Origin of the sequence: Roseicyclus salinarum (genome assembly GCF_029624655.1) — a bacterium.
GTDB classification, from domain to species: Bacteria; Pseudomonadota; Alphaproteobacteria; order Rhodobacterales; family Rhodobacteraceae; genus Roseibacterium; species Roseibacterium salinarum.
Genome location: NZ_JARRSA010000002.1, coordinates 56,709 through 113,726, shown reverse-complemented (window position 1 = coordinate 113,726; position 57,018 = coordinate 56,709). Strand labels below are relative to the sequence as shown.

Annotated in this window: 49 protein-coding genes, 1 tRNA gene and 1 pseudogene (3 of these 51 only partly in view); 31 read left to right on the top strand and 20 right to left on the bottom strand. The window is 69.3% G+C overall.

The window, feature by feature from the left end; translation table 11 throughout:
* On the top strand, positions 1–2 hold a 2-nt sliver of the coding sequence (locus P6F26_RS02005; protein WP_278026965.1) for an ABC transporter permease. It extends 976 nt beyond the left edge of the window; a 2-nt sliver of its 978-nt coding sequence is all that appears in the window; its start codon lies beyond the left edge, outside the window; only part of the stop codon is in view: it crosses the left edge, with 2 bases visible at positions 1–2.
* Positions 1–789, top strand: the 3' portion of a protein-coding gene (locus P6F26_RS02000; protein ID WP_278026964.1) for a purine-nucleoside phosphorylase. The gene continues 15 nt to the left of window position 1, outside the view; the window shows 789 of its 804 coding nt (coding positions 16–804); its start codon lies off the left edge, out of view; the stop codon is at positions 787–789. The genes P6F26_RS02005 and P6F26_RS02000 overlap by 17 nt, the downstream gene beginning before the upstream one ends.
* Positions 790–879: 90 nt before the next feature.
* Positions 880–1,806 carry a sulfite exporter TauE/SafE family protein gene (locus tag P6F26_RS01995; protein ID WP_278026963.1) on the top strand — a complete coding sequence of 309 codons (927 nt, stop codon included), beginning with the start codon at positions 880–882 and terminating at the stop codon, positions 1,804–1,806.
* A complete protein-coding gene (locus tag P6F26_RS01990) occupies positions 1,803–2,561 on the top strand; it encodes a TIGR02186 family protein (protein WP_278026962.1) in 759 nt (252 codons plus the stop codon). Before P6F26_RS01995 ends, P6F26_RS01990 begins: the two co-directional genes overlap by 4 nt.
* Positions 2,562–2,655: 94 nt before the next feature.
* On the opposite strand, the gene P6F26_RS01985 is transcribed toward P6F26_RS01990, so the two are convergent.
* Genes P6F26_RS01985 through doeA form a run of 3 tightly spaced genes read right to left on the bottom strand, consistent with a single transcriptional unit; the run spans position 2,656 to position 6,134 of the window.
* Positions 2,656–3,387, bottom strand: a complete 732-nt coding sequence (locus P6F26_RS01985) for an SDR family oxidoreductase (RefSeq protein ID WP_278026961.1) — start codon at positions 3,385–3,387, stop codon at positions 2,656–2,658.
* On the bottom strand, positions 3,384–4,916 hold the full coding sequence (locus tag P6F26_RS01980; protein ID WP_278026960.1) for an ATP-dependent DNA helicase: 1,533 nt from the start codon (positions 4,914–4,916) through the stop codon (positions 3,384–3,386). Before P6F26_RS01980 ends, P6F26_RS01985 begins: the two co-directional genes overlap by 4 nt.
* Positions 4,917–4,955: 39 nt before the next feature.
* On the bottom strand, positions 4,956–6,134 hold the full coding sequence (gene doeA / locus P6F26_RS01975; RefSeq protein ID WP_278026959.1) for an ectoine hydrolase DoeA: 1,179 nt from the start codon (positions 6,132–6,134) through the stop codon (positions 4,956–4,958).
* Between the two features lie 161 nt (positions 6,135–6,295).
* Between doeA and P6F26_RS01970 the strand changes: the two genes are divergently transcribed.
* Positions 6,296–7,666, top strand: a complete 1,371-nt coding sequence (locus tag P6F26_RS01970) for an aspartate aminotransferase family protein (RefSeq protein WP_278026958.1) — start codon at positions 6,296–6,298, stop codon at positions 7,664–7,666.
* Between the two features lie 162 nt (positions 7,667–7,828).
* Here P6F26_RS01970 and P6F26_RS01965 read toward each other — a convergent pair whose 3' ends face one another.
* Together P6F26_RS01965 and P6F26_RS01960 are read right to left on the bottom strand one after the other, a co-directional pair.
* Positions 7,829–8,482, bottom strand: coding sequence for an alpha/beta hydrolase (locus P6F26_RS01965; RefSeq protein ID WP_278026957.1), 654 nt, complete (start codon positions 8,480–8,482; stop codon positions 7,829–7,831).
* Positions 8,482–9,399: a ring-cleaving dioxygenase gene (locus tag P6F26_RS01960; RefSeq protein WP_278026956.1), complete on the bottom strand. Its 918-nt coding sequence runs from the start codon at positions 9,397–9,399 to the stop codon at positions 8,482–8,484. The genes P6F26_RS01965 and P6F26_RS01960 overlap by 1 nt, the downstream gene beginning before the upstream one ends.
* Positions 9,400–9,597: 198 nt before the next feature.
* On the opposite strand from P6F26_RS01960, the gene P6F26_RS01955 reads away from it, so the two are divergent.
* Entirely contained in the window at positions 9,598–10,362 is a 765-nt protein-coding gene (locus tag P6F26_RS01955) for a FadR/GntR family transcriptional regulator (protein WP_278026955.1), read from the top strand.
* A 4-nt stretch (positions 10,363–10,366) separates the two neighbouring features.
* Here the strand turns inward: P6F26_RS01955 and P6F26_RS01950 are convergent, their stop codons facing one another.
* Positions 10,367–11,044 (bottom strand): DUF1028 domain-containing protein, encoded by a 678-nt coding sequence (locus P6F26_RS01950; protein ID WP_278026954.1) that lies wholly within the window; start codon positions 11,042–11,044, stop codon positions 10,367–10,369.
* A gap of 91 nt (positions 11,045–11,135) precedes the next feature.
* On the opposite strand from P6F26_RS01950, the gene P6F26_RS01945 reads away from it, so the two are divergent.
* The 8 genes from P6F26_RS01945 to P6F26_RS01910 all read left to right on the top strand — a co-directional run bounded on the left by P6F26_RS01945 (position 11,136) and on the right by P6F26_RS01910 (position 21,989).
* On the top strand, positions 11,136–12,713 hold the full coding sequence (locus tag P6F26_RS01945; RefSeq protein ID WP_278026953.1) for an ABC transporter substrate-binding protein: 1,578 nt from the start codon (positions 11,136–11,138) through the stop codon (positions 12,711–12,713).
* Positions 12,714–12,813: 100 nt separating this feature from the next.
* On the top strand, positions 12,814–13,761 hold the full coding sequence (locus P6F26_RS01940; protein WP_278026952.1) for an ABC transporter permease: 948 nt from the start codon (positions 12,814–12,816) through the stop codon (positions 13,759–13,761).
* Entirely contained in the window at positions 13,758–15,647 is a 1,890-nt protein-coding gene (locus tag P6F26_RS01935) for a dipeptide/oligopeptide/nickel ABC transporter permease/ATP-binding protein (RefSeq protein WP_278026951.1), read from the top strand. Before P6F26_RS01940 ends, P6F26_RS01935 begins: the two co-directional genes overlap by 4 nt.
* A complete protein-coding gene (locus P6F26_RS01930) occupies positions 15,644–16,603 on the top strand; it encodes an ABC transporter ATP-binding protein (RefSeq protein WP_278026950.1) in 960 nt (319 codons plus the stop codon). Before P6F26_RS01935 ends, P6F26_RS01930 begins: the two co-directional genes overlap by 4 nt.
* Positions 16,604–16,831: 228 nt before the next feature.
* Positions 16,832–18,403, top strand: coding sequence for an ABC transporter substrate-binding protein (locus P6F26_RS01925; RefSeq protein WP_278026949.1), 1,572 nt, complete (start codon positions 16,832–16,834; stop codon positions 18,401–18,403).
* A 67-nt stretch (positions 18,404–18,470) separates the two neighbouring features.
* Positions 18,471–19,424, top strand: coding sequence for an ABC transporter permease (locus tag P6F26_RS01920; protein WP_278027043.1), 954 nt, complete (start codon positions 18,471–18,473; stop codon positions 19,422–19,424).
* 4 nt (positions 19,425–19,428) lie between these two features.
* Positions 19,429–20,343, top strand: coding sequence for an ABC transporter permease (locus P6F26_RS01915; protein ID WP_278026948.1), 915 nt, complete (start codon positions 19,429–19,431; stop codon positions 20,341–20,343).
* A gap of 5 nt (positions 20,344–20,348) precedes the next feature.
* Positions 20,349–21,989, top strand: a complete 1,641-nt coding sequence (locus tag P6F26_RS01910) for an ABC transporter ATP-binding protein (protein ID WP_278026947.1) — start codon at positions 20,349–20,351, stop codon at positions 21,987–21,989.
* A 118-nt stretch (positions 21,990–22,107) separates the two neighbouring features.
* Here the strand turns inward: P6F26_RS01910 and P6F26_RS01905 are convergent, their stop codons facing one another.
* The 3 genes and pseudogenes from P6F26_RS01905 to P6F26_RS01895 all read right to left on the bottom strand — a co-directional run.
* Entirely contained in the window at positions 22,108–23,502 is a 1,395-nt protein-coding gene (locus P6F26_RS01905) for a carnitine 3-dehydrogenase (protein ID WP_278026946.1), read from the bottom strand.
* 313 nt (positions 23,503–23,815) lie between these two features.
* Positions 23,816–24,577, bottom strand: a complete 762-nt coding sequence (locus P6F26_RS01900) for an SDR family oxidoreductase (protein WP_278026945.1) — start codon at positions 24,575–24,577, stop codon at positions 23,816–23,818.
* A 149-nt stretch (positions 24,578–24,726) separates the two neighbouring features.
* A pseudogene (locus P6F26_RS01895) lies at positions 24,727–25,632 on the bottom strand (beta-keto acid cleavage family enzyme); the annotation flags it as partial.
* Between the two features lie 276 nt (positions 25,633–25,908).
* On the opposite strand from P6F26_RS01895, the gene P6F26_RS01890 reads away from it, so the two are divergent.
* The 8 genes from P6F26_RS01890 (at position 25,909) to P6F26_RS01855 (ending at position 38,310) form a co-directional block, all read left to right on the top strand.
* Positions 25,909–27,108 carry an aminotransferase-like domain-containing protein gene (locus tag P6F26_RS01890; RefSeq protein WP_278026944.1) on the top strand — a complete coding sequence of 400 codons (1,200 nt, stop codon included), beginning with the start codon at positions 25,909–25,911 and terminating at the stop codon, positions 27,106–27,108.
* An 85-nt stretch (positions 27,109–27,193) separates the two neighbouring features.
* On the top strand, positions 27,194–28,075 hold the full coding sequence (ku, locus tag P6F26_RS01885; protein ID WP_278026943.1) for a non-homologous end joining protein Ku: 882 nt from the start codon (positions 27,194–27,196) through the stop codon (positions 28,073–28,075).
* Between the two features lie 6 nt (positions 28,076–28,081).
* Entirely contained in the window at positions 28,082–30,529 is a 2,448-nt protein-coding gene (gene ligD, locus P6F26_RS01880) for a DNA ligase D (protein WP_278026942.1), read from the top strand.
* 150 nt (positions 30,530–30,679) lie between these two features.
* On the top strand, positions 30,680–32,545 hold the full coding sequence (locus P6F26_RS01875; RefSeq protein WP_278026941.1) for a sensor histidine kinase: 1,866 nt from the start codon (positions 30,680–30,682) through the stop codon (positions 32,543–32,545).
* Positions 32,542–33,897 (top strand): sigma-54-dependent transcriptional regulator, encoded by a 1,356-nt coding sequence (locus P6F26_RS01870; RefSeq protein ID WP_278026940.1) that lies wholly within the window; start codon positions 32,542–32,544, stop codon positions 33,895–33,897. The genes P6F26_RS01875 and P6F26_RS01870 overlap by 4 nt, the downstream gene beginning before the upstream one ends.
* Positions 33,898–34,195: 298 nt before the next feature.
* Complete coding sequence (locus tag P6F26_RS01865) at positions 34,196–35,182, top strand: TAXI family TRAP transporter solute-binding subunit (RefSeq protein ID WP_278026939.1); 987 nt, start codon at positions 34,196–34,198, stop codon at positions 35,180–35,182.
* Between the two features lie 109 nt (positions 35,183–35,291).
* A complete protein-coding gene (locus tag P6F26_RS01860; RefSeq protein WP_278026938.1) occupies positions 35,292–37,754 on the top strand; it encodes a TRAP transporter permease in 2,463 nt (820 codons plus the stop codon).
* Positions 37,755–37,797: 43 nt separating this feature from the next.
* Positions 37,798–38,310 carry a MarR family transcriptional regulator gene (locus P6F26_RS01855; RefSeq protein ID WP_278026937.1) on the top strand — a complete coding sequence of 171 codons (513 nt, stop codon included), beginning with the start codon at positions 37,798–37,800 and terminating at the stop codon, positions 38,308–38,310.
* Here P6F26_RS01855 and P6F26_RS01850 read toward each other — a convergent pair.
* Both P6F26_RS01850 and P6F26_RS01845 read right to left on the bottom strand, forming a co-directional pair.
* Positions 38,289–38,365, bottom strand: a tRNA-Met gene (locus P6F26_RS01850). The genes P6F26_RS01855 and P6F26_RS01850 overlap by 22 nt on opposite strands.
* A gap of 348 nt (positions 38,366–38,713) precedes the next feature.
* The gene (locus tag P6F26_RS01845; protein ID WP_278026936.1) at positions 38,714–39,142 is read right to left on the bottom strand and encodes a RidA family protein; all 429 of its coding nucleotides are present in this window, start codon (positions 39,140–39,142) and stop codon (positions 38,714–38,716) included.
* Between the two features lie 245 nt (positions 39,143–39,387).
* Here P6F26_RS01845 and P6F26_RS01840 point away from each other — a divergent pair, with 245 nt between their 5' ends.
* From P6F26_RS01840 to P6F26_RS01805, 8 genes are all read left to right on the top strand, one after another.
* On the top strand, positions 39,388–40,386 hold the full coding sequence (locus tag P6F26_RS01840) for an ABC transporter substrate-binding protein (protein WP_278026935.1): 999 nt from the start codon (positions 39,388–39,390) through the stop codon (positions 40,384–40,386).
* Between the two features lie 118 nt (positions 40,387–40,504).
* Positions 40,505–41,299, top strand: a complete 795-nt coding sequence (locus P6F26_RS01835) for an ABC transporter ATP-binding protein (RefSeq protein ID WP_278026934.1) — start codon at positions 40,505–40,507, stop codon at positions 41,297–41,299.
* Entirely contained in the window at positions 41,296–42,159 is an 864-nt protein-coding gene (locus P6F26_RS01830; RefSeq protein WP_278026933.1) for an ABC transporter permease, read from the top strand. Before P6F26_RS01835 ends, P6F26_RS01830 begins: the two co-directional genes overlap by 4 nt.
* Entirely contained in the window at positions 42,159–43,436 is a 1,278-nt protein-coding gene (locus P6F26_RS01825) for a cytosine deaminase (protein WP_278026932.1), read from the top strand. Before P6F26_RS01830 ends, P6F26_RS01825 begins: the two co-directional genes overlap by 1 nt.
* Entirely contained in the window at positions 43,437–44,849 is a 1,413-nt protein-coding gene (locus tag P6F26_RS01820; RefSeq protein WP_278026931.1) for an FAD-binding oxidoreductase, read from the top strand.
* 97 nt (positions 44,850–44,946) lie between these two features.
* The gene (locus P6F26_RS01815; RefSeq protein ID WP_278026930.1) at positions 44,947–45,528 is read left to right on the top strand and encodes an NAD(P)H-dependent oxidoreductase; all 582 of its coding nucleotides are present in this window, start codon (positions 44,947–44,949) and stop codon (positions 45,526–45,528) included.
* Between the two features lie 3 nt (positions 45,529–45,531).
* Entirely contained in the window at positions 45,532–46,164 is a 633-nt protein-coding gene (locus tag P6F26_RS01810) for an NAD(P)H-dependent oxidoreductase (protein WP_278026929.1), read from the top strand.
* Positions 46,161–47,075: an isopenicillin N synthase family dioxygenase gene (locus tag P6F26_RS01805; RefSeq protein WP_278026928.1), complete on the top strand. Its 915-nt coding sequence runs from the start codon at positions 46,161–46,163 to the stop codon at positions 47,073–47,075. The genes P6F26_RS01810 and P6F26_RS01805 overlap by 4 nt, the downstream gene beginning before the upstream one ends.
* A gap of 98 nt (positions 47,076–47,173) precedes the next feature.
* Here the strand turns inward: P6F26_RS01805 and P6F26_RS01800 are convergent, their stop codons facing one another.
* From P6F26_RS01800 to P6F26_RS01760, 9 genes are all read right to left on the bottom strand, one after another.
* Positions 47,174–49,090 (bottom strand): beta-galactosidase, encoded by a 1,917-nt coding sequence (locus P6F26_RS01800; protein ID WP_278027042.1) that lies wholly within the window; start codon positions 49,088–49,090, stop codon positions 47,174–47,176.
* A gap of 2 nt (positions 49,091–49,092) precedes the next feature.
* Positions 49,093–49,953 carry an SMP-30/gluconolactonase/LRE family protein gene (locus tag P6F26_RS01795; protein WP_278026927.1) on the bottom strand — a complete coding sequence of 287 codons (861 nt, stop codon included), beginning with the start codon at positions 49,951–49,953 and terminating at the stop codon, positions 49,093–49,095.
* A complete protein-coding gene (locus tag P6F26_RS01790; protein WP_278026926.1) occupies positions 49,950–50,567 on the bottom strand; it encodes a 2-dehydro-3-deoxy-6-phosphogalactonate aldolase in 618 nt (205 codons plus the stop codon). Before P6F26_RS01790 ends, P6F26_RS01795 begins: the two co-directional genes overlap by 4 nt.
* On the bottom strand, positions 50,564–51,481 hold the full coding sequence (locus P6F26_RS01785) for a 2-dehydro-3-deoxygalactonokinase (protein WP_278026925.1): 918 nt from the start codon (positions 51,479–51,481) through the stop codon (positions 50,564–50,566). The genes P6F26_RS01790 and P6F26_RS01785 overlap by 4 nt, the downstream gene beginning before the upstream one ends.
* Complete coding sequence (locus tag P6F26_RS01780; RefSeq protein WP_278026924.1) at positions 51,478–52,248, bottom strand: SDR family NAD(P)-dependent oxidoreductase; 771 nt, start codon at positions 52,246–52,248, stop codon at positions 51,478–51,480. Before P6F26_RS01780 ends, P6F26_RS01785 begins: the two co-directional genes overlap by 4 nt.
* Positions 52,245–53,585, bottom strand: coding sequence for an alpha-glucosidase/alpha-galactosidase (melA, locus tag P6F26_RS01775; protein WP_278026923.1), 1,341 nt, complete (start codon positions 53,583–53,585; stop codon positions 52,245–52,247). The genes P6F26_RS01780 and melA overlap by 4 nt, the downstream gene beginning before the upstream one ends.
* Positions 53,582–54,430, bottom strand: coding sequence for a carbohydrate ABC transporter permease (locus P6F26_RS01770; protein WP_278026922.1), 849 nt, complete (start codon positions 54,428–54,430; stop codon positions 53,582–53,584). Before P6F26_RS01770 ends, melA begins: the two co-directional genes overlap by 4 nt.
* Positions 54,431–54,482: 52 nt before the next feature.
* Entirely contained in the window at positions 54,483–55,349 is an 867-nt protein-coding gene (locus P6F26_RS01765) for a carbohydrate ABC transporter permease (RefSeq protein ID WP_430736713.1), read from the bottom strand.
* Between the two features lie 141 nt (positions 55,350–55,490).
* Positions 55,491–56,747 (bottom strand): ABC transporter substrate-binding protein, encoded by a 1,257-nt coding sequence (locus tag P6F26_RS01760; RefSeq protein WP_278026920.1) that lies wholly within the window; start codon positions 56,745–56,747, stop codon positions 55,491–55,493.
* Between the two features lie 142 nt (positions 56,748–56,889).
* Here P6F26_RS01760 and P6F26_RS01755 point away from each other — a divergent pair, with 142 nt between their 5' ends.
* Positions 56,890–57,018, top strand: partial view of an IclR family transcriptional regulator gene (locus P6F26_RS01755; protein ID WP_278026919.1) — the beginning only. 669 nt of this gene lie beyond the right edge of the window; 129 of the gene's 798 nt are visible here — the first part of the coding sequence; its start codon is at positions 56,890–56,892; its stop codon lies off the right edge, out of view.

The window sequence follows — 57,018 nt, the reverse complement described above, 5'->3', positions numbered from 1 at the left end:
GAGGATCTCGCGGAACTGATCCGCTCGCGCGCGGGGGCTGCGGCGCCGAAGGTCGCGCTGGTGCTTGGATCCGGGCTTGGACATCTCGCCGAGGCAGTGGACGGCACGGCCATCGACTACGCGGATCTGCCGGGCTTCCCCCATGCCGGCGTGTCGGGCCACAACCCGAAGCTCGTGATCGGCGACCTCGAGGGGGCGCGCGTCGCCGTCCTTGGAGGCCGCGCGCACTATTACGAAAGCGGGCGCGCGGACGCCATGCGCCTGCCGCTGGAGGTGATGAAGGCGCTGGGGGCCGAGACGCTGATCCTGACCAACGCGGCGGGGTCGATGCACCCGGACATCGATCCCGGCGACCTGATGCTTCTGTCGGACCACATCAACTTCTCGGGGCTGAACCCCCTGATCGGCGAGGCGACGGACGCGCGCTTCGTCCCGATGACCGAGGCCTACGACGCCGCGCTCCGCGCCGGCCTGAAGGCCGCGGCGCAGGCCGAGGACGTGGCCCTCCCCGAGGGTGTCTACGCGTGGTATCCCGGCCCCTCCTTCGAGACCCCGGCCGAGATCCGCGCGATCCGGACGCTGGGCGCGGACGCGGTCGGCATGTCGACCGTGCCCGAGGTCATCCTCGCCCGTTTCCTGGGGCTGCGCGTCGGCGCGATCTCGACGATCACGAACAAGGCCGCGGGACTTTCGGACGAACAGATCAGCCACGAGCACACCAAGGCCATGGCGCCCCGCGGCGCGGCCAAGCTGGAGCGGGTCCTGCGACGCTTCCTCGCCACGTCCTGACCCGATCGGGTTCGCCGCGGGTCTGGACTATGCGAGTGGTGGAGTGTCATCTGTAGGCGCAGCCCCACAAGGGGACACGCGGGGACGCCCATGCAGATCTACCTTCCCATCGCCGAAGTCAGCGTGAACGCGTTTCTGCTGCTGGGGCTGGGCGGGCTTGTGGGGATCCTTTCGGGGATGTTCGGGGTCGGCGGCGGTTTCCTGATGACGCCGCTCCTGTTCTTCATCGGCATTCCGCCCGCCGTCGCCGTCGCGACGCAGGCCAACCAGATCGTGGCCTCGTCGATCTCGGGCGTGCTGGCGCATTTCCGGCGGAAGACCGTCGATCTGAAGATGGGAACGGTCCTTCTGGCGGGCGGCCTCGTGGGGGCGGCGGTCGGGGTGCAGGTGTTCTCGGCCCTCAGCAGGATCGGGCAGATCGACCTCGTGGTGCAGCTTTGCTACGTCGTCTTCCTGGGGGTCATCGGGGCGCTGATGCTGGTGGAGAGCCTGCGCGCCCTGCGGCGGTCGCGCGCCAGCGGCGGCGCGCCCGCCCCGGTGCGCAAGCATCGCGGCTGGATCCATGCGCTGCCCTTCAAGATGCGGTTCCGCACCTCGGGCCTCTACATCTCGGTGATCCCGCCGCTTCTGGTCGGGCTCCTGGTGGGGGTGCTGGCGGCGATCATGGGCGTGGGCGGCGGCTTCATCATGGTGCCCGCCATGATCTACCTGCTCGGGATGCCCACCAAGGTCGTGATCGGCACGTCGCTGTTCCAGATCATCTTCGTGACCGGCTTCGCGACCATCATGCACGCCACGACGAACTACTCGGTCGACATGATCCTCGCCATCCTGCTGATCGTGGGGGGCGTCGTCGGCGCGCAGATCGGCACGAGGATCGGCGTCTATCTCAAGGCCGAGCAGCTTCGCGTCCTGCTCGCCATGATGGTCCTGATCGTGTGCGGCAAGATCGCCTACGATCTCCTGGCCACGCCAGCCGAGTTCTACTCGCTCAGCACGTCGGGAGCGGGCTCTTGATCCGCCTCGTCCTGCTGTGCGCCGCGCTTGCGGGGGTCGCCACCGCGGGGCGCGCCGAAAGCGTGGTCGCCGGGCTGAGCCGCGAGGCGATCTCGATCACGACGAATTTCGCGGGCTCCGAGATCCTGATCTTCGGCGCCGTGCGGCGCGACGCACCGCCGCCGGAAGGGTCGGACCTGGAGGTGATCGTGACCGTGGAGGGGCCGCACCTTCCCGTCATCGTGCGCCGGAAGGAGCGCCGCTTCGGCATCTGGGTCAACACCTCGGCGATCGAGGTGGACGCAGCACCCACCTACTACGCAGTGGCGACGACGGGCGACGTGGACCGGGTGCTTACGGCGACCGAGGACCTGCGCCAGCGCGTGACGATCCCGATGGCGATCCGCGCGGTGGGAACCGGTGTCGACGACCAGGACGCCTACATCTCGGCGCTGGTGCGAATCCGCGAGGCGGAGGGGCTCTACCAGCTGAACGAAGGGGCGGTGACGCTTCGCGACCAGACGCTGTTCGACACCTCGATCCGGCTGCCCGCCAACCTCGTGGAGGGCAACTACCGGACGCGGATCTTCCTGCTGCGCGAAGGCCGGGTGATCGACGCGTTCACCCAGGACATCGACGTGCGCAAGGTCGGGCTGGAACGGTGGATCTACAACCTCGCCCATGACCGGCCGCTGGTCTACGGCATCCTTTCGCTGGCCATCGCGCTCGCCGCGGGATGGCTGGCTTCGGCGGTGTTCCGCTACCTGCGCTCGTGAGCCGGGGAGGCGGCGGCGATGCGGGCATCGAGCCCGCCCCGCCGCCGGACCGCTGCGCGGCCGCGTATTTCGGGAAAGATGAAGCTGCGCGCGTTCAGCCCCTGCCGACGTAGGGCATCTTCGTGGCCATGATGGTCTGGAACAGCACGTTGGCCGACAGCGGCAGGCCGGCCATGGCGTGAACGGCGTCCGCGACATGGGCCACGTCCATGACCGGCGGCGGGTCGAGGCCTTCGGCGCGGGCGCGCTCGGCGATGCCGCGCAGGATTTCCGTCTCGGCGTTGCCGATGTCGATCTGGCCGCAGGCGATGTCGAAGGGCCGCCCGTCGAGCGCGATCTGGCGGGTAAGGCCCGTGACGCCGTGCTTGGTCGCGGTGTAGGGCGCGGCGCCCTCGCGCGGGACATGGGCCGAGATCGAGCCGTTGTTGATGATCCGCCCGCCGCCCGGGGTCTGGCGGCGCATGATCCGGAAGGCCATGCGGGCGCAGAGAAACATGCCGGTCAGGTTGACCTCCACCGCGCGGCGCCAGTCCGCGACCGGGATCTCGTCGATGGGCGCGGCGGGGGTGAAGATGCCGGCGTTGTTGAACAGGACGTCGAGGCGTCCGGCGCGTTCCGCGAAATCGTGGAAGGCGGCCTGGACCGCGTCCTCGTCGGTGACGTCGAGGGGAAGCGGCACGGCGCGGGCGCCGTAGGCGAGGGCGGTGGCGTCGAGGAGCTCGGCCCGGCGCGCGACGAGGCCGACCGTCCATCCCGCCTGCAGCATCCGCTCGGCGACGGCGCGGCCGATGCCCGCGCTCGCGCCCGTCACGATCATCGTCTTCACGTCGGCGTCTCCTCCGCCTCGAGCTCCAGTGGCGCGGCCTGCGCCGTGAGGTCCCCGATGCCGAGGGCCGCGCGGGGTTTCGACAGCATGTAGCGCGTGACCCAGATCAGGCGTTCCTCGGCGCGGGTGATGGCGACGTAGGCGAGGCGCTTCCACATCGCCTGCCCGGCCTCGATCCGGCCCGAGCGCGCCGCGGCGTAGAGATCGGGCGCGAAAACCTGGACGGCGGGCCATTGCGAGCCCTGCGCCTTGTGGATGGTCACCGCCGCGCCATGCAGGAAGGCCGCGCCCATCTTCGCGGCGTAGGGCAGGAAGGGCTCTTCCTCGCCCGGCTTCTCAATCTTGACGATGGAGGCGGCCGAGAGCCGGGGGCTTTCGGCGCCGACGACGTGAAGGCGGGAGAACCCGTCCCGGTTGCCGGGGCCGAGATAGATCACGGGCGCGCCCTTGATGAGGCCGCGCGCCTCAAGGTCGATGCGGCGCTTGCGGTGCTTCAGCGGAAGCTCGATGCCGTCGCAGAGCAGCGGCTCGCCGGGGATCAGCGCGTCCTCGGGCGCGCCGTGGGCCGCGCGGAAGGCCTGGATCAGGCGGATGCGGGTGGCGTTGCGCCAGACGAGAACGGGGCTGCGGGCCATCATGTCGCTGTCGACGCGCGGCGCGATCTCGATGCGGGGGTCGCGCGCGGCGGCGTCCTCGATCATCCGCTCGAACCGCTCGAAGGTGAGGTCCGGGTCGCCCAGCGCATGGGCGAGGTCGAGGATCGGGTTGTCGGCCTCCTGGCGGTGGATGCGGTTCAGCTCGAGCCGCTGCTCGGGCTTGAAGCGGTCGAAGACCATCTCGCCCGACTGTCCCACGGGGGCGAGCTGCGCGGGATCGCCGAACAGGACGAGCGCCGGGAAGATCTCGGTCAGGTCCTGGTATTGCCGCTCGTCGAGCATCGAGCTTTCGTCGACCAGGCCGATGTCGAGCGGGGCGTCGCGGCGCTTCCAGCCGGTGATGAAGTCCGAGCCGCGCAGGCCCGCCGAGGCGAGCGCGGCGGGAACGGACCTGTGCACCTCGTAGACGGCGCGCGCGCGGTCGAGCGCCTCGTCGGTCAGCGCCTCGATGTCGGGCCGCTCGCCCTGGCCCGCGAGCCATTCGGCGACCTTCTCGAATTCCGGGTCGTAGACCGGCGTATAGAGGATGCGGTGGATCGTGGTGGCGGGCACGCCCCTTGCGCGCAGGACGCTCGCGGCCTTGTTCGTGGGCGCGAGGATCGCGACGCTGCGCCTGTCCTTGCGCCTGCGCCCCTCCCAGTCGCCCGACACGATCTCGACGCCAGCCTCTTCCAGCGCGCGGACCAGTTCGGCCAGCAGGAGCGTCTTTCCCGATCCGGCCTTTCCGATCACCGCGAGGACCTTGCTTTCGCCCTCGGTCATCGGCGTGAGCGTCGCGCCGTCGATGTCCACGCCGACGCCGCGCAGCGCCTCGGCGATGCGGTCGTGGGCCTCGGCCTGTTCCTCGGAGAAGGCGACGGAATGCGCTGTCATGGGCGCGAACCTAGCGATCCTTGCGGCGGGGGGCGAGGGCTACTTGACGTTCAGCTCGCGCGGCAGCGTCGACAGGCACTCGTGGCCCTGCTCGGTGATCAGGATCGGTTCGGTGATCTCGATGCCGCCGTCGTCGAGCCAGAGCGCGGGCATGAAGTGGAAGGTCATGCCCGGCTTCAGGACCGTCCTGTCGCCGGCGCGCAGGCTCATCGTGCGCTCGCCCCAGTCGGGCGGATAGCTGAGGCCGATGGCGTAGCCGCAGCGGCCTTCCTTGCTGAAGCCGAGCCGCTTCAGCGTCGCGTTGAAGGCATTGGCGACGTCCTCGCAGGTCCGCCCCGGCATGGCCTGTTCGAGCGCGACGTCGGTGGCCTCGAGGACCGCCTTCTCGGCTTCGCGGAACTTCTCGGGGACATGGCCGAGGAACAGCGTGCGGGACTGCGGGCAATGGTAGCGGCGGTAGCAGCCCGCGATCTCGAAGAACGTGGACTCGCCGGCGCGCATCGGCTTGTCGTCCCATGTCAGGTGCGGCGCGGTCGCGTCGAGGCCCGAGGGCGCCATGGGCACGATGGCGGGGTAGTCGCCCCAATGCCCCTCGGCCCCCTCGATGCCCGCCTTGTAGACCTCGGCCACGAGCTTGTTCTTGGGCAGGCCGGGCTCGGCGATCTGGAGGATCGTCTGGTGCATGTGCTCGACGATGCGGGCGGCACGGCGCATGTATTCGATCTCGGCGGGGGACTTGACGGCGCGCTGCCAGTTCACGAGCGCCGTGGCGTCGGTCAGCTCGGCCTCGGGCAGGCCCGCCTGAAGCGCGCGGTGGGCGGCGGCGGAATAGTAGTAGTTGTCGAGCTCCACACCGATCCGCGCCTTCGCGCCGCCACGCTGGCGGATCAGCTCGGCCAGCGTCTCGCAGGGGTGTTTCTCGGGGTTCTGGACGTAGCTGTCGTCATAGCCGACCACGGCGTCGTCGCTCATCCAGACCGTCCTGAGCGCGCCGCGCGCGTCGATGCCACGGCCCCACCATAGCGGCTCGCCCTCGTGGCCCAGAAGCACGGCCTGATGGACGTAGAACGACCAGCCGTCGTAGCCCGACAGCCACGCCATGTTCGAGGGGTCGCTGACGATGAGCCAGTCGAGGCCGCGCTGCGCCATCTCGGCCCGCGTCTCGTCGACGCGCCATTCGTATTCGCGTGTGGGGAAATTCTCGATTCGCGAAACCATGGATGCGCCTTCTATCCTTCCGTGCTCTCTCAACTTGCCGCGGCGCGGCGTCGCCCGCAGGTCCGAAGGCGTCGTGCACGGGCCTGAAAGCGGCGCGCGGCCCCTGCCATTCGGCGGTCGCTCCTGATAGCCTCGGCGACAAACGAGACAAGGAGACGGCCATGCTCACGAACGACCAGCTTGCGAAATGGGACCGCGAGAGCTTCCTGCATCCCTCGACGCATCTCGCGCAGCACGCGCGCGGCGAGGCGCCGGGCCGCATCATCAAGACCGCGGAGGGCTGCTTCGTCACCGACCGGGACGGCAACCGCCTGCTCGACGCCTTTGCCGGGCTCTATTGCGTGAACATCGGCTACGGCCGGCAGGAAGTGGCCGAGGCCATCGCCGAGCAGGCGCGCGAACTGGCCTATTACCACGCCTATGTCGGCCACGGCACGGAGGCCTCGATCACGCTCGCCCACATGGTGATGGAGCGCGCGCCCGATCACATGTCGAAGGTCTATTTCGGCCTCGGCGGGTCGGACGCGAACGAGACCAACATCAAGCTCGTCTGGTACTACAACAACGTCCGGGGCCTGCCGCAGAAGAAGAAGATCATCTCGCGCTGGCGCGGCTACCACGGCTCGGGCCTGATGTCGGGCTCGCTGACGGGACTGGAGCTGTTCCACAGGAAGTTCGACCTGCCGCTCGACAAGGTCCTGCACACGACCTCGCCCTACTACTTCCGCCGCGACGACCTTTCGCTGAGCGAGGAGCAGTTCACGGCGAAATGCGCCGCCGATCTCGAGGCGCTCATCGAGGCCGAGGGCGCGGACACCATCGCGGCCTTCATCGCCGAGCCGATGCTGGGCACGGGCGGCATCGTGCCGCCGCCGGCGGGCTACTGGGCGGCGATCGAGCCGATCCTCAGGAAACACGACATCCTGCTCATCGCCGACGAGGTGGTGACGGGCTTCGGCCGCCTCGGCTCGATGTTCGGCTCGCCGCATTACGGGATCACCCCCGACATCATGACCATCGCCAAGGGCCTGACCTCGGCCTACGCGCCGCTGTCGGGCACCATCGTGTCCGAGGGCGTGTGGAAGGTGCTGGAACAGGGCACGGACGAGTTCGGCCCGCTGGGGCACGGCTGGACCTACTCGGCGCATCCCATCGGGGCGGCGGCGGGGGTCGCGAACCTGAAGCTTCTCGACAGCCTGAACCTCGTCGCCAACGCGGGCGAGGTCGGCCCCTACCTCACCCGCTCGATGGCCGAGGCGCTCGGCGATCATCCCCATGTCGGCGAAGTGCGCGGCGAGGGCATGCTGACGGCGGTGGAGCTGGTGCGCGACCGCGACAGCCGCACCTACTTCGAAGCGGCAGACAAGGTGACGCCGCGCGTCGTGCAGGCCATGGGCAAGCGCGGCGTGATCGCGCGCGCGATGCCGCAGGGCGACATCATCGGCTACGCCCCGCCCCTCTGCCTCAGCCGGGAGGAGGCCGATACCGTCGTCTCCGTCACGGCCGATGCGATCCGCGAGGTCCTGGCCTGAGCGGACGCGTGTCCGGGACGTCCCCGAGCCTGCGCGGTCGCTGACCGGATGGTCCACCGGTTCGCGACACACCTCGTGCCGCCCTCGCCGGAGAAGGAGTGCCGGATCGGGGCCCGCCGCCAGAGCCGCTAGGCGGCCGGTTTCCCCGGCCGCCCGAACACCTCAGACGTTGAGATGCCCGCGCATCGCCGCGACGGCCTCGGGCCCGATCCCGTGGCCCGCGCCCGGCGTCACCGTCAGGCGCGCCCGCGCGCCCAGCCGCGCGAAGACCGCCTCGCTGTCCTCGGCGCGCTTCAGCGGGATATGCGGATCGCGTTCGTGGACCGTGATCTCCACCGGCGTTCCGTCGAGCCTGGTGGCGTAGTCGAACGCCTTCGGCCCGAACCCGTAAAGCGCCTCCTGCGGGCCGCCGTCCGCGTCGCCAGTCCCGACCAGCCCCGCCGACAGACCGAACACGGCCGCGAGCCCGCCACGCCGCGCCGCGTATTCCAGCGCGAGGCACCCGCCCTGGCTGAACCCGGCCAGCGCGATGCCGTCGGAGGGCACCCCCTTGTCCACCAGCATCGCGATGGCCGTGTCGATGGCCGCCATGCCGCGGTCGACGAAGGGCTCCATCTGCGCCGTGGGCGCAAGGAAGGACGTGGGCCACCACGTCATCCCCGGCGCCTGCGGCGCGACGAGGGCAAGGTCCGGCAGGCCCAGCGCATGGCCGAGGTCGAGGATGCCGTCGGCCGTCGCGCCGCGCCCGTGGACGAGCACGAGGCCGGCCCGCGCCCGTGCGGGATCGGCCCCGGCAAGGCTGATCGCGGCGGCCATCACGCCACCTTCAGGGGCGGCAGCACCGCCTCGATGCGGTCGCGGATGCCCTCGTACTTCGCGGGCAGCTTCAGCGCCTCGCCGAGATGCGCCGCGTCTTCGTCCACCGCGAAGCCCGGCGGGTCGGTCGCGATCTCGAACAGGACGCCGCCCGGTTCACGGAAGTAGATCGCATTGAAATACTGGCGGTCGATCACCGGCGTCACGGCCATGCCCGCGCTCGCCAGCGCCTCGCGCCATTCGCCCTGCACCTCGTCGGTCTCGGCGCGGAAGGCGACGTGGTGAATGGTGCCAGCCCCCTGCCTGCCGATCGACGGCGCGTCCGAGCGCATCAGGTCCACGACCGCGCCACGCGCGTCGCCCGGCGCGCGCAGGCGCAGACGCTCCACGCCGCCCGCCGTCTCGTGCCCCGCCTCCTCGTAGCCGAAGACGCCGGTCAGAAGCCGCGCGGTCGGGCCGGGATCGCGTATCCACAGCGTCACCGAATGGAAACCGTCGAGCGGCGCATCGCCGACGCGATCCGTCTCCACGAGGTCCACGGGCGCGCCATCGGGATCGCGCAGGGTCAGGACCCGTGCGCCGAAACGCTCGAAGGGTCCGTCGAAGTCGATGGCGCTCTCGGCCAGCCGGTCCATCCAGCCATCGAAGCCGCCCTTCGTCACCGCGTAGGCGTAGGACTGCGCCATCCCCGGACCCGCGCGGCCCGGACCGGCATCGGCGAAGGGAAAGAACGTCAGGATCGTGCCCGGCGAGCCGGCGTCGTCCCCGTAGTAGAGGTGATAGGTGTCGGGCGCGTCGAAGTTCACCGTCTTCTTCACAAGCCGCTGGCCCAGCGTGCCGGTGAAGAAATCGACGTTGGGCTGCGGCGGGCCGGAGATGGCCGTGACGTGGTGCAGGCCGGGAATCGTGCGGGTCATGTCCCAAGCTCCTTCATGCGGATGGCGCGCACGCGGCGCGTTCGGACCAAGACATCGGCGTTTCGGCCCCCTGCATCAATGCACATCGGCGCAGGGACCCTGTGCCGCAATGCGCGACCGGGGGCGGAAAAGGCACCTTCGCACTGGACCGCGCCGCGCAGGCCGTCCATAATTTTCATGATAATTTCGGGGAGGCAGATGCCCGACGATACCATTGGCAGGCCGTCGCAACGCCGATCCCGGCCCGTCCAGGTGGCCGACCGGATCAAGGAGTGGGTGGTCGAGCGCGACCTTCAAACCGGCGCGCGGCTGCCGAACGAGGCGGCGATGATCGAGCAGTTCGGCGTCTCGAAGGGCACGGTCCGCGAGGCCATGCGAATCCTCGAGGCGCAGGGCCTTGTCGTCACGCGCACCGGACCCGGAGGCGGCAGTTTCGTCGGCGAGGTGACGGCCGAACGGGCGAAGTCGCTTCTGGCCAACTACTTCTACTTCCAGGAACTGTCGATCGCCGACATCTACCAGATGCGCAAGGTGCTGGAGCCCGAGCTTGCCTCCTCGCTCGCCGGGCGGCTCGACGCCGGGAAGCTTGCCGCCCTGAGGGACATCGCCGCGCGCTACGACCATCCCGCGCGCTCGCCCGAGGAAGAACGCGACCAGCACGTCATGTCGCTGCGCTTCCACGAGAGGCTCGCGGAATACGCGGGCAACCCGCTTCTAGGGTTCTGCGTCTCGTTCATGGCGCGCATCCTCGCCGACCTGACCGTCTACCGCCGTCTCTACGAACCCCACAACGAAGAGCTCTGGGCGCGCGGGCGGCAGCACCAGATCGACCTCGTCGCCGCGCTGGAAGCGGGCGACGCCGAGAAGGCCCGCGCGGTCATGCGCTCACACATGGAAAGCGCCGAAAGGATGATGCAGAGACAGGAGGCCCGCGTGATGCGCCGGTTCATGTCGGCGCATTGAGCGGTCAGGGCTCGGGCGCGGCCTCCGGGGCGCGGTGCGGGTCCTCGGCCACGGGCACGACCTTCAGCCAGTCGGAATAGGGCGGCGTCCGGGATGCGCGCAGCAGGTGCGCAAGATCGGCAAGCGGCGTCTCGCTGAGATCGACCCGCAGGTCGAGCGGCGGCACGCTGGGGTGCAGCACCAGAAGCGCCGCGGACCTCAGGCCGCGCATGTCGCCCCCCGCCTTCTCCGCGGCCCGCAGCGCGGCGAGCGCGCGTTCCCCGAGATCGCCCTCGCCCGCGTCCCACGTCGCGCGGAAGGCGGCCAGCACCTCCTTGCCCGACAGCATGTTCCCGGCAACGACGACGCCCGGCCCGATGTCATGGGCGGCGATGGCGACCGAGGCCTCGCCGGTGAAGGCGCCGCCCCCGCCGGAGAGGTCGAGCGCCGACAACTGTCTGTGGCCCCGGCCGGGGTCCGCGCCGGTGACGTCCGCCACTGCCCGCTCCGCCGATTGCCCGTCCGCCATGCGCCGAAGGACCGCCTCGCGCCAGATCGTGGAAGGCGCGGTGCCCTGCGAGGCCACGAGGCCCGCATCCAGCGATCCTCGAATCACCCAGCCTCCGACACAGGGCGCGCCGGTCGCGGCCGCAGCGACCAGAGCGCCCGTTTTTTCATCACGCGCAAGAAGTGAAAAGGTCATGGGGTCTCCGCGCCACAATTTTCTTGAATTTATCATGATCATTCGCAGTAATGCAATTCATCATGATAAATTGCGACAGAGAGGAAACCCCATGAAGCTGCTCTCCCTCACACGGCGCACGATGCTGGCCGCGACGGCGGCGACCGCTTTCGCGCTCGGCGGCTGGACCATCGCGGAGGCGCAGACCCCGCCCGGCGTTCTCGTCGTGGGCCAGATTGCCGAGCCGCAGGCGCTCGATCCGCACGCGGTGACGGCGGTGAACGACTTCCGCATCCTGATGAACCTCTACGACGGGCTGGTGCGCTACGCGCCCGGCACGCTGGAGGTCGAGCCCGCGCTCGCCACGGGCTGGGATGTCTCGGAGGACGGCACCGTCTACACGTTCACGCTCCGCGAGGGCGTGAGCTTCCATGACGGCTCGCCCTTCGACGCCGAGGCCGTGGTCTTCAACTTCGAGCGGATGCTGAACGAGGATCACCCCTACCACGACACCGGGCCGTTCCCTCTGTCGTTCTTCTTCTCGGCCGTCGAGGCCGTCGAGGCCGTGGACGACATGACCGTGCGCTTCACGCTGAACGAGCCCTACGCGCCGTTCCTGTCGAACCTCGCCTATCCCACCGGCCTGATCGTCTCGCCTGCAGCCGTGATGGAGCACGGGGCCGAGTTCGGCCGCAATCCCAGCGGCACGGGCGCCTTCACCTTCGCCGAATGGCGGTCGAACGAGGCCGTGGTGGTCGAGGGCAACCCCGACTACTGGGACGGCGCGCCCGAGCTTCAGGCCGTGATCTTCCGGCCGATCACCGACGCAAACACCCGCACCGCCGAGATGCTTGCGGGCGGGATCGACGTCATGGTCGAGGTGCCGCCCGTCGCGCTCGGCGAGTTCGAGGGCGATGGCTTCACCGTTCACGAACAGGCCGGTCCGCACGTCTGGTTCCTGATCCTGAACGCCCTGGAAGGCCCCTTCGCGGACGTGCGCGTGCGGCAGGCGGCGAATTATGCCGTCAACAAGGAAGCGATCGTGAACGACGTGCTCGAAGGCACGGCCGAGGTCGCCGCAGGCCCGACCCCGCCCGCCTTCGCCTGGGCCTACAACGCGGAGCTGGAGCCCTATCCCTACGACCCCGAGCGCGCCCGCGCCCTTCTGGCCGAGGCCGGCGTCGAGAACCCCGAGATCACCTTCTACGTCACCGAAGGCGGGTCGGGGATGCTCGATCCCGTGGCGATGGGCACGGCGATCCAGGCAGACCTCGAGGCCGTGGGCTTCGACGTCACCATCGAGACCTACGAGTGGAACACGTTCCTCGGGCGCGTGAACCCCGGGCTCGAGGGCGAGGCCGACATGGCCGAGATGGCGTGGATGACGAACGATCCCGACACCCTGCCCTATCTCGCGCTGCGCACGGCCGCATGGCCGGCGGAGGGCGGCTTCAACTCGGGCTACTACTCCAACCCCGAGGTCGACGCGCTGCTCGAGGAGGCCCGCACGGCCACCGACCAGGAGCGCCGCGCCGAGCTCTACCGCGAGATGCAGCGGATCGTGCAGGAGGACGCGCCCTGGGTCTTCGTCGCGAACTGGAAGCAGAACGCCGTGACGAACGACCGGGTCGAGAACTTCACCCTCGAGCCGTCCTTCTTCCTGCTCTTGCATGACGTCGTGAAGAACTGAACACCTTGACCGGGGCGGCGTTCGCGCCGTCCCGGACGACCAGATCCCCGGACATCCGCCGCGGGATCGTCCCGGCGGACCGGACCCGCGCGGAGGGCTCATGACCGGCTACATCCTCAAGCGCCTCGTCTCGGCGGTGCCCGTCCTCGTCGGCATCTCCGTGATCGTGTTCCTGATCATGGCGATGATCCCGGGCGACCCCGCGACCGCGATCCTGGGATCCTACGCGACGCCCGAGAACGTGGCGGCGCTGAACCAGGACCTCGGCCTCGATAAACCGCTCGTGCAGCGATACTTCATCTGGCTCGGCAACATGCTGCAGGGCGATTTCGGACGTTCCTTCGCGCTGAACCGTCCCGTGCTCGACGAGGTGCTGGAGCGGTTCAACGCCACGCTGATCCTCGCCGGCAGCGCCTTCGTGCTGTGCTCGGTGCTCGGGATCGCGGCCGGCGTCGTCTCGGCGGCCAACCAGTACGGCCTTGCCGACAAGGCCATCACCTTCCTCGTGCTGCTCGGCATCTCCATCCCGTCCTTCTTCCTCGGAATGATGATGATCCTGACCTTCGCGGTGAACCTCAGGTGGTTCCCCGTCTCGGGCATGTGGCCGATCTACGGCGACCGGACGCCGTGGGTCCTGCTCGACCATCTCGCCATGCCGGCCACGGCGCTTGCCGTCGTGGCCACGGGCGTCGTGGCGCGGCTGTCGCGGTCGGCCATGCTCGAGGTGCTGCGGCAGGACTTCATCCGCACCGCGCGGGCCAAGGGCGTGCACGAGCGCCGCGTGATCTGGGGCCATGCGCTGCGCGCGGCGATGGTCTCGATCATCCCGGTCCTCGGGATCCAGGCGGGTTTCGTGCTGTCGGGCGCGGTCTATATCGAGATCGTGTTCCAGTGGCCCGGCGTGGGTCGGATGCTGGTCGACGCGATCCTGCGCCGCGACATCCTTCTGGTGCAGGGCGGCGTCGTTTTCGTCGCGGCCTGCTACGTCATGTTCAACATCATCGTGGACGTCGGGCAGAGCCTGCTCGACCCGAGGATCAAGACATGACCGCGTTCCTCAAGCTTCTCGCACGCAACCGCCTGGCGCTCGCCGGGCTGGTCGTGATGACGCTGGTCGTGATCGTGGCGCTGATCACGCCGCTCCTGCCGCTGGCTCCGCCCAACGTCACGAGCACAGCCGACCGCTTCCAGCCGCCGTTCTCCGAGGGCGCCCTACTGGGCACGGACCACCTTGGCCGCGATCTCCTGAGCAGGCTTCTGTGGGGCACGCGCCTCAGTCTTGCCGTGGGTTTCGCCGCCGCCGTGGTCGCCGCGACGCTTGGCGCCGCCATCGGCATCGTCGCGGGCTATTACGGCGGGCGCACCGACAACGTCATCATGCGCGGCGTCGACATGCTGATGGCGTTCCCCTACATCCTGCTCGCGCTCGCCATCGTGGCGGCCCTCGGCCCCGGCCTTCTGAACGCCCTGATCGCGGTGGCCGCCGTCAACATCCCGTTCTTCGCGCGCAACATCCGCGGCATCACGGTCGGCATCGCCAACAAGGAATTCGTGGACGCGGCCCGCCTTGCGGGGCTGTCGGATGCGAAGATCATCGTGACCGAGGTCCTGCCCAACGTCGTGCCGGTCATCGTGATCGCGATGTCGACCACGGTGGGGTGGATGATCCTCGAGACGGCCGGCCTGTCGTTTCTCGGGCTCGGGTCGCAGCCGCCCGTGGCCGATCTGGGCTCCATGCTGGGCGAGGCGCGCTCTGCGCTGATCACCAATCCGCACACGTCGATCGTGCCGGGGCTGATGATCCTCGTCATCGTGATGGCGATCAACCTCCTCGGCGACGGGGTGCGCGACGCGCTCGACCCGCGGCTGAAGTCGGGCGCGCTGTCGCGGCCGATGCCCGCGACGATGGTGCGGCGGACGGGGCCGGTCCCCGACGCGCCCGCGGAAGGGCTTCTGGCGCTGCGCGGCCTCAGGACCCAGTTCCACGTCAAGGACCGCGTCTACAAGGCGGTGGGCGGGGTCGACCTCACGGTGCGGCCAGGCGAATGCGTCGGCCTGATCGGCGAAAGCGGTTCGGGCAAGTCGGTCACGGCGCTGTCGGTCATGGGCCTCGTGGCCTCGCCGCCGGGCATCATCACCGGAGGCGCGGTCTACTACGACGGCAAGGACATCGTCGGCGCGCCCTACGAGACGCTGCGGTCGATGCGCGGCAGGCGCGTCGCCTACATCTTCCAGGATCCGCAGGCCACGCTGCACCCGCTCCACACCGTGGGCGACCAGCTGATCGAGGCCGTCTCGAGCCATCGCCGCATCGGGCGGGCCGAGGGACGCGCGCATGCGATCGACCTGCTCAGGCAGGTGCGCATCCCCAACGCCGAAAGCCGCATCGACACATATCCGCACGAGCTGTCGGGCGGAATGCGCCAGCGGGTTGGCATCGCGATGGCGCTTGCCAACGATCCCGACGTGATCATCGCGGACGAGCCGACGACCGCCCTCGACGTGACCGTGCAGGCGCAGATCCTGACGCTTCTGGACGACCTGCGGCGCGACCGGGGCCTCGCCATCCTGTTCATCACGCACGACTTCGGCGTGGTCGCGCAGCTCTGCGACCGAGTGGCGGTCATGTATGCCGGCCGCATCGTCGAGGAGGGTCCCACCGACACCATCCTCAACGCGCCGGCGCATCCCTACACGTCCAAGCTGATGGCCTGCGTGCCGGAACTCGGCGGCGGGCGGCGGCGGCTCGAGGCCATTCCCGGAATGCCGCCGGCCGTGGACCGGCTGCCGCCGGGCTGCGCCTACGCCGAGCGATGCCACCGCGCGACCGCCCGGTGCCGCGAGGGCGATATCGCGCTCGACGCCCACGGCAGGGACCACAGCGTCCGCTGCATCCACCCGGTCCCCGCCCCGCACGAAGAGGCCGCCGAATGACCGAGGCGCTGAAACTGACGGCCCTGAGCAAGTCCTTCCCCGTGGGCAAGCGCCTGTTCGGCCCGCCACGGGCGCTGGTGCGCGCGGTCCGCCCGCTCGACCTGACCGTCCGCACCGGCGAGACGCTGGGCATCGTGGGCGAATCCGGCTGCGGGAAGTCGACGCTGGCGCGGATGCTGGTGGGCCTGCTGCCGCCGACCTCGGGCCGCATCGAGATCGAGGGCGCGCCGCTCGACACCGCAGATCCTGCCGAGTTCGGCAGGAAGATCCAGTATGTCTTCCAGGACCCGATCTCGTCGCTGAACCCGCGCAAGACAGTGCGCCAGATCATGGAGGCGCCGCTGCGGCACCTCCACGGGATGAAGGCGGCGGCCCGCGCCGAACGCATCAGCGAGATCTTCGCGGCGGTGAACCTGCGCGAGGAGTTCCTCGACCGTTACCCGCACGAGTTCTCGGGCGGTCAGGCCCAGCGCATCGGCATCGCCCGCGCGCTGGCCGCCGACGCGCGGATCCTGATCCTCGACGAACCCGTCTCGGCGCTGGACGTGTCGGTGCAGGCGCAGGTCCTGAACCTGCTCGCCGATCTCAAGGGACGGTTCGGGCTGACCTACCTGTTCATCAGCCACGACCTTGCGGTGGTCGAGGCCGTCAGCGACAGGATCGCGGTTCTCTATTTCGGCGCTCTGGTGGAGGTCGGTCCGGCACGCGAGATCTTCGCCAGGCCGCGCCACCCCTACACGAAACTTCTCGCCGACAGCGCACCGGTCGTGGGACGCGAACTGAAGGCGCCCGAGGGCCGCGAGACCGAGCTTCCCGACCCGCTGAACCCGCCCGAGGGCTGCGCCTTCCGCGCGAGGTGCCCACGCGCCATCGGGCGCTGCGCGGCCGAGACCCCTGCCCTCGCGCCCGTCAGCGACGCGACGCAGGCCGCCTGCTTCAACCCCGAGGGCGGCTGAGGCGACGGCGCGCGCTGCGGCGTCCCGGCCCGGTGCCGCCCGGTGCCGCCGGGTGGCGCGCAAGCCGCCGCCAATTGGGGGTTTGTCTTCCCGGCGGGGCATGTATGATCCGCCCATCACACCCGCCGATCGTCCGTGACAGCCTCCGGGATCGGCCACATGCCCGCACAGCGGCAAGAATACGGCTCCGCGTGGAAGAAGCGGAGCGTCATCGAAGGGAGAACGACAATGAACAGACCCATGCTTCCGGCACTGGCGCGGTCCGGCGTATCGCGGCGCGGCATCCTCAAGGGGGCAGCGGCGATGGGCGCGGCCGGACTGATCCTGCCGGGCGCCAGCGGCGCGGCGCGCGCGCAGACGCGCGGCGGAACCTTCCGCGCCGGCATCGGCCACGGCTCGACCACCGACAGCCTCGATCCCGGCCTCTGGGACAACCTCTACGTCCAGACCTTCGCGGCCGCGCGCCACAACCAGCTGATCGAGGTCGGCGCCGACGGGCAGCTTGTCCCCGAAATGGCCGAAAGCTGGGAAAGCGCGGACGGCGTGACCTGGGTCTTCGCGATCCGGCAGGGCATCACCTTCCATTCCGGCAAGGACATGACCGTTGACGACGTCGTGGCCTCCATCAACCACCACCGCGGCGAGGACTCGACCTCGGCGGTCAAGACGCTGCTCGCCGCGATCACCGACGTGCGCGCCGACGGCCAGAACGTCGTCGTCACGCTCGAGGCCGCCAACGCCGACCTGCCCTACCTGATGACGGACTACCACATCCCGATCATGCCCTCCGTGGACGGCCGCATCGACCCGACCTCGACCGACGGCGTGGGCGGGTATGTCGTCGAAAGCTACGAGCCCGGCGTGCAGGCCAGCCTGACGCGCAACCCCAACTACTGGAAGGACGACCGCGCGTGGTTCGACCGGGTGGAGCTTCTGTCGATCCTCGACCCTGCCGCGCGCCTGAACGCGCTGATCACGGGCGAGGTGCACCTGATCGACCAGGTCGATCCGGCAACGATCGGAATGCTCGAGGGCCGCGGCGTCGCGCGCATCCTGTCGATCCCCGGCAACGCGCATTACGTCTTCCCGATGGACAGCCGCGCGGCGCCCTTCAGCGACAACAACGTGCGGCTGGCGCTGAAATACGCGCTCGACCGGCAGCAGATGGTGGACGTCATCCTCGGCGGCCATGGCGCGGTGTCGAACGACAACCCGATCGGTCCGGCCAACCGCTACTTCCACGCCGAGATGGAGCCGAAGACCTACGATCCCGACCGGGCGCGCTTCTATCTGCGCGAGGCCGGGCTCGACAGCCTCGACGTCACGCTCAAGGCGGCCGATGCGGCCTTCGCGGGCGCGGTCGATGCGGCGGCGATGTTCTCGGAGACGGCGCGCGCGGCGGGCATCAACCTGACCGTGGACCGGGTGCCGAACGACGGATACTGGGACAACGTCTGGATGAAGGAGCCCTTCGTGGCGAGCTACTGGGGCGGACGCGCGGTCGAGGACCACATGTTCACCACCGCCTACGCCAGCGGCGCCGCATGGAACGACAGCTTCTGGGAGAACGAGCGCTTCAACGAGCTTCTCGTCGCCGCACGCTCGGAGATCAACGAGGACATCCGCCGCGAGATGTACCACGAGATGCAGGAGATCGTGTCCTTCGAGGGGTCGGTCATCATCCCGATGTACAACAATTACGTCATGGCGGTCGCGAACGGCGTCGGCACGCCTGACCGCATCTCGGCCAACTGGAACCTCGACGGCTTCCGCTGCGTCGAGCGCTGGTGGATGGCCTGATCCAGCTCTCCCCGGCGCTGCGCAAGCGCCGGGGAAGCCCGTTTCAGGCCCCTCGGAGGACGGTTTCCTGTCGAACGTCATAAAGATGGTCCTCGCGCGCATCGCGTTGGGGGTCGGACTGCTCTTCATCGTGTCGCTCGTGATCTTCTGGGCGACCGAGCTGCTTCCCGGCGATCTCGCCACGCAGATCCTCGGCCAGTCCGCCACGCCAGAGACGGTGGCCGCCCTCAGGGCGCAGCTCGGCCTGAACGACCCCGCGCCGGTGCGATACTGGAACTGGCTCTCTGGGGCCCTGACCGGTGATTTCGGCGTGTCGCTCTCGAACGGCCGGCCGATCGCCGAGCTGATCGGCGCCCGGCTCGGCAACACGGTCTTCCTCGCGCTCTACGCCGCCGCCCTCTCGGTTCCGATATCGCTGGTGCTCGGCATCCTCGCCGCGCTGTGGCGGAACTCGATCTTCGACCGCGGCGCCAACGCGGGCGCGCTCACGGCGATCTCCTTTCCCGAATTCTTCGTGGCCTACATCCTCGTCCTGTGGCTGGCGCAGACCGGGCTGTTCCCGTCGATGGTGCGGATCAATCCCACCACGACCTTCTCGGACCGGATCTACATGAGCTTCCTGCCCGCGCTGACCCTGACCCTCGTGGTCACGGCGCACATGATGCGCATGACGCGGGCCGCGATCATCAACCTCATGGCCTCGCCCTACATCGAGATGGCGCGCCTCAAGGGGCTGTCGCCGCTTCGGATCGTCCTGCGCCACGCGCTGCCGAACGCGCTTGCGCCCATCATCAACGTCATCGCGCTGAATCTCGCCTACCTCATCACCGGCGTCGTCGTGGTGGAGGTCGTCTTCGTCTATCCCGGCCTCGGGCAGCTGATGGTGGACGCGGTGTCGAACCGGGACATCGCCGTGGTGCAGGCCGTCGCGCTGATCTTCGCGGGCGCCTACGTCGCGCTCAACCTCGTCGCGGACGTGCTCTCCACGATCACGAACCCGCGCCTGATGCACCGGAGGTGAGGCGATGACGTTCCTTGTCTCCGTCGTGACCGGCCTTGCGGGGCTCTTCGCCCTCGCGGCCCTCCTGCGCGCGGCGGCTGCGCGGGCGCTGTCGGGACACTCGGCCGCGATCGCGCGCGACATGCCGCTGACGGCCGCCTTCGGCATCGTCGTGATCGTGCTTTATGCCGTCGTCGCCATCGCCGCCCCCGCCCTCGCCCCCTTCCCCGAGCGCGAGATCGTCGGCACCCAGTTCGAGCCGTGGACCTCCGAGCACATCCTCGGGACCGACCGGATCGGGCGCGACATGCTCTCGCGGCTGATCTACGGCGCGCGGAACACCGTCGGCATCGCCTTCGCCACCACCGCGCTCGCCTTCATCGTGGGCTCCGTCCTCGGGCTGTGGGCGGCGCTGGTCGGCGGGTGGCTCGACCAGGTCCTGTCGCGTTTCGTGGACGCGCTCATGGCGATCCCGGCGCTGATCTTCTCGTTGCTGCTGCTGACGATCTTCGGGACCTCGATCACCTCGCTGATCCTCGTGATCGCGGCGGTGGATTCCACCCGCGTCTACCGTCTCGCCCGCGCGGTGGCGCAAGGCATCGTCGTCATGGACTACATCGAGGCCGCGAAGCTCAGGGGCGAGGGCAGCTGGTTCCTGATCCGCCGCGAGATCCTGCCCAACGCGCTCGCCCCGCTCGTGGCAGAATTCGGCCTGCGCTTCTGCTTCGTCTTCCTCGCCATCTCGTCGCTCAGCTTCCTCGGGCTCGGGATCAAGCCGCCGACCGCCGACTGGGGTTCGATGGTGCGCGACAACGCGACGCTGATCACCTTCGGCGACGTCACGCCGCTCTTGCCGGCCGGCTGCATCGCGCTTCTGACGGTCGCGGTGAACTTCGTGGTGGACTGGCAGCTCTACCGCGCCTCGGGACTGAAGGAGTGAGCGCGATGGACCGGGAGATGCTCCTGAAGATCGAAGGGCTCCGGATCGAGGGGCGCTCGGGCGACGTGTGGTCCGAGATCGTGAAGGGCGTCGACCTGACGCTGCACAAGGGCGAGGTCCTCGGCCTGATCGGCGAAAGCGGCGCGGGCAAGTCCACGATCGGCCTTGCCGCGATGGGCTTCGCGCGGGACGGCTGCCGGATCGCCGGGGGCTCCATCGTCTTCGACGGAATCGACCTGCGCGCGGCCTCCGAGGCGACGCGGCGAGGGCTGCGCGGCGCGCGCATCGCCTATGTTGCGCAATCCGCGGCGGCAAGCTTCAACCCGGCCCACAGGCTCATCGACCAGTATTCCGAGGCGCCCGTCGTCCATCACGTCATGTCCCGCGAGGAGGCCGAGCGCGACGCGATCGACCTCTACCGCCGGATGCGCCTGCCCAACCCCGATGACATCGGCTTCCGCTACCCCCACCAGGTTTCGGGCGGACAGTTGCAGCGCGCCATGACGGCGATGGCCATGTCCTGCCGCCCCGACCTCATCGTCTTCGACGAGCCGACGACCGCGCTCGACGTGACCACCCAGATCGAGGTTCTGGCCGCGATCCGCGACATCGTCAGGCAGTTCGACACGGCCGCCATCTACATCACCCACGATCTCGCCGTGGTCGCGCAGGCCGCCGACCGGATCAAGGTGCTCCTGCGCGGCGAGGAGGTCGAGGAGGCCGACACGCGCACCATGCTCGACGCCCCGCGCGAGGACTACACCCGTAGCCTCTGGGCCGTGCGCAGCTTCGCGACGGAACAGCAGCCCGCCGCCTCGGGCACGCCCGTCGTTTCGGTCCGCAACGTGACCGCGGCCTACGGCACCGTGAACGTGCTGGAGGACGTGAGCTTCGACATCCACCCCGGACGCACCGTCGCCGTCGTGGGCGAAAGCGGCTCGGGCAAGTCGACCGCGGCGCGGGTCATCACCGGGCTCCTGCCGCCGCGCGACGGCGAGGTCCTGTTCGAGGGCGCGGCCCTGCCGCCCTCGCTGAAGGGACGCACGCGCGACCATCTGCGGCAGGTCCAGATGATCTACCAGATGGCCGATACCGCGCTGAATCCCAAGATGCGCCTGCGCGAGATCATCGGCCGCCCCGCGCACATGTATCTCGGCCTCTCCGGCAAGGCGCTCGACGACCGCGTGCGGGAGCTGCTCGAGCTGATCGAGCTCGCGCCCGACACCTACATCGACCGCTTCCCCGGCGAGCTCTCGGGCGGTCAGAAGCAGCGCGTCGGGATCGCCCGCGCGCTCGCCGCCGAGCCGCGGCTCATCATCTGCGACGAGGTCACGAGCGCGCTCGACCAGATCGTGCAGGAGGGCATCCTGAAGCTTCTGGTCCGCCTGCAGAAGGACTTCGGGCTGGCCTACATGTTCATCACCCACGACCTCGCCACCGTGCGCGCCATCGCCGACGAGGTCGTGGTGATGCAGAACGGGCGCGTGGTCGAGAAGGGCACCCGGTCCGAGATGTTCGCCCCCCCGCACGAACCCTACACCGACCTGCTCCTGTCCTCGGTGCCCGAGATGGATCCCGACTGGCTGACACGCCTCCTGAAGGACCGCGAGGCAGGCCGCAGGCCGGGACGCGCGGACGTTCCCTGACGCGGCGTGACGGCCCGCCCTTCATCTTTCCCCAAATACGCAAGCGCCGAAGGCGCGGCGGCGGGCGGGGCTCGATGCCCCGGCCGCCGCCATCGCCCCGGCGGTCGCCTCCGCGCCGTCACTTCCGCTCCGGACGGCCGGCATGGGCCGCCACCATCGCCGCAACCCTGCCCACGAGCGCCGCCCCGGGCGCCACGGCCCGGAGCGTCGCAAGGTCGACATGCCGGATCAGGACCTCCACCGTCGCCGCCGGGCCCTCGCCCTCCGTCCACAAGCGGTGCATGAGGCGCACTTCGCGCCCGTCCCCGCCCAGCGCCTCGGTCGTCACCGTGACGCGGTCGCCGATCGCGATGGCGGCGAAACGGCGGATCCGGCTCTCGGCGGCGACATGGCCGAGGCCCGGCGCGGCATCGCCCGCATCCGTCTCGATCAACTCCATCAGCCGGTCCGTGGCGCGCGCGGCCAGATCGATGCATGCGGCATCGTCCATCCGGCCGTGGTGGTCGGCGTCGGATGCCGCCACCTGCATCCCCGCCGTCACCGGCAGGCCGTCGGGCCCCCTCCCGGCGGCGGGCGACGCGCTCTCGTGCGCGGCGATGACGCCGCCCGCGCCGCTGCCTGTCCGCTTCAGCGCGCGCATCATGGCCACGAGGTTGTCGTCGCGGCGGCGCTCCAGCTCGCGGATCGTCGCGTGGCCCGACTGCGCGTCCGACTGCCCGGCGATCAGCTCGACGAGGTCGTCGTCGAAGTCCGGCACGTCCATGAGCTTCGTCCAGGGCCACGTCAGGCACGGCCCGAACTGTTCGAGGAAGTGGCGCATCCCCGCCTCGCCGCCTGCGATCCGGTAGGTCTCGAACAGCCCCATCTGCGCCCAGCGCAGCCCGAAGCCCATGCGGATCGCCTCGTCGATCTCCCCGGTCGTGGCGATCCCGTCCTTCACGAGCCACAGCGCCTCGCGCCAGACCGCCTCGAGAAGGCGGTCGGCGATGTGGGCGTCGATCTCCTTGCGGACCACGAGGGGAAACATGCCGATCCCGCGCAGGATGTCGGCCGCCCGCGCGGTCTCGGCGGCGTCGCCCACCAGTTCGACCAGCGGCAGAAGGTATACCGGGTTGAACGGATGCGCGACGATCACGCGGCCGCCCGCAAGGTTCAGCTGCGACGGCCGGAAGCCCGACGTGGACGAGCCGATGACAGCGTGCCCGGGCGCGGCCGCGAGCAGTCCCGCGAAGACGCGGTGCTTGAGGTCCAGCCGCTCGGGCACGCTTTCCTGCACCCAGTCGGCATCCGCCACCGCCTCGTCCGCGTCCGTGTGGAACGACAGGCGTCCCTCGGGCGGCATGGCGCGCGCGTAGAGGCCTGGAAGCGCCCGGCGCGCATTGGCGAGCACCTCCTGGACCTTGCGGCGCGCCTCGGGGTCGGGGTCGAAGACCGACACATCCCATCCGTTGAGCAGGAACCGCGCGGCCCAGCCGCCGCCGATGACCCCGCCACCGACGATCGCGGCCTTCATGGCGCCGCTCCCGCCGCCTCGGCCAGCGGGCCGCGCGGGCTCTGCGACATGGCCTCACGACCGCCGAAACGGAGATCGCCGGCCGCCCCATGCCCCGAAAGGAGCGCGGCACCAGCGTGACCGCCGAACGTCTCGGCATGAGCCACAGCCCCGGGCGCGCACCCGTCAGGCTGCACGCGCCGGCGCGAGATACGCCCCCCGGCCGCGGCGTCACGGTCCGCGCGGTGCCATGCGTGAGGCGCGCGCGCCGCCCGCCCGCCATCCGCCGTTTCGCCGGGCCTCGCCGCCGTGCTTCCCTCGCCGCGCGCCGCCATCACGTCGTCCTTTCCGTATGTCCGTCCACCGCCATCGCCTGGCCGGTGATCGCCGACGCTGCGTCGGACGCGAGGAACAGCGCCATCGCCGCCACCTCGTCCGCCCGCACGAAACGCCCCAGCGCGACGCCCTGCGTGAAGCCGCGGCGCACCTCGTCCTCGCCCAGGCCGCGCGCCGCGGCCTCCATCTCCACGACGCGGTCCATGCGCGGGCCCTCGACCGCGCCGGGGCAGATCGCGTTCACGCGAACGCCCGCGGGACCAAGTTCCGACGCCAGCGCCTTGGTCAGCCCCACGATACCCCATTTCGCGGCGACGTAGGGCGAGCGGTGCGGAAAGCCGAAAAGCCCGGAGACCGAGCTTGTCAGAAGGATCGCGCCGTGGCCCTGCCGGCGCATGACCGCGGCCGCCCAGCGGCAGGTCAGGAAGGCCCCGTCGAGGTTGACGGCGACGCAATGCCGCCAGTCGTCGAAGGCGATGTCCTCGATCCGTCCGGCCGGTCCGCCGACGCCCGCGTTGGCGCAGACGACGTCGGCGCCGCCCCAGCGCGCCTCGATCCCGCCGAGGAACGCGCCCAGCGCCTCGGGGTCCGTCACATCGGCAGTGTCGGCGTGAAGCGCGGGAAGCGCGCGCCGCACCTCCGCCACCGCCTCGGGGTCCGCGTCGCAGACCGCCACGCGGTCGCCCGCGGCGAGGAACGCCTCGGCCATCGCGCGTCCGAGGCCCGCCGCACCGGCGGTGACGACGACCCGGCGGCTCATGCGCCGGCGGCCCGATACCGCCCGTCGCGGATCAGCGGCCAGGCTTCGGAACAGGGCATCACGTCCTCGTGCCGCGACGTCCAGTGCGCGTTGATCCCGTCCCAGCCATCGCCCGTGAAGACGTGCCGGCATTCGGGGCAGACCTTGCGTGGCTCGCGTTTGAGCAGCCCCAGCTTATCGCGCACCTCCTGCGGGCCGAGGACCCGCGCGCCCATGCGCTCCACGATGCCGGCCGCGCGCTCCACGAGCTGCGCGTTGGTGGCCAGAACGCCCTTCTCGAGCCAGAGGTTGTCCTCGAGGCCGACACGCACATGCCCGCCCGCGAGGACGGCGGCGGCGGCATAGGCCATCTGGCTGCGACCCAGCGAAAACGCGCTGAATGTCCAGTCCGGCGGCACGTTTCCGACCATCGCCATGAAGGTGTTCAGATCGTCCGGCGCGCCCCACGGCACCCCCATGCAAAGCTGCACCAGCGCGGGAGCGTCGAGGGCGCCCTCGCGCACCAGCTCCTTCGCGAACCACAGGTGTCCGGTATCGAAGGCCTCGATCTCGGGCTTCACGCCCAGCGCGGTCATCGCGCGGCCCATCGCGCGCAGCATTCCGGGCGTGTTCGTCATGACGTAATCGGCTTCGGCGAAGTTCATCGTGCCGCAGTCGAGGGTACAGATCTCCGGCAGGCACTCGGCGATGTGGGCCACCCGCTCGGCCGCGCCGACCATGTCGGTGCCCGCCTCGCTGACCGGCAACGGCGCGTCCGGCGGGCCGAAGGTGATGTCGCCGCCCATCCCGGCGGTCAGGTTCAGCACCACGTCAACCTCGGCGGCGCGGATGCGGTCCGTCACCTCGCGGTAAAGGGCAGGGTCGCGCGACGGCGCCCCGGTCGCGGGATCGCGGACGTGGCAATGCACGATGGCCGCCCCCGCGCGCGCCGCGTCGATCGCGCTGTCGGCGATCTGTTGCGGCGAGCGCGGCACATGCGGGCTGCGGTCCTGCGTCGCCCCCGAGCCTGTGACGGCGCAGGTGATGAAGACCTCGCGGCTCATGGTCAGTGGCATGGCTCTCCCTCCTTCTTGCCTGTCCCGTCGCGACGGCGCACGGGCGCCGCGCCTCGCCGCAGGGGATCGGCCGCAGGGGATCGGCGGCCCGCCGGCCGGATGGTCGGCCATCGCGTGCGCCTTGTCCATCGGCCGCGGCTGGCGGCGCGGGGCGGCGGCCTCGTGAACGGCACCGCCCTTTCGGTCGCGTGCACCGCCAGGCGCGGCGCCGACGCGCCCTTGCGCAGGATGGGCAGGCGGTGTCCTCTGGCCCCGCAGCACCCCGGAGACACCTCGATGAGCGCCCAGACCACACCCCGTTTTGCAGCCCGCATGGCGCGGGTCGAGCCGAACGCGATCGGCGAGCTTCTGTCGCTCGGCGCGGATCCGTCGATCATCTCCTTCGGCGGCGGCTATCCCGACCCCGATCTGTTCCCCGCCGCCGAGCTGGAGGCCGTCTACGCCGAGGCGATCCGCGCTCCGGGCGGGGCAGGCATGCAATACGCCCCCTCGGACGGGCTGCCGCACCTGCGCGTGCAGGTCGCCCAGATGATGACCGAGGACGGCACGCCCTCCGGCTCGGAAAACGTCCTGATCCTGCAGGGAAGCCAGCAGGGCCTCGACCTCGCCGGAAGGATGCTGGTCGATCCGGGCGACGTGATCGTGACGGAAGATCCGACCTTCCTTGGCGCACGGATCGCGTTCGATCCCGCGCAGCCGTCCTATGCCCCCGTCCCGATGGACGAGGAGGGGATGCGCGTCGACATCCTCGAGCGGGTGCTGCGCGACACGCCGCGGGCGCGGGTGATCTACACGATCCCCGAGTTCCAGAACCCGACCGGCGCGACACTGTCGCTTGCCCGCCGCAAGCGACTGATCGAACTTGCCCGCGACCACGACCTCGTCGTGCTGGAGGACGCCGCCTATCGCCGCATCCGGTTCTCGGGCGATCATCTTCCGACGCTGAAATCGCTCGACACCGATGGCCGCGTCATTCACCTCGGGTCGTTCTCGAAGGTGCTGGTGCCGGGAATGCGGCTCGGCTGGGCGGTCGCCGAAGGCGCGCTGATGGAGAAGATGAAGCTCCTGAAACTGGCCGCCGACACCCAGACCTCGACCCTGAACATGACCGCCGCGAGCCTCTTTCTGGACCGTTTCGACCTTGCCGCGCATGTCGCGACGCTTTGCGCCAGCTACCGGCGCAAGAAGGAGGTGATGCTCGAGGCGATGCGCAGGCACTTCCCGCAGGACGTCACCTTCACCGACCCCGAGGGCGGGCTGTTCGTCTGGGCGAGGTTTCCCGAAGGCTTCGACGCCACGGCCTTCATGCGCGACGTCGCCCTTCCGGAGGCGCGGGTCGCCTACGTGCCGGGTGGCAGTTTCTTCCCGGTGACGGAGCAGCCGAATTTCGCGCGCTTCAACTATTCGGGCCTCTCCGAGGAACGCATCGTCGAGGGCATCGCCGCGCTTGGGGCCGCGCTGAAGGTGCAGGCCTGACCGCGCGCCCCGCGCGCACCTGGCGGGCCGGCGATTGAACCAAGTCCGCATCCGAGGCGTTTCGATCCCGTAACTGGAGGTCGAAATGGCATCGCGCGCCGTCTGGAAGGGGCAGCTTCGTCTGTCGCTCGTGTCCATCCCCGTCGAGATCCACTCTGCGACCCGGCCGGGCGCTCGGGTGAGTTTCCGCCAGATCCACGGCCCGACCGGCAAGCGCATCCGCTACGAGAAGGTGGTGCCGGGCGTCGGCCCGGTAGATCCCGACGAGATCCTCAAGGGCTACGAGCTGGGCGGCGACGAATACCTTCTTCTGGAGAAGGACGAGGTCGACGCGATCCGGCTGGAGACGAAGAAGACGCTGGACCTGGTGCAGTTCGTCGGCATCTGCGAGATCCCGCCGCTCTATTTCGACAAGCCCTACTACATCGTGCCGACCGACGAGCTTGCGGAGGATGCCTACCGCGTCGTCCGCGACGCGCTCCGCAGGTCCGAGAAGGCGGGAATCGGGCAGCTGACGATGCGCGGCAAGGAATACCTCTGCGCGATCCGGCCCTGCGGCGACGGCCTTCTGCTTGAGACGCTGCACTACGCCGACGAGATCAGGGACGCGGAGCCGCTTTTCGCGTCGGTGCAGGACGCGCCCGCCGAGGACGAACTTCTGTCGGTGGCGACCGAGCTGATCGACCGCAAGACCGGCGATTTCGACGCCACCGCCTACCGGGACCGCTACGACATCGCGCTGCGCGAGCTGATCGAGGCGAAACGGTCGAGCGGAAAGACCCCCCGCGTGCGCGCCGGCGCGGACCAGCCGCAGGGCGGGGAGAACGTCGTCGACCTGATGTCGGCGCTGAAGGAAAGCCTGAAGAAGGACGCGAAGGGCGGCGCGAGGAAGGGTGGCGGTCCGCGATCCGCGGGCGCGTCCCGGTCCTCCTCGTCCGCGCGCGGCGGACGGCGCAAGACGGGGTGACGGCGAATGTCGCGGCTCGAGCGATACCTCGCGCGGCGCGACTTCGACGCGACGCCCGAGCCGCGCGACGGGGGCGCGCCCGAAGGCCTCGCCCTGCGCTACTCGATGCAGCGGCACGATGCGCGCAGGCTGCATTTCGACCTGCGGCTGGAATGGGACGGCGCGCTGCTGAGCTGGGCTGTGACGAAGGGGCCTTCGCTGCGGACCGGCGACAGGCGCCTCGCGGTGCGCACCGAGGATCACCCGATCTCCTATCTTGGCTTCGAGGGCGTCATCCCCGAGGACAACTACGGCGCGGGCACGGTCATGCTGTTCGATATCGGCCACTGGACCCCGACGATCCCGGTGGAGGCTGGCCTGAAGAAGGGTCATCTGGCCTTCCGCCTGCATGGACGCCGGTTGACCGGCGCGTGGGACCTCGTGCGGATGAAGGGGCGGCGGGCGTCCGACCGGGGCCGCGAGAACTGGCTTCTGATCAAGGCCGAGGACGAGGCTGCGGGACGACGCGATCCCGTCGGCCGCTATCGCCGCAGCGTCTCGACCGGCCGCACGATGCGCCAGATCGCGGCCGGCGCGGACCCCGGGCCGCAAACGGAAGGGCAGTCCGGCCCGCTTCCCGGATTTCGCGAGGTGCAGCTCGCAACCCTGTCCGACACGCTCGAGACCGGGGCGGGCTGGTGGCACGAGCTGAAGATCGACGGCTACCGCGCGCTGGTCGCGCTGGGAGACGGCGGGCCGCGCATCCACACGCGCAACGGCCACGACTGGTCAGACCGCTTCGCAAGCCTCGCACCCGCCTTCGCGCCGCTGGACTGCGACAGCGCGCTCATCGACGGGGAGATCGTGGCTGGCGCGGACCTGCAGGGCTTTTCGAGCCTGCAGAAGGCGATCAAGGCCGGAGGGCCGTTCCGCTTCTACGGCTTCGACCTGCTGTCGCTCGATGGCAGGGATGTCACGGGCGAGCCCTTGCGCGCGCGCCGCGAACGGCTCGAGGCGCTTTTCCGGTCCGCGCCGCCGCTTGGACAGGCGCAGCTGTCCGCGGTAATCCGCAAGGACGCGCACGGCGCCTTCGACCGGGTCTGCGCCGCCGGGGGCGAAGGCCTGATCGCCAAGCGCATCGACAGGCCCTACCGCCCCGGCCGCGGCACGGACTGGCGCAAGATCAAGTGCGAGCGGCGGGACGAGTTCGTGATCCTCGGCTGGCAGCGCAGCGACAGGCCCGGCCGCCCCTTCGCCTCGCTGGCGCTTGGCGCGTGGAACGACAGCGCGCTCGTCTATGTCGGGAAGGTCGGGACCGGCTTCGACGCGGCGGCGATGGACGACCTCGCCCGCGCCATGAAGCCGCTTGCCCGCAAGACCCCGCCTGCGGAGCTGCCCCGAAGCGAGGCCGGCGGCGTGACATGGATCAGGCCCGTGCTGGTGGCGGAGGTGAAATATGCCGAGACGACCCGCGACGGGCGCTTGCGCCACGCCGTGTTCCTCGGTCTGCGCGAGGACAAGCCCGCGCGGGAGGTCAGGCTGGAAGGTGACAGGATGACGGAACAGCGGACGAATGGGTCAGGCCGCATCGAGATCGCCGGGATCGCGGTCTCGAACCCGGGGCGGCAGGTCTATCCCGAGGCCGGGCTCACCAAGGGCGGGGTCGCGGAATACTACGAGGCAGTGGCCGACCGGATGCTGGTGGAGGCCGCGGACAGGCCACTGTCCCTCGTGCGGCTGCCAGCGGGGCTCGGGGGCGAGCGGTTCTTCCAGAAGCACCGTGGCGAGGGATGGCCCGACGCGGTGAAGCCGGTGGAGGTCGAGGAAGCGAACGGCAGGACGGCCGAATACATGTATGTCACGAACGCGCAGGGCCTCGTGGGCGCCGCGCAGATGGGCACGCTTGAATTCCACATCTGGGGCGCGCGCTGCGACCGGCTCGACCACCCGGACCGGATGGTCTTCGACCTCGACCCCGACGAGGACCTCGGCTTCGCCGACGTGGTGTCCGCCGCGCGCGACATTCGCGGCATCCTCGCCGACCTCGGCCTTCCCTCGTGGGCCCTCGTGACCGGGGGCAAGGGCGTTCACGTCGTGGTGCCGCTGCGACGCATCGCGGGCTGGGACACCGTGAAGCTCTACGCGCGGATCTTCGCGAGAGGCCTCGCGGCGGCGGAGCCCGGGCGTTTCCTCGCCGAGATGTCCAAGGCGCGGCGCAAGGGGCGGATCTTCGTCGACTGGCTGCGCAACGACCGCGGGGCGACCGCCATCGCGCCGTTCTCGCTGCGCGCGCGGGCGGGCGCGCCGGTGGCGGTGCCCGTGGCGTGGGACGAGTTGCCCGGCCTTCGGGCCGCCTCGCAGTTCGACGCCGCCCGTGCGCGGGAGCGGGACTGGTCCGACCTCGACGTGCCGGAGGCCGTGGGCCTTTCGCAAGGGCGCATCGCGCGCCTCGAGACTTGGGTCGGCCACGGCTGAGGCCGTTCCTGCGCGCTCCCGCCCGTCGGCGGCGCGTCCGGCACGTCCGGCGCCGCAACGCCACTGGTCAGGCCCGTCCGGCGCGCATAGTCTCGCCGGATGAACGGCGCTCACGACCAGATTTCCGGCGGCCCGCGCCCGCGTCGCGCCATGGCCCTGCTCGCAGGCGCCGTGGTCCTCGCGGTGGCGGCAAGCTTCGCCGTCCTTCCGCGGATCGAGCGGCATTACCTCGCCAAGGCCGGCGCGCAGGACGCGGCCACGCTGCGCCTCGCGGTCGAGGGGCTTCGCGGCGCGCTGGAGCGGACCGAGGCGCTTCCCTCGCTCATCGCCGAGCAGCCGATCCTGTCGCGCGTCCTGCGCCATCCCGACAACGAGGGGCTCGCCCCGTTCGCCAACGAGCTTCTGCGCCAGCGCGCGCTGTCGCTCGACGTATCGGACATCTTCGTGATGGATGCCCGCGGCCGCACCGTGGCGGCCTCCAACTACCGCGCCGAGCACTCCTTCGTGGGCAGCGTCTTCGACTACAGGCCCTATTTCTCCGACGCGATGTCCCAGGGGTTCGGGCGGTTCCACGCCCTCGGCGTCAACTCGGGCCAGCGCGGCTATTATTTCGCGGCGCCGGTCATCGCGGAAACCGACCTGCTTGGCGTGGTCGCCGTCAAGATCACGCTCGACGGGTTCGAGGAATCCTGGGCGGACGCGGGAAGCACGATCATCGTGACCGACACCAGCAACGTGATCTTCCTGTCCGATCGGGCGGACTGGCATTTCCGCGCGATGGGACCCATCCCCGAGGCCGCGATCGAGGAAATCGCGGCGACGCGCCAATATCCGCCCTATGCGCTCAGGCCACTCGGAACGCTCCGCGCGCCGCTGACCGGCGACATGGAGATCATCACCGTCGACGGGCGCGACGGGGCGTCCGAGGACTTCGTCATCCAGACGTCGCTGATCGCCGCGCCGGGCTGGCGGGTGTCGATCCTGACGCCGACGGCGCCCGCGCTTGCGCAGGCCTGGACGGTGCTGGGGCTCGTTCTTCTGCTGATCGCGATATGCGGCCTGCTCGCCGCCGTGCTGCTGCAGCGCCGCGCGCAACTGATGGAGCGTATCGCCGTGCAGCGCAGCCAGCAGGCCGAGCTCGAGGCGCGGGTGCGCGACCGCACGCGCGACCTCGACGCGGCCAACGCCCAGCTTCGCGGCGAGGTCGAAGAGCGCCGCACCGCCGAGGACCGCCTGCGGCGCGCGCAGGCCGAACTCGTGCAGGCCGGAAAGCTCGCGGCGCTTGGCCAGATGTCGGCGGCGCTCAGTCACGAGTTCAACCAGCCGCTCGCCGCCGTGAAGTCCTTCGCCGACAATGCCACGGTGTTCCTCGACCGGGGCCGCGTCGAGGATGCGCGTCTGAACGTGGGCCGCATCTCGGCCATGGCCGACCGGATGGCGTCGATCTCCAAGCACCTGCGCAACTTCGCCCGCCGCCCCCAGGACAAGACGGGCCCTGTGCCGCTTGGCGCGATCGTCGCCGACGCGCTCGAGCTGATGGAGGCGGGCCTTTCCAAGGCCGGGGCCGAGATCCATCACGTCCCCCCCTCGCCCGAGATCTGGGCCGAGGGCGGGCGCATCCGCCTGCAGCAGGTCGTGGTCAACCTGATCAGCAACGCCTGCGATGCCATGGAGGGTCGCCCGACGAAACCCGTGGAGATCGAGGTCTTTACCGACGGCCCGCCGGGCAGCGGCACCTGCCGGATCGAGGTGCGCGACCGGGGACCGGGCCTGTCTGACGACGCGCTGGCGCAGGCCTTCGACCCCTTCTTCACCACCAAGGATCCGGGCCAGGGCCTCGGCCTCGGCCTGTCCATCTCCTACAACATCGTGCGCGACTTCGACGGTCGGCTGACCGCGGCCAACCGTCCCGACGGCGGCGCGGTGTTCGCCGTCACGCTGCGCCGGACCGAGGCGCCCGCCGCCGCCGAGGGTCCCGACGCGAATGGCGCTTCCGGGGACATGGCGGCGGAATGACCGAGGCGGGCGGCGGCACCATCGTGTTCGTCGACGACGAGGAGCACCTGCGCCTCGCCGCCGAACAGACACTGACGCTGGCCGATCTGGAGGTGATCCTGTGCGACCGCGCCGAGGCCGCGCTGGAGCATCTGGACCGCGACTTTCCGGGCATCCTCGTCACCGACATCCGGATGCCGAAGATGGACGGGCTCGACCTGATGCGCGCCGCGCTGGCGCGCGATCCCGACCTGCCCGTGATCCTTGTGACCGGTCATGGCGACGTCGACCTCGCGGTGCGCTCCATGCAGGAGGGGGCATGGGACTTCATCGAGAAACCCTATGCCCCCGCCCGCCTGACCGCCGCTGTGGCCCGCGCGCTCGACAAGCGCCGCCTTACCATGGAAAACCGCAGGCTGCGGGCCGCCGCCTCCGGCGACGGGCGCGCGGCGGATGCGGTCGCGGCGCGCCTGACGGGCCAGAGCGAGGCGATGCGCACCCTGCGCGAGCGCATCCGCGCGACCGCCGCGACCGAGGCCGATGTCCTGATCGAGGGCGCCACCGGCACGGGCAAGGAGGAGGTGGCGCGCGCCCTGCACGAGGCGAGCGCGCGCTCCGAACGCCCCTTCGTGCAGGTCAATTGCGCGGCGCTTCCCGACGGCCTGATCGAAAGCGAGCTGTTCGGCCATGAAAGCGGGGCCTTTCCCGGCGCGACGCGGGCGCGCTACGGCAAGTTCGAGCACGCGCGCGGCGGCACCGTCTTTCTCGACGAGATCGACAGCCTGCCCCTGCCGCTTCAGGCGAAGCTGCTGCAGGCGATCCAGAACCGGCAGGTCACGCGGCTCGGCTCGAACGAGACGGTCGATCTCGACGTGCGCTTCGTCGCCGCCTCCAAGCGCGACCTCGAGGCCGCCGCCGCCTCGGGAGAGTTCCGCGCCGACCTTCTCTACCGGCTGAACGTGGTGACGATCCGCGTCCCCGGCCTCGACGAACGGCGCGAGGACATCCCGATCCTGTTCCTGACGCTGCTGGCGGAGGCCGCGCGGCGCAACGGGCGCGCGCTGCCCGACGTGCCCGCGTCGGTCCTGGCCGCGCTGGCCGCGCGCGACTGGCCCGGCCATGTGCGCGAATTGCGCAACGCCGCCGAACGCCATGCCCTCGGCCTCGAGGCGCCGCCCCCCGGCAGCGCGGAGGAGGGGCGCAGCCTCGCGGAGCGCATGGCGGCCCACGAGAAGGCCCAGATCGCCGCCGCGCTCGCCGCCAACGCGGGCAGCGTCAAGGCCACCTACGAGGCCCTCGGCCTGAGCCGGAAGTCGCTCTACGAGAAGATGCAAAAGCACGGGCTGGACCGCACGGCCTTCCGCCAGGATTGAAGCTGGGGCCCGATGGGTGGCGCGGGGAACACCTGAATGCCGCCTTTGGGTGCCTTTCCGCCCATCGCCGCCAGAAAAGCCTTCCCGTTAGCGCAAACCGGGCTTGCAGGCGTTGCATGGGTGAGCGTGCCGCCCCACCCCTCCACCGGACGGACGCGGAGGGAAACGTGTCCGGCAAAACGCCGGGAGGACGGCGGGGAGGAGATCGGACCGGACGCGGCGGCCCTTGGGGCGCACGCACCGCCCGCCTGCCTTGCCCGCCCCCTGACCGGGGTAAAACGCAAGGGAGAGAAAGTTCATGAAACTGACCAGATTGACCGTGCTCGCGGCGACGACCGCACTGACCGCCACGGCCGTCTTCGCGCAGGAAGATCGCGCGGGCTGGCCTGAAAGCTTCACCGTCGGCACCGCCTCGCAGGGCGGCACCTTCTTCGCCTACGGCTCGGGCTGGGCGAACCTCGTCGCCGAAGAGCTTGGCCTGTCGGGCGGCGCGGAAGTCACCGGTGGCCCGATGCAGAACATGGCGCTCGTCCACACCGGCGAAGCGCAGTTCGGCATGACCACGATGGGCCCGGCACGCGAGTCGCTCGAGGGCACCAACCCGATCGCGCCCGGCCTGCAGATGACCAACGCCTGCGCGATGTTCCCGATGTACCAGACCCCGTTCTCGGTGACGGCGCTGGCATCTTCGGGGATCACCTCGATCGCCGACATCCCGGATGGCGCGCGCATCGGCTTCGGCCCGGCGGGCTCGACCTCGGACACCTACTTCCCGCGCATGATGGAAGAGCTGGGCGTGAACTTCGAGCGCCGCAACGGCGGCTGGTCCGACCTTGGCGGCCAGCTTCAGGACGGCCTGCTCGACGTCATCGCCTTCGCGGCGGGCGTCCCGGTCCCGGCGGTGTCGCAGCTGGAAGTGCAGACCGACGTGAACATCATCGAGTTCACCGAGGAAGAGCAGCAGCAGATCATCGACGCCTTCCCGGTGTCGGCATTCGAGATCGCCGCCGACACCTACACCACGCTGGAAGCGCCGGCGCGGTCGGTTTCGATGTGGAACTTCGCGATCGCCAACTGCGACCTGCCGGAAAGCTTCGTCTACGCCGTCACCGACGTGGTGATGTCGGACAACGAGCGCATGGTGAACATCCACCGCGCGGCGACGTCGACCGTCCCCGAGAACTGGGACAAGAACGCCGTCATGATGTGGCACCCCGGCGCGGCGCGCTGGTTCGAGGAAAACGCCGGGGCCGACATCCCCGACGACATGATCTACGGCGGCTGATCGGCACGACCGTCACGAAGATCGAAACCCGCGCCCGGTTCGGCGCGGGTTTCTTGCCAGCCGGCCGCACGGAGGCGGCCGCGGAAGGACCAGAGGGGCACAGGAAGACATGACCCAGCGCGACAGCGAACGCTCAAGGGAAGACCTCGAGGCCGAGGCGCAGGTCGGCGAGGGACTCGTCGTCGCGGACGGCGTCGACGAGGAGCCGGTAGAATCCAACCGCCGCCTTTTCGCGGGCCGGAGCTACCTCGCCATCGCCGCGCTCTCCACGATCTACGCAGCCTTCCACATGCTGGCGCTGAACGGCGTGTCGATCTCGGACTGGACCGGGATCGAGATCCCGTTCCTTCCGCAATTCCCGATGGAGACGTGGAACTTCCGCATCGTCCACATCTCCGGCGCGCTGGCGCTGGGGTTCCTCCTGTTCTCGGCGCACACCTTCTCGGATGACGGCCCGGCAGGGCGCGAGACAAGGATCATCACCCTCGTGGCGGCGGCGCTGGCCATCCCCGCCCTCGTCGCAGGCGCGACGGCCATCGGCTTCGTGCGGACGATCGCGGCGGGGGACCTGCCGCAGATGGGCGGCCTGACGACATGGGCCGCTTTCCCCGGCACCGAGATCTACGAAACCGAGGTGCGCTGGTTCGGCATCCCGCTTCTGCTGGCCACGTTCGGCGCGATTGCCACCGGCTGGTTCGAGAGGCGTGAGCGCCACCTCTTCACGGCATCCGACATCGTCCTCGCGCTCTGCGGGATCGTGGTCGCGATCTACCTCGTGGCGATCTACGGCACGGCGGCGCGCAATTCGGTCGGAACGCCCTTCGTGCCCATCGGCGTGGCCTTCGCCGCGACGGCGGGGTCGGCGCTGATCCTCGAACTCACGCGCCGCGTCGCGGGCCTCGCGCTCGTGGTGATCACCGGCGTCTTCCTCGTCTACACGTTCACCGCGCACCTGCTGCCTGGCATCCTCGCGGTGCAGACCCCCTACACATGGCAGCGCTTCTTCGGGCACGTCTATTCCGACGCCGGCATCCTCGGGCCGACCACGGCGGTCTCGTCGACCTACATCATCCTGTTCATCATCTTCGCGGCGTTCCTGCAGGCCTCGAAGGTCGGCGACTACTTCGTGAACTTCGCCTTCGCCGCGGCGGGCCGCGCGCGCGGCGGGCCGGCCAAGGTCGCGATCTTCGCCTCGGGCCTCATGGGCATGATCAACGGAACCTCGGCGGGCAACGTCGTGGCCACGGGCTCGCTCACGATCCCGCTGATGAAGAAGGTCGGCTACCAGAAGAAGACGGCGGGCGCGATCGAGGCCGCGGCCTCCACGGGCGGGCAGATCATGCCGCCGATCATGGGCGCGGGCGCCTTCATCATGGCCGAGATCACCGGCATCCCCTACCAGGAGATCGCCATCGCCGCGATCATTCCGGCCATCCTCTACTTCGTGTCGATATTCTTCATGGTCGACTTCGAGGCCGCCAAGCTCGGGATGCGCGGAATGCGCGAGGACGAACTGCCGAAGCTGAGGGCGATGGCCCGCCGCGTCTTCCTGTTCATCCCGATCATCATCCTGATCGTGGCGCTGTTCCAGGGCTATTCGGTGATCCGCGCAGGCACGCTCGCCACCATCGCGGCGGTCGTCGTGTCATGGATGCAGCCGACGTGGCGCGGCTGGGGCCTTCTGGCGCTCAGCATCGCGATCTACGCCGCGCTCACCACCCTTCTGAGCGAGGCCGCGGCGACCCAGACCGGGACGATCGCGATCTTCGCCGTGGCGCTCGCCGGCCTCGTCTACTGGACCTACGCCTACCGCGGAGACGGCATGACGCCCGGAAAGGTCCTCAAGGCGTTCGAGCTTGCCGGCGTGATGTCGATCCAGATCATCGCCGTCTGCGCCTGCGCTGGCATCATCGTGGGGGTGATCTCGCTCACCGGGGTCGGCGCGCGCTTCTCCAACGTGCTGCTCGACCTCGCGGGCGTCAGCCAGATCCTTGCGCTGTTCTTCGCCATGTGCATCGCCATCCTCCTCGGCATGGGAATGCCCACGACGGCGGCCTATGCCGTGGCGGCTTCGGTCGTGGCGCCCGGCCTCGTGCAGCTCGGCATCCCGATGCTGACCGCGCATTTCTTCGTGTTCTACTTCGCCGTGGTCTCGGCCATCACGCCGCCCGTGGCGCTGGCGAGCTACGCGGCGGCGGGCATCTCGGGCGCCAACCCGATGGAAACCTCGGTCGCATCCTTCAAGATCGGCATAGCGGCCTTCATCGTGCCGTTCATGTTCTTCTACAACAGCGCGATCCTGATGGACGGCACCTGGTTCGAGGTGATCCGCGCCGGCCTCACCGCGACCTTCGGCGTGTTCCTGCTGTCGGCGGGCGTGCAGGGGTGGTTCATCGGCGGGCGGACGGCGTGGTTCCTGCGCATCGCCCTGGTGATCGCGGCGCTGTTCATGATCGAGGGAGGGCTTCTGACCGACCTCGCGGGGATCGGCGCTGCGGCCGGCATCTTCATGATCCAGAAGGTGTTCCAGCCGCGCCCCGACGCGTCCGTCCCGGTGCGCGGCGCCGACTGAGGCGCCGGGACGGGCGCGCCGCGTCCGCTCGAACGGAACCTGCATGAAACCGTCCGCGGCGTCGGCCGCGGACGACGCCGTTTCGGCACGCAGCCCGAGGCCCGATGCGGAAGGCTCGGCGTCATCCGGCGGATCCCGTTCCAAGGTGCGGCAGGGTCCGCACCGGCAAGGCGATTTTCCGGGGCGTGCGATCCTCGAGGCGCTTCTCGCCCTGGGTCCGGCGACCGCTCCCGAGATCACGAGAGCCCTCGATGTCAAAAGGCAGTTCGTGCAGCGGGAGATTCAGGACCTGCACATCCGGGGTCTCGTCACGCAATCGCAGTACCCCGGCCACAAGACGTCCGTCTGCTACAGCCTGACGCCGCGGAGCCGGGCCTTGATCGAGGATATCGGGGATCGGGAACAGCGCGAATTCACGCGCTTCGCATCGCGATACTCGGCGGAAGAGATCGAAGCCTTCTCCACGAAGGCGGAAACAGAGACAAGGCTCTTGACCCACAGCAGGAGGAAGTCGCCGGAAACACTGGGGAAAAATGGTAGCGGAGGAGGGACTTGAACCCCCGACACGCGGATTATGATTCCGCTGCTCTAACCAACTGAGCTACTCCGCCGAGACCGGTCGCGGAGTTACGGCAGCCGGGGCTGCGCGTCAACCTCAAAAAGCGGCGGCATGGGCCGTCCCGAAGCAGGGCCCTGCACCCGGCCGGGCATTGGCGGAATCCACGGCGGGCAAGGGTCGCGCGCACCGGGGGCGGCGATGGCGCTGGCGATCTCGCCAGGGTCCCGGCGGCAGCTCTCGCTGCGGCGGCCGAGCGGTTGGGCAGGCCTGTGCGCAGCGCCACGCCGCCGCGTCGAGGAGAACGTGCGCGTGTCTGGACGCCCCGGATCGGCGGGCCGGGCCTCAGAAGCTTCGGCGATAGCCCCCTGAAAGGGCCCCGGGCCAGTTGCGGGCCGCAGGGTCAGGTGCCGTTCGGGGCCCGCGGGTACCGGGCTGCCGTGACCTCGACCTCGACCTTGAACTCGGGCCGGGTGAACCCCGCCACGATCACGAGGGTGGAGGCCGGCAGGCGCGCCATGCCCGCGCACCAGCGGTCGCGCGCCGCCATGTAGCCCGCCATGTGCGCCCGGTCGGTCACGAAGGCGTTGATGCGGACGGCATCCGACCTCGCGAACCCGGCCTCGTCGAGGATGGCATCGATCGCGGCAAAGCAGAGCTCGGCCTGCGCCTCGGCCTCCGGGGGGATCGTGTCGTCCCGCGCAATGCCGAGCTGCCCCGAGGTGAGGACCCACTCGGCGCCCGCGGGCACGTGCGTGCCGTGCGCGTAGGCCGCGAAGGGCGGACGGATGCCTGCGGGCGTCAGCGCGGAGAGCGCGGTGGAATCGGTCATGGATGGCTCCGTTCGGTGCATGTCCCGGCTCGTCCGAGGCTTCCCGTCGGGGCCTCCCTGTGTCCAGCCCTCTCATGCGGCGCTTCCGCAAGTGCACAAGATTCAGGCATGTCGCACGACGATGTGGCGAAACCCCGTGCCGCGCCGCATGTGCCCGGCCTCGCGCGCCGCCCGGCCTTCCATGGCGGCAGGGCGCATTTACCGTCGCCCGCATGACCAACCACCTTCGGGGAGTACCACGACACATGCTTCGCACGTCCCTTCTCGCGCTGAGCGCGGGCCTCGCGGCCGGCGCTGTCCAGGCGCAGGACCTCACACCTGTCACCTTCGGCACCAACTGGCTCGCCCAGGCCGAGCACGGCGGCTTCTACCAGTCCGTGGCGGATGGCACCTACGCCGAATGCGGCCTCGACGTCACCGTGATCTCGGGCGGCCCTCAGGTGAACAACCGCGCGCTTCTTCTGGCCGACCGCATCCAGTTCCACATGGGCGGGGACCTGCTGCAGGCCTTCAACGCGGCAGCCGAGGACATTCCCGTCGTCGCCGTCGCAGCCGTGTTCCAGAAGCACCCGCAGGTCATCCTCGCCCACCCCGGCGTCGCGGACAGCTGGGAGGACCTGAAGAACCTCACGCTTCTCATCGGGGACAACGGCTTCAGCAGCTACTACCAGTGGATGATCACGGCGCATGGCTTCACCGCCGAACAGCGCCAGCCCTACACGTTCAACCCCGCGCCGTTCCTTGCGGACGACCAGCTGGGGATGCAGGGCTACCTGTCGTCCGAACCCTATGTTGTCGAGACGACCGGCGGCTTCACGCCCAACGTGTTCCTGATCGCGGACGCGGGCTTCTCGTCCTACGCGACGACGATCGAGACGATGCAGGCCACGATCGACGAAAGCCCCGAGGTGGTCGAGTGCTTCGTCAACGGCTCGATCCTTGGCTGGTACAACTACCTCTACGGCGACAACGCCGCCGCCAACGCCATGATCCTCGAGGCGAACCCCGACATGACTCAGGACAAGATCGATTTCGCCATCAACATGATGATCGAGCGCGGCATCGTCGACAGCGGCGATACCCTTGAGCTGGGGATCGGCGCGATGACCGAGGAGGTCGTCGGCGGCTTCTACGAGGACATGGTCGCGGCCGGCGTCGTCGAGGACGGCCTCGACTGGCAGTCGACCTTCACGACGGCCTTCGTGAACCAGGGCCTCGGGATGGAGCTTCGCCCCGCCCAGTGACCCTCGCCTGACGAAACGCCGGGGGCGGGCGTGTTCCGCCCCCGGCGCCACCACCGGACCGCACCGGACCGCATCGGGCCGTCCACGGCCGAAAGCCGAGCGCAGGAAACAGCCACCCATGGTCGTACGCCACGTCGAAACACCGCCGCTTGGCGACCGCGCCCCTCTGCTGAGACTGCGTCATGTCGACAAGGTCTTCGGCGGCGACGTCGTCGCGCTTCAGGACATGAACCTGCAGGTGAACCAGGGCGATTTCATCTCGCTGCTCGGACCCTCCGGCTGCGGCAAGTCCACCGCGCTTCGCATCATATCGGACCTGATGCACCCCACGCGCGGCCGCGTGGAGTGGGAGGGGCCGCACGGCCGTGGCGATCTGGGCGTCGTGTTCCAGGAGCCGACGCTGATGCCTTGGGCCACCGTCGCGCAGAACGTCTGGCTGCCCTTTCGCCTCGCCGGAAAAAGCTACGCCGAGGTCAAGGACGACGTGCTGGAGGTCCTGCGCCTCGTCGGCCTCGAGAAGTTCCTGAACGCCTACCCGCGCGAGCTTTCGGGGGGCATGAAGATGCGCGTCTCCATCGCGCGCGCCATCGTCACGAACCCCCGCCTCATCCTGATGGACGAGCCCTTCGCCGCCCTCGACGAGATCACGCGGCACAAGCTGAACAACGACCTGCTGAAGCTGAAGGCGCAGATCGGCTGCACGGTGATCTTCGTGACGCACTCGGTGTTCGAAAGCGTCTTCCTGTCGGACCGCATCGTCGTGATGGCCGCGCGCCCCGGCCGGGTCCTGACCGAGCTGGAGGTGGACGCGCCCTACCCGCGCGGCGAGGACTTCCGCACCTCGCCCGAGTATTCCGCCCACGCCCGCCGCGCCTCGGAGGCGCTGAAGGAAGCCATGGGAGAGCCTGCATGAGCCTTGCCGAGAAAAGCACGGCACAGCCCGCCGATGCGCGCGACGAGGACGAGATCCGCCGCGCCCGCGCCGCGCGCCTCGAGAAGGTGGCGAAATGGGTGCTGCCGGTCGCGATCATGATCCTGTCCATCGCGGGCTGGGCGTGGATCGTCGCGGCCAACGAGATCCCGCATTACATCCTGCCCGGCCCCGACCGCGTCTGGGAGAGCCTCGTGAACGATTGGGGAATGCTGATCGACGCGGCCTACCTGACGGGCTGGATCACGCTTCTGGCGCTGGTGCTGGCGGTGGCGGGCGGCGCGGGCCTCGCCATCCTGTTCAACCAGTCGAAGATGCTGGAACTCAGCTTCTATCCCTACGCCGTGATCCTGCAGGTGACGCCGGTCGTCTCGATCGCGCCGCTCATCTTCATCTACGTCGATTCAAAGGTCGCGGGGATGCTGCTCTGCGCGTGGATCGTGGCCTTCTTCCCGGTCCTGTCCTCGACCACGCTGGGGCTGAACTCGGTCGATCACAACCTGCGCGACCTCTTCCGCATCTACGGCGCGACGCGCTGGCAGCGCCTGCGCTTCCTGCAGCTTCCCTCGGCGCTGCCCTACTTCCTCGGCGGCCTCAAGATCGCGGGTGGCCTGTCGCTGATCGGGGCCGTGGTGGCGGAACTGGTCGCGGGCACCGGCGGCATTGGATCGGGCCTTGCCTTCCGCATCCAGGAAGCGGGATACCGGCTCAACATCGCACGGATGTTCGCCGCGCTCGCCATGGTGGCGGCGATGGGCGTCTTCATCTTCGCCGCCCTGTCGATCCTGTCGCACCTTCTCCTGCGCAAGTGGCACGAAAGCGCGGTATCGCGGGAGACATGATGGATTTCACCAAGCTGCCCCACGGCGGCGTCACGCTGACCAACGTGACGGTGCCCGCCTGCCTCGCCGGCCTCGAAGGCGATCTCGTGCGCACGGAGATCTCCATCGACGACGGCCGCATCGGCGACCCGCAGCCCGTCGCCGTGGACATGGGCGGCGCGATGGTCTTTCCCGCCTTCGTCGACATGCACACGCATCTCGACAAGGGCCACATCTGGCCTCGCAGCCCCAACCCGGACGGCACCTTCGCCGGGGCGCTGGCCACCGTGCGCGCTGACAGTGCCGCGCGCTGGAGTGCCGGGGACCTGCGCCCCCGGATGGAGTTCTCGCTGCGCGCCGCCTTCGCGCACGGCACGCGGGCGATCCGCACCCATCTCGATTCGATCGCGCCGCAGGACGACATCACCTGGCCCGTGTTCCGCGAGTTGCAGGAGGATTGGGCCGACCGGATCGAGCTTCAGGCCGCCTGCCTGATCGGCTGCGACAAGTGGACGGACGACGACGGGCCGTTCGGCCATACCGCCGACCTCGTGGCCGCGACGCGCGGTGGCGTGCTGGGCATGGTGACATACCCGATGGGCGATCTGCGCGACCGCATCCGGGGCTTCTTCGCGCAGGCGGCCGCACGCGGTCTGGACGCGGATTTTCACGTCGACGAAACCATGGACGCCGGCGTCGAGACGCTGCGCGACATCGCCGAGCTGAAGATGGAGACGGGCTTTTCCGGCCGCGTCGTCGTCGGGCATTGCTGCTCGCTGAGCGCGCAGGACGAAGGCCGCGCTCTCGATACGCTCGACCTCGTGGCGAAGGCCGGCATCGACGTCGTCAGCCTGCCGATGTGCAACCTCTACCTGCAGGACCGCACGGCCGAGGGCATCGCCCGCACCCCGCGCCGCAGGGGCATCACGCTGGTCCACGAGATGCGCGCGCGCGGCATCCGCGTCAGCTTCGCCTCCGACAACACGCGCGATCCCTTCTACGCCTACGGCGACATGGACATGCTGGAGGTGATGCGCGAGGCGACGCGGATCGGGCATCTCGACCACTCGCGGGCCGATTGGGTAACCAGCTTCCTGACCGAGCCCGCCGCGACCTGCGGGATCGCAGCGCCGTCACTGGACAAGGGCGCGCCGGCCGACCTCGTGATCTGCAAGGCGCGCAACTGGACCGAGCTTTTCGCCCGCCCGCAAGCCGACCGCATCGTGCTGCGCGGAGGCGTGCAGATCGACCGCAAGCTTCCCGACTACGCCGAGCTAGACGACCTCATGAGGACCTGAATGCAAGAGAATGTCGCCGCCGCGAAGGCCGCCCTCGCCCATATCGAACAGGACGAGAACCCCGCCACGATCCGCGCCAAGAGCCGGGATTTCTTCTGGTACTCGCCCGTGCTGAAGGAGGCGATGGATCACCTCGAGGCCGATTTCGTGGTGAACCCGAAATCGGAGGCCGAGGTGATCGAGGTGCTTCGCGTCTGCTACGCCCACGACGTGCCGGTGACGACACGCGGGGCCGGGACCGGCAACTACGGACAGGCGATGCCGATGCGCGGCGGCTGCGTCATGCACCTGCGTCACATGAACCGGGTGCGCGAGGTGCATCCCGGCCGCGTGATCTGCGAGCCGGGCATCCTGCTGAAGGACCTCGACGCGCACTGCAAGGCGCATTCCGGGCAGGAGATCCGCATGTTCTCATCGACATGGGCGACGGCCACGATCGGCGGCTTCATCGCCGGCGGCTCGGGCGGCGTGGGGTCCTGCACCTGGGGCAGCCTGCGCGACCTCGGCAACATCATCCGGCTGCGCGTCGTGACGATGGAGCAGGAGCCGCGCGTGCTGGAGTTCAGGGGCGAGGAACTGGCGCGGGTGTCCCACGCCTACGGCACGAACGGCATCATCACGGAGATCGAGATGCCGCTGGCGCCCGCCTACGACTGGATCGAGATGTTCGTGGCGTCCAAGGATTTCATGGCCGCGACGCGTTTCGCCGAGGAGCTGGCGAACGAGGACGGCATCCTCATCAAGCTCGCCTCGGTCTACGAAGCGCCCGCGCCCTTCGACTACTTCACGCGGGTCAGGCCGCATATCGAGGCCGACGACACGCTGATCGGCCTGATGGTCGCGCCGCATTCCATCGACGGCTTCCTGACCTTCCTCGGCCGCCGGCCGGAGGCGCGGCTGATCTACCGCTCGGACGATCACGACTGGCCCAAGACGCCCGGCCCGGTGTTCGAATACGGCTGGAACCACACGACGCTCCGGGCGCTGAAGGTCGATCCCTCCATCACCTACCTGCAGGTGCGCTACGGCTTCCCCCGCCACCTGGAGCTGATCGAGAGGATGCGCGAGGAATTCAGTCCCGAGGTGCTGCAGCACCTCGAGGTGCTGCGCGAGAACGGCAAGGTGATGTTCGCGGGCCTGAGCCTCGTGAAGTTCTCGACCGCCGAGCGGCTGGACGAGATCGTCCGCATCCACGAGGAGGCCGGCGCGATGGTCTTCAATCCGCACCGCTACACGCTGGAGGAGGGCGGCCGCCAGTCCACGGACCGTCGACAGCTCGATTTCAAGCGTGAAGCCGACCCCAAGGGCCTTCTGAACCCCGGCAAGATGATCGCCTGGGACGATCCCGATTTCGACTATTCGGCGATGTATTCCTACGGGCGGATGACGCCGAGGCCGGAGGCTGCTGAGTGAGCGGGCCCGCAGCGCCCGCCAACACCCGGAGCGAGGGGGCCTTCCGCCCCCTCGCGCTCCCCCGAGCGTATTTTTCGAAAGATGAAGGGGTGAGGGCATGAGCCGCGCCCTCGTCCTTTTCGCGCATCCCTGCCCCGAGAGCTTCTCGGCGGCGCTGCACCGGACGGTGGTGGAGCGGCTGGCGGGCTCGGGATGGGAGGTCGACGACTGCGACCTGAACGCCGAGGGTTTCAACCCGGTCCTGACCCGGTCGGAGCGCCGCGGCTACCACGACGCGCCGGGCAACGTCGCGCCCGTCGCGGGTTACGTGGAACGCCTGCGCGCCGCCGATGCGATGGTCATGGTGTTCCCGGTCTGGAATTTCGGCTACCCGGCAATCCTGAAAGGATTTCTCGACCGGGTGTTCCTTCCAGGCGTGTCCTTCAGGCTGGTGGACGGAAAGGTGAAGCCGAACCTGACCCATATCCGCAAGCTCGCCGCCGTGACCACCTATGGAGGGACGCGGATGCGCGCGATGCTGGTGGGGGACCCGCCGCGGAAATCCTTCAAGCGCGCGGTCTGGCACGTCTGCCGCCCGGCCAAGACGCGATATCTCGCGCTCTACGACATGAACCGGGCGGACGACGCGCGCCGCGAGGACTTCCTCGGCCGCGTGGGACGCGAGATGGAGGCGTTCTGAGACATGCGCGCACTGGTCGTCTATTGTCATCCCAGGCGCGGCAGCTTCACCGCGGCCGTCCGCGACGTTGTCATGGACAAGCTCGCCTCGGCGGGCGCCGAAGTGCGTCTGCGCGATCTCTATGCCGAGGGCTTCGACCCGGTGCTGAGCGCGCGGGAACACGAGATCTACGAGGACGAGGCGCGCAACCGCGCGGCCGTGGCGCAGCACTGCTCGGACCTCGCCTGGTGCGACACTCTGATCTTCGTCTATCCCACCTGGTGGTACGGACTTCCGGCGATGATCAAGGGCTGGCTCGACCGCGTCCTCGTGCCGGGCCTCGCCTTCCTGATGCCCGACGCCGAGAATTCGGACATCCGTCCGGGACTGACGCACATCACCCGGCTCGGCGTCTTCACGACCTGCGGGGCGAGCTTCTGGCTGACGCGGTTCGTGGGCGCGCCGGGCCGCCGAACGCTGCTGAGGGGCGTCAGGCTGCTATGCGCGAGGCGCTGCCGGACGGTCTTCGCCGCGCATTACCTGATGGACAGCTCCAGCGCCGCAAGCAGGGAACGGCATCTGGGGCGCGTGGCGAGAAGGATGGACAAGCTCATCGGGCCCCGGTCCCGCGCAGGCGCGAAGGAGGCCGCGGCATGATCCCGGTGCTGGACTTCACCCGCTTCGCCCAGGGGTCGGACCGCGCGGGCTTTGTCGCGGATCTCGGCGCGGCGGCGCGGGGGCCGGGCTTCCTTCTTCTGACGGGCCACGGCATCGACCCCGTCCTGCGGGCGGAAGTCTTCGCCCAGGCCGGGCGCTTCTTCGACCTGCCGCGGCCCGCGAAGGAGGCGATCTCGATCCTACGGACCCCGCATTACCGCGGCTGGGCGCATGACGGCCTCGAAAGCCTCGACGAGACGTCGGGCCAGAAGGATCGCAAGGAAAGTTTCAACATCGGGTTCGACATGGACCCCGCCGACCCTCGCGTGCTGGCGGGCGAGCCGTTCCGCGGCGTGAACCAGTGGCCTGCGCTGCCGGGTTTCCGCGAGACGATGCTGGCCTACTACGACGCCGCGCTCGGTCTCGGCATCCGGCTGTCGCGTGCCATCGCGCTCGACCTCGGGCTGCCCGAGGACCACTTCGACGGCGCGTTTCACGAACCGCTGGCCGCGTTGCGCCTGCTGCATTATCCACCCGCCACGGGCGCCGAGGACGAGATCGGCGCGGGCGCGCATTCCGACTACGGCGTCGTGACCCTCCTGATGACCGATGGCGAGCCCGGCCTGCAGGTGAAGCCGCGCGGCGGCGAGTGGACGGACGTGCCGCATCTGAGCGACGCCTACATCGTCAACATCGGCGACTGCCTGATGCGGTGGACCAACGACACCTACATGTCGACCCCGCACCGGGTCCTTCCGCCGAAGCGCCAGCGCCGGTCGGTCGCCATGTTCGTCGAGGCCAACCCCGACGTCGTCGTGCAGGCACTGCCGGGAACCGGGACGCCGAAATATCCGCCGGTGCGCGCCGCCGACTACCTTCAGAGCAGGCTCGACGCGACCTACAACGAATAGGCGGCGCGGGGCGGGATCCAGACCTCACCCCTTCATCTTTCCCTAAATACGCGCGAAACCGCCGCTGCCGGCATGCGCCGCGCCGCCGGCCGGGCGCCTCACGACCAGGCGACGCCCGCGGGCGGCAGGGTCACGCCGGCGTAGCTCACCGCCTCGGGGCCATGGTTGAAGACGAAGCGCGTGTCGCCCGCCCGGCGCACGCGAATGTCGGGCGGCAGGTCCTCGGGGACCAGCCCCGCCTCGGCGCAGGCGCGCAGGAGCAGATGACGCAAGAAGGCCGCGTCGGGCCAGCCGCCGAGATAGGTCAGGTTGCCGGCGCGCATCGTCACCGGCCGCCCCGTGGCGTCGCGGTCGATCACCTGCGCCGCGCCCTCCAGTTCCTCGCGCCAAAGCGTGACGTGGCCCGCCGCCTCCATGGGAATGGGCATGTCGGGACGCAGCGTCTCGACCCGTGCCACCGTGACGTCGAGGCCGTCGATCGCGGGGGGAAGCGGCACCGGGATGCCGAGGTGCGCGGTCTTGGCATTGGTTCGCGGGCCAAGCAGGACCTGCGCGCTGGTGCGTTTCACGGCGTCCTTCAAGGGGTCGGACAGGGTGACGAGACCGGGCGCGAGCACGAGGCCGTAGCCCTCGAGCGTGGCGGCGTCCGGCGGCAGGATGTCGACGGAAAGGCCAAGCTTGCGAAGGCCGCGGTACATCTCGAACGCCAGCCGGAAGTAGTCGCAGCCGCGGCCTTGCGGCTGCACGTCCCAGACCCAGGCCGAGGCGTAGTCGAAGACGAGCGCGGCCTCGGCGCGCGTGGGCTCGACCCGCGGCATCGCCTCCAGTTCGCGCGCCACCTGCGCGGCCTCGGCGACGGCCGGCGCCTCGGCGCTGTCGGGCCGCAGGAGGCCCGCGTGATACTGCTCCTGCGCCATCGGCGCCTGCCGCCAGCGGAAGTAGCTGACCGTCTCGGCGCCGTGGGCGAAGGCCTCCCAGGTCCAGAAGCGCACCATGCCGGGGAGCGGCGCGGGATTGTGCGGCGCCCAGTTCACCGGGCCGGGCTGCTGCTCCATCACCCACCAGCGCGGGGTGTCGGAGGCCTCGAAACGTGCTGCGACCGCGCGGTAGAGGTCGTGGTGGAAGGCCTGGAAATCAGGATCGCCCTGCCGCGCATAGCGGCGCTTGTGCTCCGGCGGGTCCTCCAGCCGGTCCTCCAGGAAGCCCAGCGGATAGCTGTCCCAGGTCGCGATCTCCATCTGCCGGCCGAGGGCGAAATGGTCAAACTCCAGCGTCCGGCCCATGTAGTTGTGCGAGATCGGCGCGTCGGAATGGCGTGCGATCGCCGCGACCTGCGCCGCGTTGAACCGCGCCACCTGGTCGGAGGAGAACCGACGGAAATCGAGCGCGTGGGAGGGGTTCGGCTCGGTCACCGTGAGGTTCGGCAGGTCGATCTGCTCGAACCCGTCGTAGTCCATCGACCAGAAGACGTTGCCCCATGCCCGGTTGAGCGCGTCGGTCGACTGGTATTTCCGCGCCAGCCAGTCGCGGAACGCGGCGCGGGCGGCCGGAGAGTAGCTGACGGCCGTATCGTGGCAGCCGTATTCGTTGTCGGTCTGCCATGCGCCCAGCGCGGGATGGCGGCCATAGCGAACGGCAAGCGCCTCGGTGATGCGCACGGCCTCGGCGCGGTAGCCGTCATGGGAGAAACAGTAATGGCGGCGCGAGCCGAAGCCCCTCGGTCGCCCTTCGGCGTCGTGGGCCAGCATGTCGGGATGGCGGTCGAGCATCCAGCGCGGCGGCGTGGCCGTGGGCGTGCCCAGGACGATCTTCAGGCCCGCCCCCGCCAGCACCTCGAAGGCGCGGTCCATCCAGCCCCAGTCGAAGCGGCCAGGCACGGGTTCCAGCCTCGACCACGCGAATTCCCCGATCCGCACCCATGTCAGGCCGAGGTCGGCCATGCGGCGCGCGTCCTCGGCCCAGACGTCCTCGGGCCAGTGTTCGGGATAGTAGCAGGTGCCGAGCGCGCGCGTCAGGCTCACGATGTCACCCTGTGTTCCGGCCTGCCCTTCGCCTTCACCCGGACCGACAGCGTCATGCCGGACTGCGGCGCGCGGTCCATCGCCTCGCCGGGCAGGCCCTGCCGCGCGGAGGTGATGTGGATCGTCGAGAGGTCCGGCCCTCCGAAGGCCGGGCATGTCGGCTGCGGTACGCTCAGCGGGATTTCGTCCACAAGGGCGCCGTCCGGGCCGTAGCAGGCCACGCGCGAGCCGCCCCACTCGGCGCACCAGAAGCGGCCGTCCGCGTCCACCACCGCGCCGTCGGCGGCGATCCCGGTCTCGCGATGGTCGAGCCAGACCTCCCAGTCGCCCTCGGGCCAGCCCTCGCCGTCGAGGGCGATCCGCCACACGAGATGGGCGGCGGTGTCCGCGAAATAGGCCGTGCGCCCATCCGGTGCGAAGCAGGTGGCGTTGGGGATCGTGATGCCGTCGCGAAGCTGGACGACCTCGCCCCGGAAGAAGCGGTAGAGGGCGCCGGCGCCCGCCTCGGCGTTCTTGCCCATGGTGCCGATCCAGAAGCCGCCGAACGGGTCGGCGCGGCCGTCGTTGGACCGGGTTGCGGCGTTGCCCGCCTCGAGCGGAACGACATGCCGTTCCCCGCCGGTCGAGACGTCGAAGCGGAAAAGGTCCGTCTCGCTCGCCACGAGGAGGGTATCGGCGTCGATCCAGCCGGCGGCGCTGACGTGACGGTCGAAGCGCCACTCCAGTGGCCCGTCCTGCGTGCGCGTCATCAGGCGCCTGCCCATGATGTCGAACCAGAACAGCTGACGCCGCACGGGGTGCCACAGAGGCCCCTCGCCGAGGATGCAGGCCCGGTCGTCGAAGACCTCCACGTTCATACGGCGCGGCCCTTCGTGACGTCGTCATAGGCCGCCACGATGCGGCGCGCGCGCGCCGAGACGTCCTCGACCGTCATGCCGGGCTTGTAGAGCGCCGTTCCGATGCCGAATCCGTCCGCCCCGGCGGCAAGCCACTGGGCGAAGTTTTCGGGGCCCGCCCCGCCGACGGCGAAGACGCGGGCGTCCTTCGGAAGGACCGCGCGCATGGCCTTCAGGCCCTCGACGCCGATCTGCGCCGCGGGAAACAGCTTGAGCCCGTCCGCCCCCATCTTGAGCGCGGCGAAGGCCTCGGACGGGGTGAACACGCCCGGCCAGCTCTGCAGGAGAAGGCGCTTGGCCTCGACCACCACGTCGGGGTCGAAGTTCGGCGAGACGATCAGCCTGCCTCCGGCATCGGCCACTTCGCGCACCTCGTCCGCGGCCGTCACCGTGCCGGCGCCGACAAGGGCGTGCTCGCCGAATTCATGCGCCATGGTCGCGATGCTCTCGAGCGGCGCGGGCGAGTTCAGCGGCACCTCGATCCGATCGATGCCCGCGGCGATCAGCGCCTCTGCCACGGGCCGCGCCTCGGGCGGCGTCAAGCCGCGCAGAATGGCGATGATGGGACGGCTCATGACGTCGTCTCCCGCTGGATTTCCCATGTCTTCGCAAGGCCGAGCCGGGTGAGCGGATCGGCGTCGAGCGTGCGCACCGCGACGCCCTGCGCCGACAGCGCGGCGGCATAGAGGGCCGACAGCGCCGGGGCGCCCGCCACCACCACCTCCTGACCCAGCCAGTAGGCCCGCGCGCCCGCAAGCTCGGCCCCGATCAGCAGGCCCGAAAGCCGTGCGCGTGCCGCCTCGGGGCCAAGGCCCGTCAGCACGGTCTCGGCACGGATCGAGAAAAGCCGCTGCGCCAGCCGTTCGGGGCGCGACAGCGTGTCGGCGACCGCCTCGGCGAAGGCCTCGGGGTCGGTTTCGACAGCGCGGACCGAGTGGCGCAGCACCGAGCGTTCGGACAGAAGCTCGAAAAGCTCTCCGGTCATGAAGGACTGGAAGCTGACGACCTCCTCCGCGCTCAGGTGCACCCATTTCGTGTGCGTGCCGGGAAGGCACAGGATGCCGTCGAACCCCGGCGACTGCGCGAGGAAGCCCGCGATCTGCGTCTCCTCCCCGCGCATGACGTCGGACGGGCTCGACTGGCTGAGGCCCGGCAGGATCGATACGCGGATGCGCGTGTCGCGCGTTTCGACCGGCACGGGCGCCAGCTCGCCAGGCTTGGCGGGCACCGAGACGTAGGGCGCCTCGGTCCAGCCCTGCCGCGACCCCGCCATGCCGCAGACAAGCACCGGGACCGTCCGCGAGCCCAGCCACGGCTCCACGAGGCGCAACAGCGCGGGCTCGAATTCCGCCCGCGTCAGGACACCCATCCCGTCGTCCGAGCGCGCCTCGGCCTTGTGGGTTCCGTCCTCCGCCATCGCCCACGCACGCAGATGGGTCGTGCCCCAGTCCACGGCGATCCAGTCGGCATATGCCCGCGACGCGCTCATCCCGTCACGACCACGCCGCCGTCGATCACGAGGGCCTGCCCGGTCATCATCCGGCTGGCCCCCGAGGCGAGAAAGAGGGTTCCGCCCGTGATGTCCTGCGGCTTCAGATGCTCCTTGAGGCACATCCGCTTCATGTGCTCCTCGAGGTCGTCGGGGCTGGCCCACATCTCCAGCTGCTTCTCGGTCAGCACCCAGCCCGGCATCAGCGCGTTGACGCGGATGCGGTCGGGGCCGAATTCACGCGCGAGGCTGCGGGTCATCGCCGTGATCCCGCCATTCGCGCTGGTGTAGGCCGGGTAGCCCGCGTTGCCCATCATGTAGGACACCGACGAGAAGTTCACGATCGACCCGCCGCCCGCCTCGCGCATTCCCGCGATAACGGCCTGGCAGGCGAAGAAATAGGCCTTGAGGTTGATCGCCTGCGACCAGTCCCAGAATTCCTCGGTGACGTCCTCGGTCTTGTGCCGCTTGTCGTTGGCGGCGTTGTTGACGAGGACGGTGACAGGGCCGTGCGCCTTCGCCGCCTGTCCGATCGCGTCCTGAAGCGCGGGGATGTCGGTGATGTCGCAAGGCAGGAACAGGGGCCGCGTGCCGGTCTTCCCGGCCATCTCCTCGACGAAGGCGGAGGCGTCCGAGCGCTGGACGAAGGCCACCTTCGCGCCCTGGCGCAGGAACGCCTCCGTCAGCACGGCGCCGATGCCCGAGCCGCCGCCCGTGATGAAGACGGACTGACCTGCGAGATCGGGAAAGATCGGATCGTCGGTCATGCAGCCCTCCTTGGGCGCGCGAAGTCGGGGATCATGTCGCCATGCGCGGCCAGAAGGTCCGTCACGAGGCTTCGGATCTGGCGAAGGTCGAGCTCGGCGGCGGTGTGCGGATCCATGTATGCGGCGTGATAGACGTGCTCGACGTTCTGCTCGACGAGTGCTCGCACGACCAACTCCTGCACATTGATCTGGGTCCGCATCAGCGCGACGAGCTGCGGCGGGATGTCGGTGACGGTCGTGGGCTGCACGCCGTTGCCGTCCACCAGCGCGGGCGTCTCGACCGCGGCGCCGCGGGGAAGCTGCGGGATCTGCCCCCGGTTCGGCAGGTTCGCGTAGGCGACATAGGGCTTGTCGGTGACGATGGCGTTCATCATCTCCGCGGCGAATTCGTGCGACTTCCCGACGTCGATGCCCGCGGCCTCCTGAAGCGACGCGGCCTGCGCCGCCCATTCGGCCATCTGGATCTCGCAGCGCGCCGGGTATTCGTCGAGGGGGATGCCCATGTCGGCGATCAGGTCCTCGCGCCCGTCCTTGATGAACCACGGGACGTATTCCGCGAGATGCTCGGAGCTTTCGGTGCAGAAGTGGCCCAGATGCTCCATCACCTCGTAGCGCACCTTGTTGGTGCAATGCGGGCGCTGGATCGGGGTCTTGGGCAGGCGGCCGCTGCGGTATCCCTCGCGCAGGGCGGGATAGAGGTCACGCCCATTGTGCTCAAGCCGCAGAAAGAAGGCGACGTGGTTCACGCCCGCCACGCGGTAGCGGATCTCGTGCGCCGGAATGTCGAGGTCGTGGCCCATCTCCTCGACGGTGTTCTGCACGGAATGGCAAAGGCCCGCCTGCTTCAGCCGCGGAAACCGCTCGGCGAGCGCCCACGTGTTGATGGCCATCGGGTTGACGTATTGCAGGAGCGTCGCATCGGGGCAGAGCCGTGCCATGTCCTCGGCCACGCCCCAGAGATGCGGCACGGTGCGCAGGCCGCGCATGATCCCGCCCACGCCCAGCGTGTCGGCGATGGTCTGGCGCAGGCCGTACCGCCTGGGGATGTCGAAGTCGATCACGGTCGAGGGACGGTAGCCGCCGATCTGGAACGCCGTGACGACGAAATCCGCGCCGTCCAGCGCGCGGGCCCTGTCGGTCGTGGCCTCGACCGTGGCGCCGGTGCCCATCGTGGCGATCATCTTCTCGGCCACCATCCGGCTTTCCCCGAGGCGCGCGGGATCGATGTCCATCAACGCGATCTTCGCGTCCCTGAGCGCCTCGAAGTGCAGCATGTCGCCCACGATGTTCTTCATGAAGATCGTCGAGCCCGCGCCGATAAAGGCGAGTTTGGTCATTTCACGGCTCCAAGCGTCAGGCCGGCGATGAAGTGGCGCTGCATGAGGAAGAACATCGCGACGGGCGGGATCGCCGCGACGATGCTGCCGGCGCTCATCAGGTGATACTGCGCCACGAACTGGCTGTTGAACGAGGTGATGCCGGCCGTCACGGGCTGCGCGTTCGGGCCCTGCGTCAGCACCAGCGCCCAGAAGTAGTCGTTCCAGATAAAGGTGAAGATCAGCACGCTGAGCGCGGCGATCGCCGGGCGCATGAGCGGCAGGACGACGAACCAGAAGATGCGCCATTCGGCCACGCCCTCCACGCGCGCGGCCTCGATCAGCTCGTAGGGCAGCGCGCGGATGAAGTTGCGCATGAAGAGCGTGCAGAACCCCGTCTGGAAGGCGATGTGAAAGAGCACGAGGCCGAGCTTCGTGTCATAGAGGCCGATATCCACCGTCAGGTCGCGCACCGGCACCATCAGGATCTGGAACGGAACGAAGTTGCCCGCGATGAACATGAAGAAGATCAGAAGGTTGCCGCGGAACCGGTAGACGCCCAGCGCGAAGCCCGTCATGCACGACAGCGCCACGGCACCGACCACGGTGGGCACGGTGATCAGGACCGAGTTCCACAGGTAGCGCGGCATGTCGCTTTCGAAGAACACGCGGCCGTAGTTCGAGAACAGCTCGAAGCTCGACGGAAGGCCCCAGTAGTTCCCGGCGCTGAAATCCTCGAACGGGCGGATCGAGAACAGCATGACGGCGATCAGCGGCAGAAGCCACATGACCAGCGCCAGCGGCAGGAGCGCCTGGTAGGTGATCTGCGCCGCGCGCGAGCGTTGCTGGATCGGCTGCGGGAACATCAGAGCGCCTCCCGGACGGATTTCTTCGATCGCGCGTCGAACTCGCCCCGCGTCATCGCCGCGCCTCCTGCTCGTCGCGCCACATCTGCCACAGGAAGTAGGCGATGAAGACCAGCATGATGAAGAACAGCACCACCGCGATGGCAGAGCCATAGCCCATTCGGAAACCGAATTCCGACAGCGCGCGCTCGAACATGTAGAAGCTGAGCACGCGGGTGGAGCCGAACGGCCCGCCGTTCGTCATGACCGAGATCAGGTCGAACGAGCGCAGCGCGCCGATGATCGTGACGACGAAGGCGATGAAGGTCGCGGGCTTCAGCTGCGGCAGAATCACGAACCAGAGCATCTTCCAGCCCTTCGCCCCATCGAGGCGCCCTGCCTCCACCTGTTCGGGGTCAACGGCGTTCAGGCCCGTAAGATAGAGGATCATGCAATAGGCCGTCTGCGGCCACAGGCCGGCGGCGATGATGCCGTAGGTGGCCAGGTCGGGATCGCCGAGAATGTTCACGGGCTCGAGCCCGAGAGATGCCAGCACCCCGTTCAGCAGCCCCACGCGCGGCAGGTAGAACCACGAGAACACCAGGCCCACGACGACCTGGCTCAGCACGAAGGGAAAGAAGAACATCGACTTGTAGAGCCGGATGCCCGTCACGGTCTGGTTCAGGAACAGCGCGATGGCGAGCCCCAACGGAATGGCCAGCAGATAGAGCACCAGCCAGCGCACGTTGTTCCACAGGGAAATCTCGAAATTGCGGTCGGTCAGAAGCTCTTCGTAGTTGGCCAGTCCGATGTAGGTGGCCTCGCCCAGCCCGTCCCAGCGGAACAGCGAGATCTGGAAGGACTGGAAGATCGGGCTGATGACGTAGACGAGGAAGAACAGCATCCCCGGCAGGAGGAAAAGGATGGGCGTCAGCGTCATCCGGTTGCGCTGAACCCATGTCGGCCCCGAGGCCGTGTCTTGCGTGGCGATCGCCATGGTCGTGCCCCTCCGGCGCTTCCGTTCCGCGGATGCGGTGTCCCGCCCGGACAGGGACGTCCGGGCGGGCGATGGCTGGTGCGGTTACTGGTAGATCCGCTGACGCGCGGCCTCGAGACGCTCGAGGATGTCGTCGAGGTTGTCGGGGAACACCATGAACTCCTGCAGGCCTTCCATGCCGATGGCCGCCATCTCTGCCGGGAAGTCGCGGTCGAAGAACTGTGCGATGCCGCCGGTGGCGTTCTCGCTCAGCATCTCGAAGCCCTGCTGGATGAACTCGTCATCCGCCACCGAGGCATTGGCGTTCACGGGCAGCTGGCCCAGACCGTCAGGCCCGTTGATCCGCGTCTGGACCTCGGCAGAGGTCACGAAGTCGAGGAAGGCGCGCGCCGCCTCGACGTTCTGCGCGCCGGAGGCGACGTGGAACGTGTCGGTCGGCGCGTCCTCGCCCATCGCGACGTCGGGGTTGATCGCCGGGAACTGGTAGAAGTCCAGCTGTTCATCCGTCAGCCCGCCGTTGCGCAGCTGGTCCACGGCGAAGTTGCCCATCAGGTAATGGGTCGCCTCGCCGTTGATCATGAAGGGAAGCGCCTCCTGCCAGCTGTAGGTCTGGTGGTCGTCGATGAAGGCGCCCATGTCGATCAGCTGACGCCAGTTGGCGAAGGTCTCGCGCACGCGCTCGTCGGTCCACGGAACCTCGCCGCGGGCGAGCTGCATGTGGAAGTCGAAGCCGTTGGTGCGCATGTTGAGATAGTCGAACCAGCCGCCGGCGGTCCACAGGAAGCGCGTGCCGATCGTGTAGCACTTGCGGCCCGAATCGAGGATCGCCTGGCAGTTGGCGACCTCTTCCTCCCAGGTGGCGGGCTCCGAAAGGCCGAGCTCGTCGAAGATGTCCTCGCGGTAGTACATGCCCCACTGGTAGTAGGTGTAGGGAACGCCCCACTGGCGGCCATCCTGGGTCATCGCGCCGCGGACGGATTCGAGCCCGTCGTAATCGCCCGCTTCCCACCAGTCGGTGATGTCCATGAACAGCCCGGCGTCGACGTAAGGCTCCATCCGGTTGGCGGCATACCAGTTGATCACGTCCGGCGGGTTCGCGCTCAGCGCGTTGCGGATCTGGGTCTTCCACGCCTCGCGGTCCACGATCGTCAGCTCGACCTCGAGGCCGGGATGCTCGGTCGCGAAATCGGCCGCGAGGCCTTCCATCACGGCGCGCGGGCCGGGGTTGGACATGTCCGAAATGATGCGCAGCGTGCCCGAAAGCTCCTGCGCGGACACGGCGCCCGCCAGCATGGTGCTGGCGGCCAGCGCTGCGGCGCCGGTTTTCAAAATGGATCGCATGGTTTCCTCCCTGGTGATCCGGTCTGGTGCAGTCTTGCGTTCCGTAGTTTCATTATTTGAAACTTGGTTTCTTATATTGAAATCCTAGCGCGAGTCAGCCTAGCCTTGTCAACAGCAATTCCGATGCGGGAGGCGTCGCGCGATGGCGGCGGAAGAGAGACAGGGAGGCGACGGCACGGTGGGCAAGGCGCTTGCGGTGCTGGACGAGGTGGCGGCGCGTGGCCGGCCCGTGCGGTTCTCCGAACTCATGGCCACCAGCCCGTTTCCCAAG

Excerpts from the sequence above, each read along its gene's own strand:
- P6F26_RS01995 (WP_278026963.1), top strand. The coding sequence starts at position 880 with ATGCAGATCTACCTTCCCATCGCCGAAGTCAGCGTGAACGCGTTTCTG.
- P6F26_RS01980 (WP_278026960.1), bottom strand. The coding sequence starts at position 4,916 with ATGACAGCGCATTCCGTCGCCTTCTCCGAGGAACAGGCCGAGGCCCAC.
- doeA (WP_278026959.1), bottom strand. The coding sequence starts at position 6,134 with ATGGTTTCGCGAATCGAGAATTTCCCCACACGCGAATACGAATGGCGC.
- P6F26_RS01970 (WP_278026958.1), top strand. The coding sequence starts at position 6,296 with ATGCTCACGAACGACCAGCTTGCGAAATGGGACCGCGAGAGCTTCCTG.
- P6F26_RS01965 (WP_278026957.1), bottom strand. The coding sequence starts at position 8,482 with ATGGCCGCCGCGATCAGCCTTGCCGGGGCCGATCCCGCACGGGCGCGG.
- P6F26_RS01960 (WP_278026956.1), bottom strand. The coding sequence starts at position 9,399 with ATGACCCGCACGATTCCCGGCCTGCACCACGTCACGGCCATCTCCGGC.
- P6F26_RS01955 (WP_278026955.1), top strand. The coding sequence starts at position 9,598 with ATGCCCGACGATACCATTGGCAGGCCGTCGCAACGCCGATCCCGGCCC.
- P6F26_RS01950 (WP_278026954.1), bottom strand. The coding sequence starts at position 11,044 with ATGACCTTTTCACTTCTTGCGCGTGATGAAAAAACGGGCGCTCTGGTC.
- P6F26_RS01945 (WP_278026953.1), top strand. The coding sequence starts at position 11,136 with ATGAAGCTGCTCTCCCTCACACGGCGCACGATGCTGGCCGCGACGGCG.
- P6F26_RS01940 (WP_278026952.1), top strand. The coding sequence starts at position 12,814 with ATGACCGGCTACATCCTCAAGCGCCTCGTCTCGGCGGTGCCCGTCCTC.
- P6F26_RS01935 (WP_278026951.1), top strand. The coding sequence starts at position 13,758 with ATGACCGCGTTCCTCAAGCTTCTCGCACGCAACCGCCTGGCGCTCGCC.
- P6F26_RS01930 (WP_278026950.1), top strand. The coding sequence starts at position 15,644 with ATGACCGAGGCGCTGAAACTGACGGCCCTGAGCAAGTCCTTCCCCGTG.
- P6F26_RS01925 (WP_278026949.1), top strand. The coding sequence starts at position 16,832 with ATGAACAGACCCATGCTTCCGGCACTGGCGCGGTCCGGCGTATCGCGG.
- P6F26_RS01915 (WP_278026948.1), top strand. The coding sequence starts at position 19,429 with ATGACGTTCCTTGTCTCCGTCGTGACCGGCCTTGCGGGGCTCTTCGCC.
- P6F26_RS01910 (WP_278026947.1), top strand. The coding sequence starts at position 20,349 with ATGGACCGGGAGATGCTCCTGAAGATCGAAGGGCTCCGGATCGAGGGG.
- P6F26_RS01905 (WP_278026946.1), bottom strand. The coding sequence starts at position 23,502 with ATGAAGGCCGCGATCGTCGGTGGCGGGGTCATCGGCGGCGGCTGGGCC.
- P6F26_RS01900 (WP_278026945.1), bottom strand. The coding sequence starts at position 24,577 with ATGAGCCGCCGGGTCGTCGTCACCGCCGGTGCGGCGGGCCTCGGACGC.
- P6F26_RS01890 (WP_278026944.1), top strand. The coding sequence starts at position 25,909 with ATGAGCGCCCAGACCACACCCCGTTTTGCAGCCCGCATGGCGCGGGTC.
- ku (WP_278026943.1), top strand. The coding sequence starts at position 27,194 with ATGGCATCGCGCGCCGTCTGGAAGGGGCAGCTTCGTCTGTCGCTCGTG.
- ligD (WP_278026942.1), top strand. The coding sequence starts at position 28,082 with ATGTCGCGGCTCGAGCGATACCTCGCGCGGCGCGACTTCGACGCGACG.
- P6F26_RS01875 (WP_278026941.1), top strand. The coding sequence starts at position 30,680 with ATGGCCCTGCTCGCAGGCGCCGTGGTCCTCGCGGTGGCGGCAAGCTTC.
- P6F26_RS01870 (WP_278026940.1), top strand. The coding sequence starts at position 32,542 with ATGACCGAGGCGGGCGGCGGCACCATCGTGTTCGTCGACGACGAGGAG.
- P6F26_RS01865 (WP_278026939.1), top strand. The coding sequence starts at position 34,196 with ATGAAACTGACCAGATTGACCGTGCTCGCGGCGACGACCGCACTGACC.
- P6F26_RS01860 (WP_278026938.1), top strand. The coding sequence starts at position 35,292 with ATGACCCAGCGCGACAGCGAACGCTCAAGGGAAGACCTCGAGGCCGAG.
- P6F26_RS01855 (WP_278026937.1), top strand. The coding sequence starts at position 37,798 with ATGAAACCGTCCGCGGCGTCGGCCGCGGACGACGCCGTTTCGGCACGC.
- P6F26_RS01845 (WP_278026936.1), bottom strand. The coding sequence starts at position 39,142 with ATGACCGATTCCACCGCGCTCTCCGCGCTGACGCCCGCAGGCATCCGT.
- P6F26_RS01840 (WP_278026935.1), top strand. The coding sequence starts at position 39,388 with ATGCTTCGCACGTCCCTTCTCGCGCTGAGCGCGGGCCTCGCGGCCGGC.
- P6F26_RS01835 (WP_278026934.1), top strand. The coding sequence starts at position 40,505 with ATGGTCGTACGCCACGTCGAAACACCGCCGCTTGGCGACCGCGCCCCT.
- P6F26_RS01830 (WP_278026933.1), top strand. The coding sequence starts at position 41,296 with ATGAGCCTTGCCGAGAAAAGCACGGCACAGCCCGCCGATGCGCGCGAC.
- P6F26_RS01825 (WP_278026932.1), top strand. The coding sequence starts at position 42,159 with ATGGATTTCACCAAGCTGCCCCACGGCGGCGTCACGCTGACCAACGTG.
- P6F26_RS01820 (WP_278026931.1), top strand. The coding sequence starts at position 43,437 with ATGCAAGAGAATGTCGCCGCCGCGAAGGCCGCCCTCGCCCATATCGAA.
- P6F26_RS01815 (WP_278026930.1), top strand. The coding sequence starts at position 44,947 with ATGAGCCGCGCCCTCGTCCTTTTCGCGCATCCCTGCCCCGAGAGCTTC.
- P6F26_RS01810 (WP_278026929.1), top strand. The coding sequence starts at position 45,532 with ATGCGCGCACTGGTCGTCTATTGTCATCCCAGGCGCGGCAGCTTCACC.
- P6F26_RS01805 (WP_278026928.1), top strand. The coding sequence starts at position 46,161 with ATGATCCCGGTGCTGGACTTCACCCGCTTCGCCCAGGGGTCGGACCGC.
- P6F26_RS01795 (WP_278026927.1), bottom strand. The coding sequence starts at position 49,953 with ATGAACGTGGAGGTCTTCGACGACCGGGCCTGCATCCTCGGCGAGGGG.
- P6F26_RS01790 (WP_278026926.1), bottom strand. The coding sequence starts at position 50,567 with ATGAGCCGTCCCATCATCGCCATTCTGCGCGGCTTGACGCCGCCCGAG.
- P6F26_RS01785 (WP_278026925.1), bottom strand. The coding sequence starts at position 51,481 with ATGAGCGCGTCGCGGGCATATGCCGACTGGATCGCCGTGGACTGGGGC.
- P6F26_RS01780 (WP_278026924.1), bottom strand. The coding sequence starts at position 52,248 with ATGACCGACGATCCGATCTTTCCCGATCTCGCAGGTCAGTCCGTCTTC.
- melA (WP_278026923.1), bottom strand. The coding sequence starts at position 53,585 with ATGACCAAACTCGCCTTTATCGGCGCGGGCTCGACGATCTTCATGAAG.
- P6F26_RS01770 (WP_278026922.1), bottom strand. The coding sequence starts at position 54,430 with ATGTTCCCGCAGCCGATCCAGCAACGCTCGCGCGCGGCGCAGATCACC.
- P6F26_RS01765 (WP_430736713.1), bottom strand. The coding sequence starts at position 55,349 with ATGACGCTGACGCCCATCCTTTTCCTCCTGCCGGGGATGCTGTTCTTC.
- P6F26_RS01760 (WP_278026920.1), bottom strand. The coding sequence starts at position 56,747 with ATGCGATCCATTTTGAAAACCGGCGCCGCAGCGCTGGCCGCCAGCACC.